General features: G+C 64.3%; 52 protein-coding genes, 1 tRNA gene and 2 pseudogenes. 32 read left to right on the top strand and 23 right to left on the bottom strand.

The annotated features are described in order from the left end of the window. Positions 1-45: 45 nt before the first annotated feature. The 5 genes and pseudogenes from ACODS9_RS19130 to ACODS9_RS19110 form a co-directional block, all read right to left on the bottom strand. A complete protein-coding gene (locus ACODS9_RS19130; RefSeq protein WP_489094515.1) occupies positions 46-1,599 on the bottom strand; it encodes an amino acid permease in 1,554 nt (517 codons plus the stop codon). Positions 1,600-1,606: 7 nt separating this feature from the next. Then, complete coding sequence (locus ACODS9_RS19125) at positions 1,607-1,837, bottom strand: hypothetical protein (protein WP_489094514.1); 231 nt, start codon at positions 1,835-1,837, stop codon at positions 1,607-1,609. A gap of 316 nt (positions 1,838-2,153) precedes the next feature. After that, positions 2,154-2,663: pseudogene (locus ACODS9_RS19120) on the bottom strand (methyl-accepting chemotaxis protein); the annotation flags it as partial. Positions 2,664-3,011: 348 nt separating this feature from the next. Beyond that, a pseudogene (locus ACODS9_RS19115) lies at positions 3,012-4,061 on the bottom strand (methyl-accepting chemotaxis protein); the annotation flags it as partial. 275 nt (positions 4,062-4,336) lie between these two features. Continuing rightward, positions 4,337-5,671, bottom strand: a complete 1,335-nt coding sequence (locus ACODS9_RS19110) for an APC family permease (protein ID WP_489094513.1) — start codon at positions 5,669-5,671, stop codon at positions 4,337-4,339. Between the two features lie 609 nt (positions 5,672-6,280). On the opposite strand from ACODS9_RS19110, the gene ACODS9_RS19105 reads away from it, so the two are divergent. From ACODS9_RS19105 to nadA, 8 genes are all read left to right on the top strand, one after another. Further along, on the top strand, positions 6,281-7,450 hold the full coding sequence (locus tag ACODS9_RS19105; RefSeq protein WP_489094512.1) for a sterol desaturase family protein: 1,170 nt from the start codon (positions 6,281-6,283) through the stop codon (positions 7,448-7,450). 3 nt (positions 7,451-7,453) lie between these two features. Next, the gene (locus tag ACODS9_RS19100; RefSeq protein ID WP_489094511.1) at positions 7,454-8,761 is read left to right on the top strand and encodes an aminotransferase class I/II-fold pyridoxal phosphate-dependent enzyme; all 1,308 of its coding nucleotides are present in this window, start codon (positions 7,454-7,456) and stop codon (positions 8,759-8,761) included. Next, positions 8,745-9,932: a GNAT family N-acetyltransferase gene (locus ACODS9_RS19095; protein WP_489094510.1), complete on the top strand. Its 1,188-nt coding sequence runs from the start codon at positions 8,745-8,747 to the stop codon at positions 9,930-9,932. Before ACODS9_RS19100 ends, ACODS9_RS19095 begins: the two co-directional genes overlap by 17 nt. Next, positions 9,922-11,115, top strand: coding sequence for a GNAT family N-acetyltransferase (locus tag ACODS9_RS19090; protein ID WP_489094509.1), 1,194 nt, complete (start codon positions 9,922-9,924; stop codon positions 11,113-11,115). Before ACODS9_RS19095 ends, ACODS9_RS19090 begins: the two co-directional genes overlap by 11 nt. Then, a complete protein-coding gene (locus tag ACODS9_RS19085) occupies positions 11,021-12,907 on the top strand; it encodes a MutS-related protein (protein ID WP_489094508.1) in 1,887 nt (628 codons plus the stop codon). Before ACODS9_RS19090 ends, ACODS9_RS19085 begins: the two co-directional genes overlap by 95 nt. Further along, entirely contained in the window at positions 12,900-13,532 is a 633-nt protein-coding gene (locus ACODS9_RS19080) for a GNAT family N-acetyltransferase (protein ID WP_489094507.1), read from the top strand. The genes ACODS9_RS19085 and ACODS9_RS19080 overlap by 8 nt, the downstream gene beginning before the upstream one ends. Positions 13,533-13,637: 105 nt before the next feature. Further along, complete coding sequence (locus ACODS9_RS19075) at positions 13,638-15,149, top strand: YdgA family protein (RefSeq protein ID WP_489094506.1); 1,512 nt, start codon at positions 13,638-13,640, stop codon at positions 15,147-15,149. A gap of 244 nt (positions 15,150-15,393) precedes the next feature. After that, positions 15,394-16,452 (top strand): quinolinate synthase NadA, encoded by a 1,059-nt coding sequence (gene nadA / locus ACODS9_RS19070; protein WP_046856750.1) that lies wholly within the window; start codon positions 15,394-15,396, stop codon positions 16,450-16,452. Between the two features lie 97 nt (positions 16,453-16,549). Here the strand turns inward: nadA and ACODS9_RS19065 are convergent, their stop codons facing one another. Further along, on the bottom strand, positions 16,550-17,986 hold the full coding sequence (locus tag ACODS9_RS19065; RefSeq protein ID WP_046856749.1) for a M48 family metalloprotease: 1,437 nt from the start codon (positions 17,984-17,986) through the stop codon (positions 16,550-16,552). Between the two features lie 107 nt (positions 17,987-18,093). Here ACODS9_RS19065 and ACODS9_RS19060 point away from each other — a divergent pair, with 107 nt between their 5' ends. Both ACODS9_RS19060 and ACODS9_RS19055 read left to right on the top strand, forming a co-directional pair. Next, positions 18,094-18,333, top strand: coding sequence for a sulfurtransferase TusA family protein (locus ACODS9_RS19060; protein WP_028692991.1), 240 nt, complete (start codon positions 18,094-18,096; stop codon positions 18,331-18,333). A gap of 20 nt (positions 18,334-18,353) precedes the next feature. Next, positions 18,354-19,424 (top strand): AI-2E family transporter, encoded by a 1,071-nt coding sequence (locus ACODS9_RS19055; protein ID WP_023630921.1) that lies wholly within the window; start codon positions 18,354-18,356, stop codon positions 19,422-19,424. A gap of 32 nt (positions 19,425-19,456) precedes the next feature. Here ACODS9_RS19055 and ACODS9_RS19050 read toward each other — a convergent pair whose 3' ends face one another. Then, the gene (locus tag ACODS9_RS19050) at positions 19,457-19,930 is read right to left on the bottom strand and encodes a peroxiredoxin (RefSeq protein ID WP_489094505.1); all 474 of its coding nucleotides are present in this window, start codon (positions 19,928-19,930) and stop codon (positions 19,457-19,459) included. Between the two features lie 10 nt (positions 19,931-19,940). Further along, positions 19,941-20,501, bottom strand: coding sequence for a glycine cleavage system transcriptional repressor (locus tag ACODS9_RS19045; RefSeq protein WP_038705592.1), 561 nt, complete (start codon positions 20,499-20,501; stop codon positions 19,941-19,943). A gap of 260 nt (positions 20,502-20,761) precedes the next feature. Here ACODS9_RS19045 and dapA point away from each other — a divergent pair, with 260 nt between their 5' ends. The 7 genes from dapA (at position 20,762) to ACODS9_RS19010 (ending at position 25,424) form a co-directional block, all read left to right on the top strand. Beyond that, positions 20,762-21,649 carry a 4-hydroxy-tetrahydrodipicolinate synthase gene (dapA, locus tag ACODS9_RS19040; protein WP_046856747.1) on the top strand — a complete coding sequence of 296 codons (888 nt, stop codon included), beginning with the start codon at positions 20,762-20,764 and terminating at the stop codon, positions 21,647-21,649. A 17-nt stretch (positions 21,650-21,666) separates the two neighbouring features. Then, positions 21,667-22,782 (top strand): NlpB/DapX family lipoprotein, encoded by a 1,116-nt coding sequence (gene bamC, locus ACODS9_RS19035; RefSeq protein WP_046856746.1) that lies wholly within the window; start codon positions 21,667-21,669, stop codon positions 22,780-22,782. Then, complete coding sequence (locus ACODS9_RS19030; RefSeq protein ID WP_046856745.1) at positions 22,783-23,541, top strand: MBL fold metallo-hydrolase; 759 nt, start codon at positions 22,783-22,785, stop codon at positions 23,539-23,541. It abuts the gene before it with no gap. A 29-nt stretch (positions 23,542-23,570) separates the two neighbouring features. Then, positions 23,571-24,281 carry a phosphoribosylaminoimidazolesuccinocarboxamide synthase gene (gene purC / locus ACODS9_RS19025; RefSeq protein ID WP_011535129.1) on the top strand — a complete coding sequence of 237 codons (711 nt, stop codon included), beginning with the start codon at positions 23,571-23,573 and terminating at the stop codon, positions 24,279-24,281. A 91-nt stretch (positions 24,282-24,372) separates the two neighbouring features. Beyond that, positions 24,373-24,462, top strand: a tRNA-Ser gene (locus tag ACODS9_RS19020). A gap of 228 nt (positions 24,463-24,690) precedes the next feature. Continuing rightward, a complete protein-coding gene (locus tag ACODS9_RS19015; protein ID WP_028692998.1) occupies positions 24,691-25,170 on the top strand; it encodes a hypothetical protein in 480 nt (159 codons plus the stop codon). Positions 25,171-25,181: 11 nt separating this feature from the next. After that, entirely contained in the window at positions 25,182-25,424 is a 243-nt protein-coding gene (locus ACODS9_RS19010) for a hypothetical protein (RefSeq protein WP_489094504.1), read from the top strand. A gap of 66 nt (positions 25,425-25,490) precedes the next feature. On the opposite strand, the gene ACODS9_RS19005 is transcribed toward ACODS9_RS19010, so the two are convergent. Continuing rightward, on the bottom strand, positions 25,491-25,781 hold the full coding sequence (locus ACODS9_RS19005) for a DUF3077 domain-containing protein (protein ID WP_110697898.1): 291 nt from the start codon (positions 25,779-25,781) through the stop codon (positions 25,491-25,493). A 28-nt stretch (positions 25,782-25,809) separates the two neighbouring features. Continuing rightward, positions 25,810-26,046 (bottom strand): hypothetical protein, encoded by a 237-nt coding sequence (locus ACODS9_RS19000; protein ID WP_489094503.1) that lies wholly within the window; start codon positions 26,044-26,046, stop codon positions 25,810-25,812. A 495-nt stretch (positions 26,047-26,541) separates the two neighbouring features. Between ACODS9_RS19000 and ACODS9_RS18995 the strand changes: the two genes are divergently transcribed. Then, positions 26,542-26,733 (top strand): DUF4223 family protein, encoded by a 192-nt coding sequence (locus ACODS9_RS18995; RefSeq protein ID WP_023630554.1) that lies wholly within the window; start codon positions 26,542-26,544, stop codon positions 26,731-26,733. 327 nt (positions 26,734-27,060) lie between these two features. Further along, entirely contained in the window at positions 27,061-28,698 is a 1,638-nt protein-coding gene (gene mqo / locus ACODS9_RS18990) for a malate dehydrogenase (quinone) (protein WP_046856710.1), read from the top strand. 121 nt (positions 28,699-28,819) lie between these two features. On the opposite strand, the gene ACODS9_RS18985 is transcribed toward mqo, so the two are convergent. Beyond that, positions 28,820-29,155: an ArsR/SmtB family transcription factor gene (locus ACODS9_RS18985; protein WP_046856709.1), complete on the bottom strand. Its 336-nt coding sequence runs from the start codon at positions 29,153-29,155 to the stop codon at positions 28,820-28,822. A gap of 51 nt (positions 29,156-29,206) precedes the next feature. On the opposite strand from ACODS9_RS18985, the gene ACODS9_RS18980 reads away from it, so the two are divergent. Continuing rightward, entirely contained in the window at positions 29,207-30,298 is a 1,092-nt protein-coding gene (locus ACODS9_RS18980) for an NADH:flavin oxidoreductase/NADH oxidase (protein ID WP_489094502.1), read from the top strand. 31 nt (positions 30,299-30,329) lie between these two features. Here ACODS9_RS18980 and ACODS9_RS18975 read toward each other — a convergent pair whose 3' ends face one another. The 5 genes from ACODS9_RS18975 to ACODS9_RS18955 form a co-directional block, all read right to left on the bottom strand. Next, positions 30,330-31,574, bottom strand: a complete 1,245-nt coding sequence (locus ACODS9_RS18975) for an NAD(P)/FAD-dependent oxidoreductase (RefSeq protein ID WP_489094501.1) — start codon at positions 31,572-31,574, stop codon at positions 30,330-30,332. 3 nt (positions 31,575-31,577) lie between these two features. Then, positions 31,578-33,155: an aldehyde dehydrogenase (NADP(+)) gene (locus tag ACODS9_RS18970; protein ID WP_489094500.1), complete on the bottom strand. Its 1,578-nt coding sequence runs from the start codon at positions 33,153-33,155 to the stop codon at positions 31,578-31,580. Between the two features lie 144 nt (positions 33,156-33,299). After that, complete coding sequence (locus tag ACODS9_RS18965) at positions 33,300-34,247, bottom strand: dihydrodipicolinate synthase family protein (RefSeq protein WP_367856848.1); 948 nt, start codon at positions 34,245-34,247, stop codon at positions 33,300-33,302. Positions 34,248-34,288: 41 nt separating this feature from the next. Then, a complete protein-coding gene (locus ACODS9_RS18960) occupies positions 34,289-35,215 on the bottom strand; it encodes a 4-hydroxyproline epimerase (RefSeq protein ID WP_401104214.1) in 927 nt (308 codons plus the stop codon). 23 nt (positions 35,216-35,238) lie between these two features. Continuing rightward, positions 35,239-36,855 carry an APC family permease gene (locus tag ACODS9_RS18955; protein WP_489094499.1) on the bottom strand — a complete coding sequence of 539 codons (1,617 nt, stop codon included), beginning with the start codon at positions 36,853-36,855 and terminating at the stop codon, positions 35,239-35,241. Between the two features lie 244 nt (positions 36,856-37,099). Between ACODS9_RS18955 and ACODS9_RS18950 the strand changes: the two genes are divergently transcribed. Together ACODS9_RS18950 and ACODS9_RS18945 are read left to right on the top strand one after the other, a co-directional pair. Continuing rightward, positions 37,100-37,870 carry an AraC family transcriptional regulator gene (locus ACODS9_RS18950; RefSeq protein ID WP_401104208.1) on the top strand — a complete coding sequence of 257 codons (771 nt, stop codon included), beginning with the start codon at positions 37,100-37,102 and terminating at the stop codon, positions 37,868-37,870. Positions 37,871-37,975: 105 nt separating this feature from the next. Beyond that, positions 37,976-38,824, top strand: coding sequence for a tail fiber protein (locus ACODS9_RS18945; protein ID WP_401104205.1), 849 nt, complete (start codon positions 37,976-37,978; stop codon positions 38,822-38,824). On the opposite strand, the gene ACODS9_RS18940 is transcribed toward ACODS9_RS18945, so the two are convergent. Beyond that, the gene (locus ACODS9_RS18940) at positions 38,825-39,712 is read right to left on the bottom strand and encodes a LysR family transcriptional regulator (RefSeq protein ID WP_110697921.1); all 888 of its coding nucleotides are present in this window, start codon (positions 39,710-39,712) and stop codon (positions 38,825-38,827) included. A gap of 192 nt (positions 39,713-39,904) precedes the next feature. Between ACODS9_RS18940 and moaB the strand changes: the two genes are divergently transcribed. Further along, positions 39,905-40,444: a molybdenum cofactor biosynthesis protein B gene (moaB, locus tag ACODS9_RS18935; protein WP_139673042.1), complete on the top strand. Its 540-nt coding sequence runs from the start codon at positions 39,905-39,907 to the stop codon at positions 40,442-40,444. A gap of 159 nt (positions 40,445-40,603) precedes the next feature. Here the strand turns inward: moaB and ACODS9_RS18930 are convergent, their stop codons facing one another. Together ACODS9_RS18930 and moaA are read right to left on the bottom strand one after the other, a co-directional pair. Beyond that, positions 40,604-41,503, bottom strand: a complete 900-nt coding sequence (locus ACODS9_RS18930) for a bestrophin family protein (protein WP_489094498.1) — start codon at positions 41,501-41,503, stop codon at positions 40,604-40,606. Between the two features lie 21 nt (positions 41,504-41,524). Next, complete coding sequence (moaA, locus tag ACODS9_RS18925; RefSeq protein WP_401104199.1) at positions 41,525-42,529, bottom strand: GTP 3',8-cyclase MoaA; 1,005 nt, start codon at positions 42,527-42,529, stop codon at positions 41,525-41,527. Between the two features lie 254 nt (positions 42,530-42,783). On the opposite strand from moaA, the gene ACODS9_RS18920 reads away from it, so the two are divergent. Beyond that, positions 42,784-45,111, top strand: a complete 2,328-nt coding sequence (locus ACODS9_RS18920; protein WP_489094497.1) for an FdhF/YdeP family oxidoreductase — start codon at positions 42,784-42,786, stop codon at positions 45,109-45,111. Positions 45,112-45,227: 116 nt separating this feature from the next. Here ACODS9_RS18920 and ACODS9_RS18915 read toward each other — a convergent pair whose 3' ends face one another. Further along, on the bottom strand, positions 45,228-45,686 hold the full coding sequence (locus tag ACODS9_RS18915) for an Lrp/AsnC family transcriptional regulator (protein ID WP_046856697.1): 459 nt from the start codon (positions 45,684-45,686) through the stop codon (positions 45,228-45,230). Positions 45,687-45,838: 152 nt separating this feature from the next. Here ACODS9_RS18915 and ACODS9_RS18910 point away from each other — a divergent pair, with 152 nt between their 5' ends. After that, positions 45,839-47,014, top strand: coding sequence for a trans-sulfuration enzyme family protein (locus ACODS9_RS18910; RefSeq protein ID WP_046856696.1), 1,176 nt, complete (start codon positions 45,839-45,841; stop codon positions 47,012-47,014). Positions 47,015-47,040: 26 nt separating this feature from the next. Here ACODS9_RS18910 and ACODS9_RS18905 read toward each other — a convergent pair whose 3' ends face one another. After that, on the bottom strand, positions 47,041-47,277 hold the full coding sequence (locus ACODS9_RS18905) for an HP1242/YdcH family protein (protein WP_046856695.1): 237 nt from the start codon (positions 47,275-47,277) through the stop codon (positions 47,041-47,043). Positions 47,278-47,393: 116 nt separating this feature from the next. Here ACODS9_RS18905 and ACODS9_RS18900 point away from each other — a divergent pair, with 116 nt between their 5' ends. The 5 genes from ACODS9_RS18900 (at position 47,394) to ACODS9_RS18880 (ending at position 52,090) form a co-directional block, all read left to right on the top strand. Continuing rightward, complete coding sequence (locus tag ACODS9_RS18900; RefSeq protein ID WP_046856694.1) at positions 47,394-47,759, top strand: 5-carboxymethyl-2-hydroxymuconate Delta-isomerase; 366 nt, start codon at positions 47,394-47,396, stop codon at positions 47,757-47,759. Between the two features lie 164 nt (positions 47,760-47,923). After that, the gene (locus ACODS9_RS18895) at positions 47,924-49,558 is read left to right on the top strand and encodes a phosphoethanolamine transferase (protein WP_489094496.1); all 1,635 of its coding nucleotides are present in this window, start codon (positions 47,924-47,926) and stop codon (positions 49,556-49,558) included. Between the two features lie 100 nt (positions 49,559-49,658). Beyond that, a complete protein-coding gene (rnd, locus tag ACODS9_RS18890; RefSeq protein ID WP_110697933.1) occupies positions 49,659-50,792 on the top strand; it encodes a ribonuclease D in 1,134 nt (377 codons plus the stop codon). After that, positions 50,789-51,082, top strand: coding sequence for a YcgL domain-containing protein (locus ACODS9_RS18885; RefSeq protein ID WP_023630461.1), 294 nt, complete (start codon positions 50,789-50,791; stop codon positions 51,080-51,082). The genes rnd and ACODS9_RS18885 overlap by 4 nt, the downstream gene beginning before the upstream one ends. Positions 51,083-51,157: 75 nt before the next feature. Continuing rightward, positions 51,158-52,090, top strand: coding sequence for a D-2-hydroxyacid dehydrogenase (locus ACODS9_RS18880; RefSeq protein WP_367856840.1), 933 nt, complete (start codon positions 51,158-51,160; stop codon positions 52,088-52,090). Positions 52,091-52,175: 85 nt separating this feature from the next. On the opposite strand, the gene ACODS9_RS18875 is transcribed toward ACODS9_RS18880, so the two are convergent. Continuing rightward, a complete protein-coding gene (locus tag ACODS9_RS18875) occupies positions 52,176-52,769 on the bottom strand; it encodes a nitroreductase family protein (RefSeq protein ID WP_401104183.1) in 594 nt (197 codons plus the stop codon). A 146-nt stretch (positions 52,770-52,915) separates the two neighbouring features. Between ACODS9_RS18875 and ACODS9_RS18870 the strand changes: the two genes are divergently transcribed. Continuing rightward, complete coding sequence (locus ACODS9_RS18870) at positions 52,916-53,365, top strand: YcgN family cysteine cluster protein (RefSeq protein WP_102681719.1); 450 nt, start codon at positions 52,916-52,918, stop codon at positions 53,363-53,365. A 26-nt stretch (positions 53,366-53,391) separates the two neighbouring features. Then, positions 53,392-54,600 carry a hypothetical protein gene (locus tag ACODS9_RS18865; RefSeq protein WP_489094495.1) on the top strand — a complete coding sequence of 403 codons (1,209 nt, stop codon included), beginning with the start codon at positions 53,392-53,394 and terminating at the stop codon, positions 54,598-54,600. A 93-nt stretch (positions 54,601-54,693) separates the two neighbouring features. Here ACODS9_RS18865 and ACODS9_RS18860 read toward each other — a convergent pair whose 3' ends face one another. Beyond that, on the bottom strand, positions 54,694-55,017 hold the full coding sequence (locus ACODS9_RS18860; RefSeq protein ID WP_489094494.1) for a DUF2892 domain-containing protein: 324 nt from the start codon (positions 55,015-55,017) through the stop codon (positions 54,694-54,696). Positions 55,018-55,369 lie beyond the last annotated feature (352 nt).

Raw genomic sequence — 55,369 nt, 5'->3', positions numbered from 1 at the left:
CGGAGCAGTGGTGGGCGGACCGTGGCGGGTCCGCCAAAGGAGTGTTCAGGCGGGTTGCTGGCTGGCCGCGAGCGCATCGCCTGTGGGCTCTGCCTTGCTGCGTTCGGCTTTGCGAATCTCGATACTGGAGAAGTCCATTTCCCTGTAGCGCACCACCTTGGAGCCTGTGACCAGCTTGTGGCCGAACCAGACCACCACGAACAGCACCAGGCCGACGTAGGTGGCGAAGGCACCGATCCAGTCGATCTGCCCGCCGATGAACGCCTGGTAGTTCTGCCCGAGCATCACCACCATGCACAGGCCGAAGGCGAACAGCGGGCCGAACGGGAAGTATTTCGACACATACGGCAGTTTCGCCAGGTCATTTCCATTGAGCAGGTAGCCGCGGCGGAAGCGGTAATGGCTGATGGCGATGCCCAGCCAGGCGATGAAACCGAGCATGCCGGAGGTGTTCAGCAGCCACAGGTAGAGCTTGCCGGGGCTGAACAGGAAGCTCAGCAGGCACAGGCCCGCGACCGCGGCGGTGGCCAGCAGCGCCCAGGCCGGAGTGCCACTGCGGGTCACCCGGGCGAAGATGGCCGGCGCCTTGCGCTCCAGCGCCAGGCTGTAGAGCATGCGCGACGAGGCATACATGCCCGAGTTGCCGGCGGACAGCACCGAGGTCAGGATCACCGCGTTCATCACGGCAGCGGCGGCGAGCATGTCAGCCTTGGTGAAGATCAGGGTGAACGGGCTGATGGTGACGTCCGACAGGCCGTCCTTGAGCAGGCGCGGGTCGGTGTAGGGGATCAGCAGGCCGATCACGACAATGGTGAGTACGTAGAACAGCAGGATGCGCCAGAAGATCTGGCGCACGGCCTTGGGAATGTTGCGTCCCGGGTTTGCCGTTTCGCCAGCGGCGATGCCCACGAACTCGGTGCCCTGGAACGAGAAACCGACGATCATCGCCACGCCGATCAGCGCCGGCAGGCCGCCGGCAATGGGCGCGTCGCCGATCTGCCAGAGGTGGGCGCCACCGTCCTGGCCGCCTTCGAGGATGCCCAGCAGCATCAGCACGCCCACGGCGATGAAGATGATGATGGTGATGACCTTGATCAGGGCGAACCAGAACTCCGCCTCGCCGAAGAAGCGCACCGAGGCGACATTGAGGGCGAACAGCAGCACCAGGAAGGCCGCGCTCCAGATCACCCCGGGGGTGTCCGGGAACCAATAGAGCATGATGATCTGCACGGCCACCAGGTCCACGGCGATGGTCACGGCCCAGGAGTACCAGTAGTTCCAGCCCAGGGCGAAGCCGAAGCTTTCTTCGACGTAGCGCGAGGCATAGGTGGAGAACGAGCCGCTGACCGGCATGCATGCAGCCATTTCGCCGAGGCTGGTCATCAGGAAGTAGACCATCAGGCCGATCACCGCGAAGGCCAGCAATGCGCCGCCGGGGCCGGACTGGGCAATGGTGGCGCCGGAGGAGACGAACAGGCCGGTGCCGATTGAGCCGCCGATGGCGATCATGTTCAGGTGGCGGCTGGTGAGGGTGCGTTTGAGGTGTCCGGAAGGCGGGGCTGCGGCAGTCAAACTTCCGTTGTTGTTCGAATGGGTCATGGGCAACCTATTTGATCTGCATTCGGGTGAGTTGTTGTTCTTGTTGTGATCTGACCACTTCCTGTTGCAGGTGACGGGCGCGGATGGGCGCCGGTCGGCCAGCAGCTTCTCCAGTGCTGCGGCGGTCGCGATTGCATTGATTGAAATCAGTATTGGCGTTGAAAGGTGTTTGCAACAAACGACAATTAGTTGTTACTTCATTCCGTTTTGGAATGCATGATTTCGTCGTTTTGATCATGTGACAACGTTGATATTTGCATGCATTCATCTGGATTGCCCATATTTACTGATATGCATCGACGTCATTGTGAAGTGGGAAATGGTCGTTTTGTATTTTCCTTAAAATGTACGAAACAATATGGCGGAAATTTATTCATCATTGATGCAACAAAAAACCGATACCTGGGGTGGCCAGATATCGGTTTGAGAGTGTCGTATCCCTTCAGGCGGAAGGGTTGCTGGAGGGGGCAGCCTTGTCGAGAGCTGTCAGCCTTTGTCGCGGCGGACCGTGCTGCTGTTGGCAGTCCGCTGTTGCTGTTTCATCCGGGGTGGACTCAAACCCGGAACTGCGCCATCAGTGCCTGCTGCTGGTTGGCCAGCCGGTTCAGTGCCTGGCTGATGTGCGCCGACTCGTCGGCCTGGCCCGACAGCGATTCGGTAACGTCGCGGATGCCCGCCACGTTGCGGTTCACCTCTTCGGCCACTGCACTCTGTTCCTCGGCGGCCGAGGCGATCTGCAGATTCATGTCGGTGATCACCGTCACCGCCTCGCCGATACGCTGCAGCGCCGGCAAGGTCTGTTCCATCTGCGCGGCACTGTCCTGGGCCTGGCGCTGACCGGCCTGCATTGCCTCGACCACGTCCTGGGTGCCTTGCTGCAACCCTTCGATGACCTGGCGGATCTCCTCGACCGACACCTGGGTGCGCTGCGCCAGGTTGCGTACTTCGTCGGCGACCACCGCAAAGCCCCGCCCGGCTTCGCCGGCGCGGGCCGCTTCGATGGCGGCGTTGAGGGCCAGCAGGTTGGTCTGCTCGGCGATGGCGCGGATCACTTCAAGTACCGAGCCGATCTGTTCGCCACGGCTTTCCAGGGCGCGGGCTTCATCCATGGCCGCATCCATGCCGCCGGCAAGCTGGGCGATCGCTTCCCGGGTGGCACCCACCCGCGCCAGGCCATCGCGGGTTGCCTGGTCGGCACCGCGTGCGGCCTGGGCGGCCTGTGCGGCGTTGTGGGCAACGTCATGGGCCGTGGCGCTCATTTCGTTTGCCGCCGTGGCAACCTGTTCAATCTCGCGGTGCTGTTGCTGCATGCCGTCGCTGGTCTGGCGGGCGATCAGCGCCGACTGGTCGGCAGTGCCGCGGGCTTCCTGCAGTGAACCCTTGAGCTGGGCGATCACTGGTTGCAGCTTGTCGAGGAAGCGGTTGAACCAACCGGTGAGCTGGCCCAGTTCGTCGTCGCGGGCGTAGTCCAGGCGCCGGGTCAGGTCGCCTTCGCCGCTGGCGATGTCCTTCAGACGGGCGGCCACGGCCAGGATCGGCCGGGTCACGCCGCGGGCGGTCAGCCACACCAGCAGCAGCCCCAGCACGGCGGCGCCCAGGCCGATCAGCAGGCTGACGAGGTTGGCCTGCTGGTTCTGGCTGTCCAGGCGTTGGTTGAGGGTGACGGCGGGCGCTTGCAATACCTGCTCGGGCAGTTCGAGCAGCACCTGCCACGGTGCCGCGCCGGGAATTGGCGCAAAGGGTCGGGAAATACGCATGGTGCCTTCGTCCAGGCGCTCGACGGCCTGGCCGGCCCGCAGTGGTGCGGCCAGGGCTGCCGCGCTGGCGCCGAAGGCCTGTTGCACGGTCTTGCTCAACTGGCCGGCATCCTGGCTGTGGCCGGCGAGCAGGCCTGCAGGGCTGACGATGCTGACCTGGCCCTGGCCGTCGAACAGTTCCTGGCGGCCGGCCAGGCTCAGTTGCTGCAGGTTGTCCAGGCCGATGTCCAGGCCAACCACGCCCACCACCTTGCCGTTTTCCAGCAGCGGCAGGGCGATGCTGGTCATCAGTACCTGGTGGCCGTTGACTTCGTCGAAGTACGGGTCGAGCACGCAGGCCTTGGCGGTTTCCAGCGGGCAAGTCAGCCAGCGGTTGTAGGGCGAACCGTTGGCGCCGATGCTGGTGTCGGCAAGCATCGACTCGGGCATGGCCTCCACTTCGAGGCTGCCAGTGCCGGGCTGCGACCAGTACAGCGAGAAACGCCCGCTGTCGTTGCTGCCATTGTCGGCCTGGCCGACGAAGCGCGCGTCCTGCTGGTCCAGGGCGTTGGGTTGGAACACCAGGTACAGGCCGATCAGGTCGGCATTGCCGGCCAGTGCGGCGCGGGCTTCGCGGCTGAGTTCACCGCGCAGGTCGGCGCCGCCGCGGGCCTTGAGCGCCTGCACCAGGCGGGCGAAACCGTTGCCGTACTGGTAGGCGTCCATGAAGTAGCGCTGGATGCGCAAGGCCTGGGTTTCGCCGTGGGCCTGCAGGCGCAGGCGGGCACTGTGGTCGAGCAGTTCGGTGTTGGCCTGGAACACCTGCTCGGCGCTGCGCCGGGCCTGGGTGAGCGAGGTGGCCACCAGCAGGGCGACGATGGCCAGCAGGCACAGGCCGGCGAGCAGGGTGATCTTCCACTGGATGGAGAGACGGCGCTGCGACATGGGCTTTTCCTTCTCGGGCAAACACAACGCCCGCGGTCAGGCGGGCGTCGATGGGGTCATTCGGCGATGCAGTTCGGTGGCGCAACCCTGAAGGCCTTGGTCAGCCAGGCCAGGTAGAGCACGCCAAGCAGGGCCCAGACACCGCCGAACAGCAAGGAGTGTTCGTTCAGGTCCAGCCACAGCGAGACGATGATGCAGAAGCCTATCGTCGGCGCCACCAGATACTTGAGGTTGTTCGTCAGGCCCTTGTTCTGTTTCTCACGGATATAGCAGTGGTTGATCACCGAGAGGTTGACGAAGCTGAACGCCACCAGCGCGCCGAAGTTGATCACCGAGGTGGCGGTGACCAGGTCGAAGAAGATCGCCGACAGTGAAATCAGGCCGACCACGGCGATGTTCAGCACCGGAGTCTTGTAGCGCGGGTGCAGGCGGGCGAACACCCCGGCCGGGATCACGTTGTCGCGGCCCATCACGTATAGCAGGCGCGAGACACTGGTCTGCGAGGCCAGGCCTGAGGCGATGGTGTTGATCACGGTGCAGGCGATGAACACCGACTGGAACAGCTTGCCGCCGACGTACAGGGCGATTTCCGGTAGGGCCGCTTCCTGATCGTGGAAGCGCTGCATGGTCGGGAAGTAGGCCTGGATGAAGTAGGACACGCCGATGAACACTACGCCGCCGATCAGCGCCGTGAGGAAGATCGCCCGCGGGATGGTCTTGCCTGGGTCGCGGGTTTCTTCCGACAGGCAGGTCACCGCATCGAAGCCCAGGAACGAGAAGCACAGGATGGTCGCGCCGGCGGCCAGGGCGGCGAACTGGGTCTGGTCGTCGGCGAACGGTACCAGGCTCCAGGCGGTGCCCAACCCCTCGCCGTGGTCCAGGCCACGCCAGCACAGGTAGATGAACACCCCGATAATAGCCACCTGCACGGCGACGAACAGCAGGTTGAAGTGCGCCACCAGGTTGATGCTGCGCATGTTGATCAGGCTGATCAGGGTGACGAAGCCGACCACCCACACCCAGGCCGGCACTTCGGGGAACATTGCCGACAGGTAGAGCTTGGCCAGCAGCGCGTTGACCATGGGCAGCAGCAGGTAGTCCAGCAGCGACGACCAGCCCACCAGGAAGCCCACGTGCGGGTTGATGGCGTGCTGGGTGTAGGTATAGGCCGAGCCCGATTGCGGGAAGCGTCGCACCAGGGTGCCGTAGCTCACGGCGGTGAACAGGATGCCGGCCAGGGCCAGGAGGTAGGCGCTGGGCACATGCCCGGCGGTGATGCCGGAGACGATGCCGAAGGTGTCGAACACGGTCATCGGGGTGAGGTAGGCCAGGCCGATGATCACCACATGCCAGAGACGCAGGGACTTGCGGAACTGGGCGTCAGGCTGCATGGGGTGCCTCCTCTGGCGGGCGGACGGAGGTGTGCGGCAAGGACGTGCGGATGGGCTCCATGTTATTCACCATTTGTAGTTGGAGCGGCAGGTAACGCCCGAGGGCGTGGCAGAAGGTACGCGGATCAGCCGATCGAGGGGCCGGGGCGTGGATGGCGGACGTGCACGAGGGGGTGGCGAAGATGATTCGAGGACGGGATCGGCATGATCGGGGCGCTTGCCTGTAGTTGTGGTTTATCGGGCGCGACGCAAAGCGGGAAAAATAAACGACGAAGGGGGTTGGGGTGTCAAGTGAAACACGACAGCATGTCGGGTTTGTGTGAATTTTTATTGAACGACTAGTCGCTATTTTGGTTTTTTCGTCGTTTTTTGAGTGTTTTCCTCGTTATGTGTGTTGATAAAAATTAACGCTTGCCTGAAATGTGTTGTGACGAAATACGTCGCGCTTGCGACGGCTGTCATGGATTTTTCCTTTATCCCTTCTAGGGTGATTCGTTCTAGTAAAAGTACTCGCCTGGCGGCCCTGCAACGGGTTGGCCGGGCCGGGCTCCACGGATCAGGAGTCTGCTGGCGCGCCAATCCTGGCACGCCCTGGGCAAGGGAGCTGGCATGGAGAGCGCGGCGTTTCTGGATTACCTGCTGGTGCTGGTACTCGGCTCGATCGTGGTCGAGGGGGCATGGCTGGCTTGGCGCCGGACAGCGGACTGGCACCCGGCCGAGGGACTGGTCAATTTCGTCCTCGGCATCGGCAACCTTGCGGTCGGCGTGCTGTTCGCCGCGACCAGCCTCGGGCTTTATGCTTACCTGCACAGCCATTGGTCGCTGGGGCTGGACCTGGGCAGCCCCTGGGCGAACATCGCCTTTGCCTTCCTCGTCTATGACTTCCTGTACTGGGTCAATCACTGGGCCCATCACAAATGCGCGCTGCTCTGGTGCAATCACCTGATCCACCACTGCGGTACGGCCTTCAATCTCACGACCGCAGTGCGCATAGGCTGGCTGGGCAATTTCACCGTCTGGCTGTTCTTTCTGCCCATGGCGGTGCTGGGCATCCCCCTGCAACACTACCTGCTGGTGGTGGCCGCGCAGCTGATCTACCAGTTCTTCATCCATTCGCCACTGATCCCTGAGCTGGGCGTGCTGGAGCGAATCCTGGTCACGCCGTCCCAGCATCGGGTCCATCACGCCAGCAACGATCGCTACCTGGACAAGAACTTCGGCTGTTTCCTGGTGATCTGGGACCGCCTGTTCGGTACCTACCAGCGTGAACTGCCGCAGGAGCCGGTGCGTTACGGGGTGACCACGCCGATCAGCCAGCCGGGCTCGCCTGGCCACCTGAACTTCTTCCTCTATCGGCATTGCCTGCGTTCGGCGCGGGAGGCCAGCGGGTTGTGTGGCAAGTTGCGGGTGCTGTTCGGCAGTCCGGCGCATACCCGGGTCGTCGAGCAACACGCCAGCCTGGGGCAGGGCGCGTTCGCCTGGCCGGACTACCTGCCGGCCTTGTTCCTCGGTTTTTTCCTGGTGACCCAGTACGCCGTCCTGCAGCCGGGGCAGGCGGCCCTGGCGGCGCTCGCATTCCTGTTGGCGGCCAATAGCGCCGGCCACCGCGAGTCCGGCCTGGCGCACCTGCGCTGGCCGTTGTATTTGGGGCTGGCGCTGGCCAGCCTGTTCCTGTGGTGGCAGGCGACCGGCGGAGCCTGGTTGCTGCTGTTGGCAATCCTGAGCTGCTGCCTGCCTCTGCTGGCCGTGCGGCGCAATCCATTGTTGATCAAGGAGTGATTGATGAACCCGACAAGCGCCTTGCGGGGCTCGGCCGACGACGGGGCGCAGCCCCAGCGGCTGGCCCGCGACAACCAGGCCCTGGAGAGCCTGCTCGAACGCCTCGAAAGTCTGGTGGGGCAGGGCTACATGGACGTCATCGGGCGGGTGTTCCATTCGATGCCGACCAAGCATGCCTCGGTCAGCTTCAGCGAGCATGCCAGGGTCCCCGAGCGCCGTGACGTGTTGCACCTGGGGTCGTACAACTACTCCGGGCTCAATGGCCATCCCCGTATCAACGAGGCGGCCATCGACGCCATACGCCATTACGGCACCACCTCCAGCGGCGTGCGCCTGCTCAACGGTACCAGCGAGCTGCACCTGGAGATGGAGCGGCGCCTGGCGCAGTTCCTCGGGGTCGAGGCGGTGATCACCTTCTCGTCGGGGTTCGCCGCCAACCTGGCAGCCCTGGGCACCCTGTGCCGCGAGGGCGACGTGGTGCTCAGCGACATGCTCAATCACCAGTCGATCGTCGATGGCCTGCGTCTGAGCGCGGCGCGGGTAGTGCCTTACCGCCATGCCTCGCTACGCAGCCTGGAGAACCACCTGCAGCGCCTTCCCGCGCAACAGCGCAAGTTCATCGTCACCGATGGCGTGTTCAGCATGGACGGCGACCTTGCTCCGCTGGACCGGATCGCCGAACTCGCCAGGCGCTACAACGCCTTCCTGGTCGTCGACGATGCCCATGGCACGGGGCACCTGGGACCCCATGGGCGGGGCACGCCGGCGTTGTTCGGGGTAGCGGGGCAGGTCGATGTGCTGACCGGCAGCCTGAGCAAGGGGTTGCCGGGTGTCGGCGGCTTCATCGCCACTCGCCATGAAACCGCCAGCCTCTTGCGTGCAGGCGCCAACCCTTACATTTTCTCGGCGTCGCTGCCGCCCCCTGTGCTGGCCTCGATCATCGCCGCGCTGGATGTGCTGGAGGCTTCGCCACAGATCATCGAGCAATTGCGCGACAAGACCGAGTACTTTGTCGCGACCCTGCGCGCCCGTGGCTTCGACCTGCTCGACACACGCAGCAGCATCATCCCACTGATGACCTACGAAGAGCACAAGGCCTACGAGCTGGCCAAGGCCTTGCACCTGCGCGGCGTCTACGTCAATCCGGTGGCTCACCCGGCGGTGAGCCGTTCGCGTGCCCGGGTGCGCATCAACCTCAGTGCCAATCTCACCCGAGAAAAACTCGACTACAGCATCGAGGCCATCACCGACGTTGGCCGGACACTGCGGCTGATCGATGCGCACGGAGCCCGGGATGGCCGTCGTGTTTGAGTGGACCCGGCAACTGAGTGATATCGGACGGAGCGAATGGCAGGCCTGCTTCGGCGCCGGCAGGGTGACCGCCTCGTACGAACTGCAGCAGGCACTGGAGCGAGCAGGCATCGTCGACAGCTTTCATTACCTCAGGGTGCTACGTGACGGGCGGTTGGTCGGCATCGTGCCGTGTTTCGTGATGGACTATTCGCTGTCCGACCTCGCGCCGGTGGAGGTTCAGGCCGTGGTACGGCAGGCGCGCAGGGTGTACGGGCGCTTGCTCAAGGCACGCCTGTTCGTCATCGGCAGCCCGTTGGCGATCTGTTCCGACCTGTTGGGCCTGCCCGGGGTACGGGATGGGGCCTGGGATCCGGTGCTTACGATGCTGCATCAGGAACTGCAGGCCAAGGCCGACGCGTTGGGTATCGGGTTCGTCTGCCTCAAGGAGTTCGACCAGGCCCTGCAGCGGCGGCTTTCAGCGGCGTTCGGCGAGCACTACCTGCTGTGCCGCAGCCCCGACACCACCTTTGTGAGCACTGCGGCGGTGAATGGCATGGGTTATGTCGACAACATGCTCAGCAAGTACCGCAACGTGTTGAAGAAGCGCCGCAGGACGTTCGACGAAGCGGGCTTGCGCTGGGTGGTCGAAGTGAACTTCGCCGATCATGCAACACAAATGCATCGGCTCTATCTGAACGTGCTCGAACGCTCCAGCACCCGATTCGAGCGTCTCTCCGAAGCGTTCTTCCGTGAGGTTTGCCACTGCCTTGGTACCCAGGCCTACGCCTTGCTCTGCTTCGATGAGCAGCGTCTGGTGGCGTTCGAGTTGTTCCTCGCGGGCGATGCGTTGCATCCGCTGTACCTGGGCATCGATTACGCCTATCGCGATGCCGGCAGCCTGTATTTCAACTGCCTGTACCGCATCGTCGAGGAGGCCGAGCGTCGTGGCGTGCCGTACATCGAGCTGGGCCAGACCAGCTACGAGGCCAAGTTCAGCATCGGGGCCGTTTCCTCACCACTGTATTTCTACATCCGCCATCGTCGAGGCTGGGTCAACCGACTGTTGTACCTGCTGCGCGACGGACTGTTCCCGGCGCCGCAGATTCCGGCGCTGCGCAATGTGTTCAAGCACCACGATGCCTACCTGGACAGTCTCAAGGCCCAAGGATTGCTCGACCATGCTGATTGAAACCTACGACCTGGATACCTGGCAGGTGCAGGTTTTCGACAGCATCGACGACCTCGACCAGAGCCTGTGGGACAGCACCCTGGCCTTCCATCATCCGTTTCGCAGCCACGCGTTCATGCAGGTGGTCGAGGCTTGTTTCCACGATCGTGACTACCGCTACCTGGTGGCGCGCCGGCCTGGATCGGCGCAAGTCGCCGGGATGCTGTTTGTCACCCAGCAGGACCTGGACCTGATGGCCGAAGCGCCAGCCTGGTTGCGCCGTGGCGTTGGCCCGCTGCGGCGGCTGGTGCCGCGAATCGGCATGCTGCGGGTGGCCATGCTGGGCTGTTTCGAAACAGCAGGGCAGCACTGGTGGGTAGCGCCGGAGCATGACCAGGACGAACTGTTCGCGCTGCTGGTGACCAGTGCCGAACGGGCGCTGCCGCGGGCCCGGGTGCACGTGGTGCGTGACCTGGACCGCGAGAACGCCAGTCATGCCGCATTCGACGACCTGCTGCACAGGCGCGGCTTTCGTCATTGCCACAACTATCCCCTGGCACTCATCCACCTGCACGGCCTGGACTGGGCAGGGCATTACGCCCGGCTCAAGGCAAACAGCCGCAAGATCCTCAAGAAGGCACTGAGCAGTTTCGAAGCCTCCGGTTACCGGGTACTTCATCATGAGGGCGAGGTACCCGGCCTGGAGCGGCTGTACGAGCTGTATGTGTGTACACACCGGCATGCGACCGAGTACCAGCGCGAGCAATTGCCACTGGCTTTCCTTCAGCGCCTGCAAGGCAGTGACCAAGCCGTGTTCTCGGTGTTACTTGATCCGAATGACCGGGCCGTGGCGTTCGTGCTCAGCGGTGTGGGCGAGCGGGTCATCAACCCGTTCCTGTTTGGCCGTGACTATGCCGTGGACCTGCCGGTTAATGCCTACTATGTGCTGCACATCGACCTGTTGCGCCGGTTTGCCTCGCCGGCCACGGAGCGGGTCGACCTCGGTATCACCAACTATTTCGTCAAGCAGAACCTCGGCTCGCAGCTCAGCGGCAGCGGCCTGTACCTGAAGCTGAAGAACCCCGTCCTGAACAGGATCCTAGGACCTCATGTCGCAGAAATGTTCGATATCAAGCAGCCCAGCCAGCGCCGCGTCTTCCGCGCCGCCGCCCAGTCAGAAGCGGAACCGGCAGGCCCTGCGTGACGACTTCACGGCCAGGTCGAGCCGTCATCGGCAACAGGTCGTCCGGCTGTCGGCACGCCTGCGCAAGACCGAGTGGGCGCGCCTGCTGGTGTTCCTGGCCATGCCCACCCTGGCCTGGCATGGCTATGAGAACGGCTTCGCGCCGTGGCTGTGGTTGGCCTTTGGCGGTTGCCTGGCGCTGTTCGTGGCGCTGGTCCGGCGTCATGCCGGCCTGCGCGAGCGTATCGCCCACCAACAGCACCGGGATACGCTCAATCAGTGGGCCCTGGCACGGCTGGACCGGCGTTTCGACGACCTGCCCGCGTGTCCAACCAGCCTGCATCCACTGTTCGACAAGCAGGACCTGGACATCAACCTGTTTGGCCCGGCATCGCTGGGCCAGCTGTTGTTCAGCCAGTCCACCAGCCTGGGTGACGAACGCATCGCCGCCTGGCTGACCCTGCCGGCCACCACGGCTCAGCAGGCCGAGCGCCAGGAGGCCATTGCCGAGTTGGTCGAGCGCCGGAGCCTGCGTCAGGCCCTGGCGGCTCACGCGCTGCAGATCAATGCGCGTGGCTACGGGCTGGGGCGGCTGGCCGCATGGGTGGTTCGGGTGGATGCCGGGGTGTTCCCGCCGGCGCAGGTCGTACTGGGGTTGCTTGCCACGCTCGCCAGCCTCGGTGGCGTCGTGGCGGTGCTGGCCGGCGTGGTACCGCCGTTGGCGTTGCTGGCCTGCATCGTGGTCAATCTGATGTTCTACGGCTGGCGGGCCAAGGCCTGGCACAAGGTGTTCGACGGTGCGGACGATACCGCCGATGCGCTTGGTGGCTTGTCGGACTGGTTGGCCCTGGCCGTTGCGCAGCGGTTCGACAGCCCGGGCCTGAGCCGCCAGGTGGCGCGCCTGCAGGGCGATGGCCGGGCACCGGCAGCGGCGATTCGCCAGCTTGACGGCATCCTCGGCTACGCCCGGTTGCGGCACAACCCGACCGTCAGCGTGTTCGCCCAGGCCCTGCTGCTCTGGGACTTCCATTGCGCCCGTGCCCTGGCCCGCTGGAAGCGCGAGCAATGTCGTCGCTTGCCCGAGTGGCTGGAGGTGGTCGCCGAGCTGGAGGCCCTGGCAGCCTTTGCCGGATTGGCGGACGAGAACCCGGGCTGGTGTCGGGCCGAAGCCATCGGCGAGGCCGAGATTCATGCCGAGGCGGCCAGTCATCCGCTGATTCACCCGGAGCGGGCGGTCGCCAACCCGATCGATCTGGTACCGGGGCGGGTCACGGTGATAACGGGCTCCAACATGTCGGGCAAGACCACCTACATGCGTACCGTGGCCCTCAATCTGCGCCTGGCACAGGCCGGCTCGGTGGTGGCGGCGCGGCATTTCGCTTTCGGGCGGATGCGCATGGTCTCGTCGATCTCGGTCAGCGACTCGCTGGAACAGGGGTTGTCGTACTTCATGAGCGAGGTCATGCAGGTCAAGGCGGTGATCGACACTGTGCGCCAGGCAGCGGAGCCGTTGCTGTACCTGCTCGACGAGCTGCTCAAGGGCACCAACGAGAAGGAGCGCAACCTGGCGATCATCGAGATCCTGCGCACCCTCTGCGCCCATCAGGCACTGGGCATGCTCACCACCCACAACGTGGCGCTGGCCACCGCGCCTGAACTCCAGGGGCTGGGCAGCAACATCTACTTCGAAGAAGGTTTCGAAGAGGGCAAGGCACAGGTGCTGCGCTTCAACTATCAGCTGCGCCACGGCATTTCGCGCAACACCAACGCCATCCGCCTGCTGCGCAGCATGGGAGTGCTCAAGGGTGACTGACACACTGGACATGGGCGGGCAGCTTGCCGATGCCGGGCATGTCGGCCAGGTCGTGCCGCTGGTCGCCAGCATCGCGCCGCAACCCCTGGCGTTCATCTACGGGACACGCCATCTGGAGCCTTACCTGGCGCACGCCTTTGCCCGTAACCTGGGTTGGTTTGGCCACGCCCGGCATCGGGTGCTGGTGCAGGCAGGGGAATGCCATGGGGTTGTGGCTACGCTTGGTGCCCGCGAAAAGACCCGTTTCGACCTGGCCCTGCTCTCCTCGATACTGCGTTTCTATCCGGGGCTGTCCGGGTTGCGGGTGATCCGCCGCCTGCAGCGGTCGGTGGCGCGCCATCCGCGGCCTGGTCACGATGCGTTGTGGCTGTACAACCTGGCCGTGGCGCCCCAGGCGCGCGGGCGGGGGCTTGGCACGCGGCTGCTGCGAGGCGCCATCGCCCGGGCACGGGCGGCGGGGCATGGGCGCCTGCAACTGGATGTGGACGCCGACAACCAGCTGGCGCAGCGCTTGTACCGGGCCCATGGTTTCCAGGTTGACAGCGAGATACCGGGGGTGTGTTGCGACGGTTTTCTGTTCGCCGACCAGTTGCGCATGAGCCTGGATCTGGGCAACCGCGGATAACGATGCGAAAACTTGCGTCTCTCGCCGGGCCGGTCAGTGCTAATCTTGCATACCCCCATTCGAGGGGGCCTATCAGCCCTATATGGACAGCAATCGGTTCTATTCATGAAGAAATCAGTAGGCATCCTTTCCGGCCTGGCGGTCGCCATCGCCGTCGCAACCACCGCTGGCGCCTGGTACACCGGCAAGCAACTGCCCGCGGAGCTGGAACGCTCCGTTGCCCGCGGCAACGAAGAGCTGAAGAAAGCCCTGGTCGGTAACGGCGGCAGCATGACCATCGAGCTGGTCTCGCTGGACCAGCACTTCTTCACCAGCACCGCGCACTACCGCCTGAAGGCCGAGAACGTGCAGCTCGGCGAGGCCGAGGCGCTGAACTTCCAGGTTGGCGTGACCGACCAGATCGAGCACGGCCCGTTTCCCTGGTCGCGGGTCAAGGCGTTCAAGCTGATGCCGGTCATGGCCACCAGCAACAGCGCTTTGGACAAGGATGACTTCACCGCGGGCTGGTTCACCGCCGCCGGCGACAAGGCACCGGTCACCGCGCAGGTCAGCCTCGGCTACAACGGCAGTGTCGACAGCGATATCCGCCTGGCGCCGGTGACACTCAAGGAAGACGGCGGCAACGTCCTGGACTTCTCCGGCCTGCAGCTGCAACTGCGCGGTGACCGCGACGGCAAGGCAGTGGAGATCCACGGCAATGCCGAGCACCTGGAGTTGAATTTCGTCGATGAGCAGCAGGCGCCGGTGAAGATCCTGCTCAACGGCTTCAAGGCCGGTGGCAAGCTCCACGAAACCGCTCACGACATGGTCTATGTCGGCAACTTCGACCTGGCCCTGGCCGACACCCAGGTGACCTTCGGGCCGAAGCAGGAAGTGCTGGTGCTCAAGGGCCTGCAGCAGAACAACCTGTACAACGCCGAAGGCGAGGCCAAGGACAAGCTGGCCGGACGCCTGGAATACAAGGTTGCCGATATCAGCTATGCCGGACGCAAGGTTGGCAGCGCGGAAATGGTCCTGACCATGAAGTCCATCGACATCGCGGCCATGCAGGCGCTGATGGAGTGGTACCAGACCCAGCTGCCGCAGATGCAGCAGGCGGCGGCCGAGGGCGAGGCCCCGTCGCTGGAAATGACCCCTGAGGAACAGGCCAAGGTCCAGGGCGACCTGCAGAAGCTGCTGGTGGCCAAGCCGCAGGTGGCGGTAGAGAAGCTGGCGTTCAAGACCGCCAATGGCGAGAGCCACTTCAACCTGGCGATGGACTTCGCCAGCCCGAGCTCGTTCGACCTGCCGCCTGACCAGCTGGGCAAGCAGCTGCTGACCCAGCTGAAGGCCAAGCTCAGTGTCTCCAAGCCGATGGTCGGTGACCTGGCCACGTTGCAGGCGCTGCTCGACGGCGAGACCGACGCCCAGGCCATTGCCCAGCAGTCCAGCCAGGCTGGCGAGATGCTCGGCATGATGGCGCTGCAGAGCGGCATGGCCACGGTAGAGGGCACCGATGTGGTATCGAGCCTGCAGTATGCCGATGGCATGGTCGACTTCAACGGCAAGAAGATGACCGTCGAAGAGTTCGCCATGCTGATCAGCGGCCACTTGGCGGCGCTGCAGCCGCAGGGCTGACCCCTCGGGCAGAGCCGCTCCCATCATCGAGGGAGCGGCGATGCGGCGCCCCGACTTGCCCCGCGACGGAGGGCTGCAAAAACCCCTTTTGCATCCTTCCGATTGCCTGTAGCCTTCGCGTCCGATAATAATCCGCGCCCGCAGAGGGGCCGAGACGCTGGCCGTCCGGCACCGCTAGCCGATCTGCCAGGGCCGGGTGATACACTCGACTGACGCGCTCAAGCGCCCTGCAGGTCCAGCGATCATGACCCAGATTTCCGAACGCCTGTTGGTCCAGGCGCACCTCGATGCCAAGCAGCCCAACCCGCTGACGCCCGCGCAGGAGGCCGATTACCGTGCGGCCATCGCTGCCGAGCTGAAGAAGCAGAACGCCGTGCTGGTGGCCCACTACTATTGCGATCCGGTGATCCAGGCCCTGGCCGAGGAAACCGGCGGCTGCGTGTCCGACTCGCTGGAAATGGCGCGCTTCGGCAAGAATCATCCCGCCGAGACCGTGGTGGTGGCGGGGGTGCGCTTCATGGGCGAGACGGCGAAGATTCTCACCCCGGAAAAGCGCGTGCTGATGCCGACCCTGGAAGCGACCTGCTCCCTCGACCTGGGTTGCCCGGTCAAGGAGTTCTCGGACTTCTGCGACCAGCATCCCGAGCGCACCGTGGTGGTCTACGCCAACACCTCCGCGGCAGTTAAAGCCCGGGCCGACTGGGTGGTGACCTCCAGCTGCGCGCTGGAAATCGTCGAAAGCCTGATGGACAACGGCGAGACCATCATCTGGGGGCCGGACCAACACCTGGGCCGCTACATCCAGAAGCAGACCGGTGCCGACATGCTGCTGTGGGATGGCGCCTGCATCGTTCATGAAGAGTTCAAGTCGCGCCAGCTGGCCGACATGAAGGCGCTGTACCCGGACGCCGCGATCCTGGTGCACCCGGAGTCGCCGGAAGCGGTGATCGAACTGGCCGACGCGGTAGGTTCCACCAGCCAGCTGATCAAGGCGGCGCAGACCCTGCCGAACAAGACCTTCATCGTCGCCACCGACCGCGGCATCTTCTACAAGATGCAGCAGCTGTGCCCGGACAAGGAATTCGTCGAGGCGCCGACCGCTGGCAACGGCGCGGCCTGCCGCAGCTGCGCGCACTGCCCGTGGATGGCCATGAACACCCTGGAGCGGGTGCTGGACTGCCTGCGCAATGGCAGCAACGAGATCTTCGTCGAGCCGGCGCTGATTCCCAAGGCGATCAAACCGTTGAACCGCATGCTCGACTTTACCCAGGCGGCGCGGTTGAAGTTGTCCGGTAACGCCTGACCGGTTGCACAAACCATCGCGGGACAAGTCCGCTCCCACGCCATGTATCACCGTGGCGTGGGAGCGGGCTTGCCCCGCGATGGTTTCTGGCTGTGTATCAGCGCCCCATCATCTCCTTGACCATGCGCTGCTGCTCCATGATCTCGCGCTGGCGCTGGTCGATCTGCGAAGCCAGCGGGAAGTTGCTGCCCGAGCGGCGCTTGGCGTAGTCGAGCTGCTGGATCGCCTGGTCGAAGTCGCCGACCAGGGTGAAGTATTCGGCGCGCGCGCGGTGCAGGCCGATGGTGTTGCCCGACAGCCCGCGCACTTCGGCCACGTCGTACCACACGTCCGGATCGTCCGGGCGGTTCTTGACCAGGTCATCCAGCACCTTTTCCGCTTCGGCTGGCTTGTTCTGCTTGACCAGCAGGTCGGCGCGCACCTGTTTCAACGGGTAGTTGCCCGGGTACAGCGCCTGCATGCGCTGGGCGCGCTGCTGGGCGTCGGCCAGGCGGTTGTTGGTGATGTCCAGGTCGATCTGCGCCAGGTTGTAGGTGATGTCGTTGGGCGCCTTGGCCAGCAGTGGCTTGAGGTTCTCCCGCGCCTCGTTGAGCTGGCCGCCCTTGATCTGCGCCAGGGCCAGGCCGTAGCGGGCGGCATCCATGTTCGGGGTTTCGTCGAGCTGGGCGCGGAAACGCTTGGCGGCCATGCCCGGCGTGCCTTCGTAGGTTAGCTGCACGCGGGCGCGGATCAACTGGTAGCGCAGGCTGTCCTCCACGCCGCCCTTGGGCGCCTGTTCGGCGCGGTTGCGGGTGTCGGCGATACGCGATTCGGTGACCGGGTGGGTCAGCAGGAATTCCGGCGGCTTGGCATCGTAGCGGTACTGGCGGGCCAGGCGCTCGAACATGCTGGGCATGTTGCGCGGATCGTAGCCGGCCTTTTCCAGGTTGAGGATGCCGAAACGGTCGGCTTCCTGTTCGTTCTGCCGGGAAAAACGCCGCTGTTCCTGGATTGCCGCAGCCTGGGTGCCGGCGATCACGCCAATGCCGGCATCGCCGCCGCCGCCCGCCGCCAGCACGATACCGGCCAGCAAGGCCGCCATCATCGGCAGCTGCATGCGTTGCTGGGCTTCGACGCCGCGGGCGAAGTGGCGTTGCGACAAGTGCGCCAGTTCGTGGGCCAGTACCGAGGCGTACTCGCCTTCGGTCTGGGCATTGAGGAACAGGCCGCCGTTGACCCCGACGATGCCACCGGGTGCGGCAAAGGCGTTGAGTTCCTTGCTGTCGATAAGGATGAACTCCAGGCGCCGGTCCTGCAGTTGGCTGGTCTCGGCCAGCTTGTACACGCTGGTCTCGACGAAGTCCTTGAGCTGCGGGTCGTTGAGCTGGTTCACCTGGCCGCGCAACAGGCTCAGCCAGGCGCGGCCGAGCTGGTGTTCCTGTTGTGGCGAGACGATCGCGGAGCTGGCGTCGCCCAGTGACGGCAGGTCGTCGGCGTGGCCGGGCAGGGCCAGCAGGCAGGCCAGCGTCAACAGGGTGGGGCGCAGTAGATTCATGCAGAAGCTCGCGTCGGTCAAAAGCCTTACTGTAGCCGGGTCGCGCGATGCCGACCAGTGGCGGTATCCTACCAGACCTTTCTGTCCATACCCCGGAGACGCGCCCGATGAGTGACACCCCGACCAGCGACGCCGAGCTCGACGCCAGCGGGCTGAACTGCCCGCTGCCGCTGCTCAAGGCCAAGATGGAACTCAATCGCCTGGCCAGTGGCGCGGTGCTCAAGGTGATCGCCACCGACGGCGGCTCCCAGCGCGACTTCCGCACTTTTGCCCAGTTGGCCGGTCATACGCTGCTGCACGAAACGGCCGAGGCCGGCGTGTACACCTACTGGCTGCGCAAGGCCTGAGTCTTTCCCAAGGATCGTCAATGTTCAAAGTGCTTCGCGACTGGATGCAGCGCTACTTCTCCGACGAGGAGGCAGTGGTGCTGGCGGTCCTGCTGTTCCTGGCCTTCACCGTGGTGCTGACCCTGGGCGGCATGCTCGCGCCGGTGCTGGCGGGCATGGTCCTGGCGTTTCTCATGCAGGGGCTGGTCAATGCCCTGGAGCGCTTGAAGGTGCCGACGCGGCTGGCCGTCTGGCTGGTGTTCGCGCTTTTCATGGGCGCGCTGGCGGTGTTCATGCTGGTGCTGGTGCCGCTGCTCTGGCATCAGCTGATCACCTTGTTCAACGAGCTGCCCGGCATGCTCGGCAAGTGGCAGTCACTGTTGCTGCTGTTGCCCGAACGCTATCCGCACCTGGTGTCGGATGAGCAGGTGCTGCGCGCCATCGAATCGGTGCGCGGTGAAATCGGCAAGTTCGGCCAGTGGGCGTTGACCTTCTCGTTGTCGAGCCTGCCGTTGCTGGTCAATGCGATGATCTACCTGGTACTGGTGCCGATCCTGGTGTTCTTCTTCCTCAAGGATCGCGAGCTGATCGGGCGCTGGGTCAGTGGCTACCTGCCGCGTGAGCGCACGTTGCTCAACCGGGTGGGCGACGAGATGAACCGGCAGATCGCCAACTATATCCGCGGCAAGGGCATCGAGATCCTGATCTGCGGGATTGCCACTTATATCGCCTTCATCAGCCTGGGCCTCAACTATGCCGCCTTGCTGGCGCTGCTGGTGGGGTTGTCGGTGGTGGTGCCGTATGTCGGCGCGGTGGTGGTGACGGTGCCGGTGACCCTGATCGCGCTGTTTCAGTGGGGCTGGGGCGACCAGTTCATCTACCTGATGGCGGTGTACGCGATCATCCAGGCGCTCGATGGCAACGTGCTGGTGCCGCTACTGTTTTCCGAGGCGGTGAGCCTGCATCCGGTGGCGATCATCTGCGCGGTGCTGCTGTTCGGCGGGCTGTGGGGGTTCTGGGGGATCTTCTTCGCGATCCCGCTGGCGACGCTGTTCAAGGCGGTGCTGGATGCCTGGCCGCGGCAGGAAACGTCTGTGGCGCCGATGCTGTAATTGCTGGGGCTGCGCAGCAGCCCCATGCGTCCTTAAGCCTTGTTCAGGGCCTCGGCCGCAGCCAGTACCGCATCCACATGCCCGGGCACCTTCACCCCACGCCATTCCTGGCGCAGCACACCGTCCTTGTCGATCAGGAAGGTGCTGCGGTCCACGCCCAGGTACTCCTTGCCATACAGCTTCTTCAGCTTGATCACGTCGAACAGCTGGCACAGCGCCTCGTCCTTGTCGCTGATCAGCTCGAAGGGAAAGGCCTGCTTGGCCTTGAAGTTCTCATGCGACTTGATGCCATCGCGGGAAACGCCGAACACCACGGTGTTGGCGGCCTGGAATGCCGCGTGCTGGTCGCGGAAACCCTGGCCTTCGGTGGTGCAGCCCGGAGTGCTGTCCTTGGGGTAGAAGTACAGCACCACTTGCTGGCCTTTCAGCTCAGCCAGGCTGACGGTCTGGCCGCTGGTGGCCTGGACCTGGAAATCGGCGACGGGTTGGTCGATTGCTATGGCCATGGGAGCTTCCTTAGACAGGGTTCTGTGGGCGCCACGGTTCGATCAGCGCGTCCAGATTCAGGGCGTCGGCGAAGTCGAGGAACTGGTCGCGCAGCCAGCTGATCTGGGTGCCGGCCGGCAGGATCACGGTGAACTGGGCGTTGAGCATGCTGCTGCCGGTCTGCGGGGCGAGGTAGGTGTCGCAGGTCATGGCTTCCAGTTCGACGCGGTGGTCGAGGAAGAACTGGCACAGCTCGTTGATGATGTCCGGGCGATAGGCGGCGCTGACGTAGGCCACGTAAGGCAGGGCCTGCGGGCGCACCTCCTGGTCGGCGCTGCGGACCACGTCCAGCGTCAGGCCGTGCTTCTTGCCCAGGCCCGGCAGGGTGGCCTCGAGGCGGGCCAGGGCATCCCAGCTGCCGCCGACCTGCAGCACCAGGGCGCTGGTTTCGCCGTGGCGCGACAGGCGCGAGGTGACCACCGCGCAGCGATTGTCGAAGGCCGCGCGGCTGAGGACGTTGGCCAGCTCCATGGGGTTGGGGCCCAGGGCGCTGATGACGAGGAATTGTTCGCGAACGGTGGGGGTGGACATGCAGCATTCCTAAAGCGATGAGCGGTCGGTACAGGACGGGGGCAAGCCTCCTTTTCCAGCAGGGCCCCGGCCGGTTTGGGCGGCTGTGGACGCAGGCGAGGAGCACTGTCGACGGCCCGGCGGGCCGCGCTGTATCGATCAAAGGATCAAGGGTAGCGAAAAGCGGCGCGAAGGGGAATGCTCCGCCCGCCTGCTTCGCTTGTGCAAGGCCGATGGCGCCAGTACCATTACCGCTCTCTTTTTCCGGCAGGAGCAATTACATGATTGCGGGCAGTATGGTGGCGTTGGTCACACCCATGGATGCACAAGGGCGTCTGGACTGGGACAGCCTCGACAAACTTGTAGACTTCCACCTGGAAAACGGCACCCACGCGATCGTAGCTGTCGGCACCACCGGCGAGTCCGCCACCCTGGACGTCGAAGAGCACATCCTGGTCATCAAGCACGTGGTCGAGCGCGTCAAGCACAGCAAGAAGCGGATCCCGGTAATTGCCGGTACCGGTGCCAACTCCACTGCCGAAGCCGTGCACCTGACCCAGAACGCCAAGAATGCCGGCGCCGACGCCTGCCTGCTCGTCGTGCCTTACTACAACAAGCCGACCCAGGAAGGCCTGTACCAGCACTTCAAGCACATCGCCGAAGCCGTCGACATCCCGCAGATCCTGTACAACGTGCCCGGCCGCACCTCCTGTGACATGCAGGCCGACACCGTGATCCGCCTGTCGAAGGTCAAGAACATCATCGGTATCAAGGAAGCCACCGGCGACCTGGTCCGTGCCAAGGCCATCCTGGAAGGCGTCGACAAGGACTTCATCGTCCTGTCCGGCGACGATCCGACCGCCGTCGAGCTGATCCTGATGGGCGGCAAGGGCAACATCTCCGTCACCGCCAACGTCGCCCCGCGCGAAATGGCTGACCTGTGCGAGGCCGCCCTTGAGGGCAATGCCGAGAAGGCCCGCGCAATCAACGAAAAACTCATGCCGCTGCACAAGGACCTGTTCTGCGAAGCCAACCCGATCCCGGTGAAATGGGCGCTGGTTGAAATGGGCCTGATGCAACAAGGTATCCGCCTGCCGCTGACCTGGCTGAGCGAAGGTTGTCACGAAAAAGTCCGTACTGCCTTGCGCCAGTCCGGCGTACTGGTTTAATCGAGGAAGTACACCGCATGAAGCGACTGGCTGGTCTTTCCGCTCTCGCCCTGATCATTTCCAGCACCAGTGGGTGCGGTTGGCTGTGGGGCGAGGATGGCTATTTCCGCGACCGTGGCAGCGACTACCTGCAGGCGCAGCCTACCGCGCCGATGCAGCTGCCGCCGGACGCCAGCAACGTCAAGCGCCTGGATCCGCTGCTGCCGATCCCGCGCAACGTGGCCGACGATCGCGCCACTGGCGAGTTCGAGGTACCCCGTCCACAGCCGCTGTCGGCCACCGCCGACATCAGCGATTTCAGCCTGCAGCGCAGCGGCAACAGCCGTTGGGTGCTGGCCCAGCGCTCGCCCGCCGAAGTCTGGCCGGTGACCCGCCAGTTCTTCGAGGACAACGGTTTCCGCATCGCTGAAGAGCGCCCGCAGACCGGCGAATTCAACACCACCTGGCAGCGCTTCGACGAACTGTCGGCTTCCCTCGGCCAGCGCCTGGCCAGCACCTCCAGCAGCCCGGACAGCGAAGTCCGTGTGCGGGTGCGCATGGAGCCCGGCGTGCAGCGCAACACCTCCGAGGTGTATGTGGTCAGCGTCGAGCGTCCAGCCGGCAGCACTGCCGAGCCTGACTTCCCGTCCGCCTCCAGCAACACCGGCACCGACGCCCTGTTGGTCGACGAAATGCTCGCCAGCATGAACCGCAGCGCCGAGAAGGGCGGGTCGGTCTCGCTGCTGGCCGCGCGTGACTTCGATGCCCCGAGCCAGGTCAGCCTGAGCGAGGACGGCAGCGGCAACCCGGTACTGTTCCTGGGTTCCGACCTGGACCGCGCCTGGTCTGGCGTCGGCCGCGCCCTGGAGCAGGGCGAGTGGCGTGTCGAGGACATCAACCGCAGCCTGGGCCTGTACTACATCAACCTGTCCGAGAAGCCCGACGACAAGCAGAAGGAGCCCGGCTTCTTCAGCCGCCTGTTCGGCAGCGAGCCGAGCAAGGAAGAGCGTGAAGCCCGCGCCGAGCGCTATCAGGTACGCCTGAGCAAGGTGGGTGATAACGTCCAGGTGACCGTCGAGAAGAACATCAACACCGTGGCCCCGGCCGATGTCGCCCGCCGCGTGCTGAGCGCGATCCAGGACCACCTGGGCTAAGTGCGCTTCGCGGTTCTGGGAAGCGGTAGCCAGGGAAACGGCACGCTCATCGCCAGTGGTGACACGGTCATCCTGGTCGACTGCGGCTTTTCCCTGCGCGAGACCGAGCGGCGCCTGGCGCTGCTCGGGGTTTCGGCCACGCAGTTGAGCGCAGTGCTGGTGACCCATGAACATGCCGACCACGTGCATGGCGTGGGGTTGCTGTCACGGCGCTACAATGTACCGGTCTACCTCAGCCAAGGCACCTTGCGCGGCATGCGCAAGCCGGTGGAGGTGGCCGGTTTTCTCGGTTGCGGCGATGTCGTGCAGATCGGCGATCTGCAGGTCAGCGCGGCACGGGTCGAGCATGATGCCTACGAGCCGTTGCAGTACGTGATCAGCGACGGTCGCCGCCGCTTCGGCATGCTCACCGACCTGGGCAGCTACGACGCGCAGTTGTTGGAACGCTATCAGGGGCTCGATGCCCTGCTGATCGAAGCCAACCATTGCCGCGACCTGCTGGCTCGTGGGCATTACCCGCGCTTTCTCAAGCTGCGGGTCGGCGGCAGCCAGGGACATTTGAACAACCACCAGGCCGCGAGCCTGGTGGCCGAGTTGGGCTGGCAAAACCTGCAGCACCTGGTGCTGGCCCACCTCAGCAGCAAGAACAACCTGCCACATCTGGCCCGCCAGTGTTTCGTCGACGCCCTCGGGTGCGACCCGGACTGGCTCCAGGTGGCGAATCAGGATCAAGGGCTCGACTGGCGCCAAATCGCCTAGCCCACCTACTCAAGCAAGCGGAGCCCATCATGGAAAAACGCGACGAACTCTACCGCGGCAAGGCCAAATCGGTTTACAAGACCGACGACGCCGACCGCTTGATCCTGCTGTTCCGTAACGACACCTCGGCGTTCGACGGCAAGCGCATCGAACAACTCGACCGCAAGGGCATGGTGAACAACAAGTTCAACGCCTTCATCATGCAGAAGCTCGAAGAAGCTGGCGTGCCGACCCAGTTCGACAAGCTGCTGGGCGACAACGAGTGCCTGGTGAAGAAGCTCGACATGATTCCGGTCGAGTGCGTGGTGCGCAACTACGCCGCCGGTAGCCTGGTCAAGCGCCTGGGCGTGGAGGAGGGCATCAAGCTGGAGCCGTCCACCTTCGAGCTGTTCCTGAAGAACGACGAGAAGGGCGACCCCTTCATCAACGAATCCCACGTCGTCGCCTTCGGCTGGGGCACCGCCGAGCAACTGGTGGAGATGAAGAAGCTGTCGTTGAAGGTCAACGAAGTGCTGAGCAAGCTGTTCGACGACGCAGGCCTGCTGCTGGTCGACTTCAAGCTGGAGTTCGGCGTGTTCCACGGCCAGATCGTCCTGGGCGACGAATTCAGCCCGGACGGCTGCCGCCTGTGGGACAAAGAGACCCGCAAGAAGATGGACAAGGACCGCTTCCGCCAGGGTCTGGGCGACGTGATCGAAGCCTACGAAGAAGTTGCCAAGCGCCTGGGCGTGCCGCTGTAAGCGGCGCGTTCACGCAAGCGCCTGATACCACGCGAATTTTTTTCAAAAAAGGTTTGCCAGAAACGAAATCGCTGGTATGATGCGCGCCATTGGAGAGATGCCGGAGTGGTCGAACGGGACGGATTCGAAATCCGTTGTACTGGCAACAGTACCTAGGGTTCAAATCCCTATCTCTCCGCCATACATGAGAAAGCCCCGAGATTAACGTCTCGGGGCTTTTTTCATTGCCTGTATTTTTTGTAGCGACTCGCTGATAGCGTGCGTCAGCATCGGGTCCGCGTTCCTGGAAAAGGAATACAGACAGCAGGGCAATCGCTAGCCTGCGGCGCTTGCTGGCAACCTGCCACGATTTGCAGCGGCACTGCTCTCGTAGAGAATCGCGCCCTTTGTTTTCGTAAGGATGCGTGCAATGAAGTTCGAAGGGACTTTTCAATACATGGGCAATCACGGGATCGTCTTCAACGTCTCGCAGATCACCCTGACCGACAGCGAGCGCGGGCGTTTGCGCGAGCTGCATTTCGGCGAAGCTAAAAGCGCCCACTACGAGGTCAACAGCAAGGTCGTCGAGACGTATGACAGGATGCTGGCCAAAGGGCTGCCGTGTGTGATGAAGATCGGCATCTCCAAGCCGCTGACCCGACAGCAGGGCGATACCCTCAATGCCCAGCGCACCAAGGTCGCCAACCTTGCCGCCTCGGCGTTTGCCGCGGCCGCCAGTTCTGTAGCATCGCCGTATGTTGGCGTGCCGGTGGGCGCTGGGGTGCGTGCCTATGCCAATGACGTCCTGCCTACTTACCATGCTGGCGATGTGCTCGTCAGCATCGAGGCGCAGGTCAATGGTGGCATCGGTCCGCAGCACTCCACTTCGACCCTGATCATCAAGACCTGAGGGAGGCGCCTGTGTCCGAAATTACCTATGCGGTCATCGCCCTGGTGCTTTATGGCCTGCTGGATCGGTTCCTTAAACCCTACCCGCTGCGCAAGTGGCTGGGGGTGGCGCTGGTGGTGGTTGGTTTCGCCGGTTGCGTTGTTGTCAGCCAGGCCCGTTTGTACGGGTTGGACCTGGGATTGCTGTCGGTCCTTGCCACGGGGTTGGGCGTAGGCCTGTTCGTGAGGCGACGGCGATTCGAGCAGGTTGGTTGATGCGATAAAGTCTTTATCGATTTCTTTGCTGAAAGCCCCGTAGTTCGCGCTACGGGGCTTTTTGCATCAAACAGCGGGGCTGTTTGTTACTGCGTGGGAGACATCTTGCGACAGTGCTTTGGCCATGCCGGTGAGATAGTGGGCGGCGGCTAACAAAGTAGGTGCGTTCTTCAGATCCTGAGTCAGCGCGATATCACTCAGGGTGTAGGCGCAGGTTATCAAGTGCGTGGATTGTTCCAGGGCATAGTCCATGGGGTGGCCCGCAACGACCTGAAACAGTGGAGTTTCGTTATCGATTTCACCGCTTTCGCCAAAGCTGCCGATGCCGGTGGTGGTGATGCGTTTGTCTTGAGTCATGCCGGTTCTCCTTGTTCTCAGGTGGCGATCAATGCCTTGCCTGTACACGGCTCAGGGCCATTTCTACCAAGCTGCGTGCGCTGTTGATTTCGTGCACGGCGGTCAGGGCCATGACCTGGCCCGGCGGCTTGATGTGGATCATGGCGGCGTGCTGGGCGGCGGTGAGGGCGCAGACGAGATACTCGGCAATTTGAACGAGTAAATCTTCAATCTGATGTGGTGCGTCGCCAAAGCTGTTTGGCGGATCTGGAACCATCTTGTGCATATGCATCTCCGGAGTCGGTGGTGCTGCAACAAGCTTGCTGTCAAACAAGGGGGTGGCAGCGGTACGTGGGTTGACAGACCGAGGACTCCGGGACCCGGCGCACACAAGGTGCCCCACGTACTGCCGCCATAAGGGGCGCACGTGCTCGGAGTAAGATTCGGCCTGTCAAAGCCGGCCATTGAGTTGGCAACGACGGGTCGAGACTAGGCCTCGCATCGAGCAGCTGCAATGGCCTGAATGGGGAAAAAGTGTGCTTGGGAAATGGACTACAGGGAATCAGGAAAGTCTGATGAAAACCTGTAGGAAGCTGAAAGGAATTACCCGCCTGTAACGTTTTAGCAAGTAGATCAACACGCTTAGTTACCGTGCCATCAACTTGTTAGTTGACCCCCGTCAACTAGTGCACCTGTACTAATGCCTTTCATTCTCACCGCCATTTCCCGTATGATCCGCGCGCCATCCGTTTGATGGTGGATCATGGACTAAAGGATTTTTATGAAAAAGCTGATCAAAGCTACTGTCGCTGTTGCTGTCGTTTCGGGCGTTGCCCTGCTGTCCGGCTGCACCGGCCAGGTCTACAACCAGCCTAAGAACTGCTCGTACGACTACCTGTTCCACCCATCGGTTTCCATCTCCAAGATCATCGGCGGCTGCGGCCCGATCGATAAACTGCCTCAGCAGCAGTAATCTTGGGATTACCCTGATCCGGCCGTTCACGGCCTGATCCAAGACCCCCGACCATGGATGTGGCCGGGGGTTTTTGTTTTCCGGGGCGTGGTGGCTTGTCGCGTGGCAACCTGTCGTCTTGACGCCCCGGCCCGCGTTTGTTTGTGCTGGCAATTCGGTTACAATCCGTAAATCGTTTCAGCCTTGTCGGTCAATCCGACCAAAGGCTGGCGCGTCCAATGTCTCTCTGGCTGCTGAACAATGATCACAACAAGCCTGCGCTGAAGAACATGGAATACCTGGGCCAGCCACAGGCCCACCCTCCGTTCTACTGACTGGAATCGATCAATGTTCAAGAAAGCTGGCAAGACCTTGCTGGGTCTGGCTGTCGCGGCGAGCTTCATGCAAGCGCACGCTGCCGACACCAAGAAAGTCGACGTGCTGCTGGTTGGCGGCGGCATCATGAGCTCCACCCTGGCTGTCTGGCTCAACGAGCTGGAGCCAAGCTGGTCGATGGAGATGGTCGAACGCCTGGACGGCGTCGCCGAAGAAAGCTCCAATGGCTGGAACAACGCCGGTACCGGCCACTCCGCGCTGGCCGAGCTGAACTACACCCCGGAAGACAAAGACGGCAACGTCAACATCACCAAGGCCATCGAGATCAACGAGTCGTTCCAGATCTCCCGCCAGTTCTGGGCCTGGCAAGTACGCCAGGGCGTGCTGAAGAACCCGCACTCGTTCATTAACACCACCCCGCACATGAGCTTCGTCTGGGGCGATGACAACATCAAGTTCCTGAAGAAGCGCTACGACGCCCTGCAGGCCAGCCCGCTGTTCCGCCCGATGCAGTATTCCGAGGACCACGCGCAGATCGCCAAGTGGGTCCCGCTGATGATGGAAGGTCGTGACCCGAACCAGAAACTGGCGGTCACCTGGACGCCGATCGGCACCGACGTCAACTTCGGCGAGATCACCCGCCAGTTCGTTGGCAGCCTGCAGACCAAAGAGAACTTCGACCTGAAGCTCTCCACCGAAGTGCAGGACATCACCCGCAACGAAGACGGCTCCTGGCACGTCGAGTACAAGAACCTGAAGGACGGTACCGAATCGGCCACCGACGCCAAGTTCCTGTTCATCGGTGCCGGCGGCGGCGCGCTGAAGCTGCTGCAGAAGTCGGGCATCCCCGAGGCCAAGGAATACGCAGGCTTCCCGGTTGGTGGCTCGTTCCTGGTGACCGAGAACCCGACCGTTGCCATGCAGCACATGGCCAAGGCCTACGGCATCGCCTCGACCGGCGCGCCACCCATGTCGGTACCGCACCTGGACACCCGCGTGCTGGACGGCAAGCGCGTGATCCTGTTCGGGCCATTCGCCACCTTCTCGACCAAGTTCCTGAAGAACGGCTCGTACCTGGACCTGCTGAGCAGCGCCACCACCCACAACGTCTGGCCGATGGCCCGCGTCGGCATCGACCAGTACCCGTTGGTCGAGTACCTCGCCGGCCAGCTGATGCAGTCCGACGACGACCGTTTCGCCGCCCTGCAGACCTACTTCCCGAACGCCAAGAAGGAAGACTGGAAGCTGTGGCAGGCCGGTCAGCGCGTGCAGATCATCAAGCGTGACGAAGAGAAGGGCGGCGTGCTGAAGCTGGGCACCGAGGTCGTGGCTTCCCAGGACCGCACCATCGCCGGCCTGCTGGGCGCCTCGCCAGGTGCCTCGACCGCCGCGCCGATCATGCTCAACGTGCTCGAAACCGTGTTCAAGGAGAAGGTCGCCACCCCTGAGTGGCAGGCCAAGATCAAGGAAATCGTGCCGAGCTACGGTACCAAGCTGAACGCATCGGCTGCCGCCACTCAGAAAGAGTGGGACTACACCGCCGAAGTGCTGCAGCTGGAGAAGCCGCCGGTGCTCGATCAGAGCGTCAAGACCACCGCCGCCCCAGGCGCACCGGTCGAGAGCAAGCCTGCGAACGACATGGCGCTGTAAGGCCCATGCTTGCCGGGCTTGCCCGGCAACACCAACCACGAGGATCGCCCCTGGCGGCCTCGTGGTTTTTTTGTGCCTGGACTATCGATGGAAACGGCTCCCGCCGCTAGCAGGCCGCGGTTCAACGCTGCTCGAGAATGCTGCCCAGCAACCCTGGAAAACGGCTTTCGAGCTCATCGCTGCGCAACGAGTTCATGTGCGTGGTACCGACATTACGGGTGTACACCAGCCCCGAGTCACGCAGTACACGGAAGTGATGGGACATGCTCGACTTGGGCCGGCCGCCGTCCAGCTCGCCGCAGCTGGCTTCGGCAACACCCGCCAGGCGGCGCACGATATCCATGCGCACAGGGTCGCTCAGCGCGTAGAGCAGGCGCTCCAGCGTCAGGTCTTCGGGATTGGGGTGGGTATAGGCTCGCATGGTCGACATGATAACGGGGGTTTCACAAATTGCCATAGTTCGAATATGATCGAACAATCGTATCCACCCTGTCCCTGGAGTTACCTCATGGCCGCCTTGTTCGAACCCTACACCCTCAAAGACGTCACCCTGCGCAACCGCATCGCCATTCCGCCGATGTGCCAGTACATGGCCGAAGATGGCCTGATCAATGACTGGCACCAGGTGCATTACGCAGGCCTGGCCCGTGGTGGCGCCGGCCTGGTGGTGGTCGAGGCCACCGCGGTGTCCCCGGAAGGGCGCATCACCCCCGGCTGCGCCGGGATCTGGAATGACACCCAGGCCCAGGCGTTCGTGCCGGTGGTCAAGGCGATCAAGGCCGCCGGTTCCGTGCCGGGCATCCAGATCGCCCACGCCGGGCGCAAGGCCAGCGCCAACCGCCCCTGGGAAGGTGACGACCACATCGCCGCCGACGATGCCCGTGGCTGGGACACCATCGCCCCGTCCGCCATCGCCTTCGGCGCCCACCTGCCGAAAGTGCCGAAGGCCATGACCCAGGACGATATCGCCCGGGTCAAGCAGGACTTCGTCGATGCCGCGCGCCGTGCCCGCGATGCCGGTTTCGAATGGATCGAGCTGCATTTTGCCCATGGTTACCTGGGCCAGAGCTTCTTCTCCGAGCATTCCAACCAGCGCACCGATGCCTACGGCGGCAGCTTCGACAACCGCACGCGCTTCCTTTTGGAAACCCTGGCCGCCGTGCGTGAGGTGTGGCCGGAGAACCTGCCGCTGACCGCTCGCTTTGGCGTGCTGGAGTATGACGGCCGTGACGAGCAGACCCTGCAGGAATCCATCGAACTGGCGCGCCGGTTCAAGGCCGGTGGCCTGGACCTGCTGAGCGTCAGCGTTGGTTTCACCATTCCTGAGACCAACATCCCGTGGGGGCCGGCGTTCATGGGCCCGATCGCCGAACGTGTGCGTCGCGAGGCCAAGCTGCAGGTGACCTCGGCCTGGGGCTTCGGTACCCCGGAGCTGGCCGAAGGCGCGTTGCAGGCCAACCAGCTGGACCTGGTGTCGGTGGGGCGTGCGCACCTGGCTGACCCGCACTGGCCGTATGCCGCTGCCAAGGCCCTGGGCGTGGACAAGGCTTCGTGGACCTTGCCAGCGCCTTATGCGCACTGGCTCGAGCGTTATCGCTGAGTGAGGCAGGGGCCGCCACGCGGCCCCCGTTTCAAAACCGGCTCAAACGATAGGCCCCGATTTGCGGGCAGTCTTCGCCAGTTACCAACTGCCCCATCCATTCCGCCGTCACCGCCGCCTGGGTCAACCCCAAATGCTGGTGCCCGAACGCCAGCAACACCTTGCCATCGGCCACCCGGTCGATCACCGGCAGCGAATCCGGCAACGAAGGCCGGAACCCCATCCACGGCGTCGCCCCCTCGGCATCCAGCTCGCGCCGAAACAAACCCTTGCTCAACCTGTGCAGTTGCCACGCCCGCTGCATGCTCGGCGGCGCCTCAAGCCCGGCGAACTCCACCGTGCCGGCCAGGCGCAGGCCGTCGGCCATGGGCGTCATGATGAACTTGCGCTCCAGCGAGGTGACGGCAAACGGCAGGCGCTGCAGCTCCGCCGGTAGCATCAGGTGGTAGCCGCGCTCGGTATCCAGGGGCACTCGCCGGCCGGTCAGGGTAGCGGTGAGCTTGGCCGAGTGGGCGCCGGCGCTGATCAACACCTGGCTGGCCTCGACGGGGCCCTGGTCGCTGGCAAGGCTGACGCCCTGGCCATGCACCCGGCCGCCACTGACCTCGGCGCGCAGAAAGCGTACGCCGCTGGCCCTTGCGGCGCTGAACAGTTCGCAGACCACTTGATAGGGGTCGAGGAAGTGACCGGTGCGCGGGAAGAACAGGCCACCCAGGATCGACGGGCTCAACTGCGGCGCCGCTTCGCTCACCGCCTCTGCCGACCACAGGTCCACGGGTACGCCCTGTGCCTGCATGCGGCTGCGCAACGCCGCGAGCACCTGGCGCGATTCATGGCGTTCGAACACCAGCAGCGACCCGTCTTCCTTGAGCAAGGGGCTGCGGTCGATGGATGCGAGCAGCCGTTGCCAGGCGCCAAGGCTGTTTTCATTCAACGCCCGAATGCCCGCCACGCTGCGCTGGAACGGCGCCGGGCGCAGGTTCAGCAGCAGCCGGGTGAACCAGGGCAGGGCGCGGGGCAGGTACTTCCAGTCCAGGCGCAGCGGGCCCATCGGGTCCAGCAACATCGCCGGCAGGCGCTTGAGGATCGACAGGTCGGCGATGGGAAACACCTGCTCGGTGGCCAGGTGCCCGGCGTTGCCATACGAAGCGCCATGGCCCGGAGCCTGGCGATCGATCAGCAGCACCCGGCGGCCCTGGCGTGCCAGCTGCAGGGCACAGGCGACGCCGACGATGCCGGCGCCGACCACGGCGATGTCCGTGTCAGTGGCGGTCATGGTTCAGGCTTCCCGCTGGCCATCGAGCAGCCGCCGCAGGTGCAGCGGATTGGCCTGCTGCAATGCATCGGGCAGCAGGGCGTCGGGGAAGTCCTGGTAGCACACCGGGCGCAGGAAGCGCAGGATCGCCGCAGTGCCCACCGAGGTACTGCGGGCGTCCGAGGTGGCCGGGAACGGGCCGCCATGGACCATGGCGTCGCTGACCTCGACCCCGGTCGGCCAGCCATTGACCAGGATCCGCCCGGCCTTGCGTTCGAGGGTCGGCAGCAGGCGGCGGGCGCTGTGCAGATCGGCCTCGTCCAGGTGCAGGGTGGCGGTCAGTTGGCCTTCCAGATGCTCGGCCACTTGGCGGATTTGCTCATCGTTGTCGCATGCCACCACCAGTGAAGTAGCGCCGAACACTTCGGCTTGCAGCGTAGGGTCGGCAAGAAACGCCTGGGCGGTGGTGACGAACAACTGAGCCTGGCACTGGTTCGGCCCCTGCGCCGGCAGGCCGGTCGCCGCGCACCGGGCGTTTTGGTTTTCGCTCAGCGCTGCCACGCCGACCGCATAGGCATTGGCGATACCCGGAGTAAGCATGGTCTGCGCTGCGGCTTGGCGAATATGGGCGCTGGCGGCAACCAGGAAGTGCTCGAGGGCCTGGCCCTGTCGGGCGACCACCAGCCCGGGATTGGTGCAGAACTGGCCGGCACCTTGGGTCAGCGAAGTGACAAAGCCTTGCGCCAGGGCTTCACTGCGCGAGCGCAAGGCGCCATCGAACAGGAACACCGGGTTGATAGCGCTCATTTCGGCATAGACGGGGATCGGCTCCGGGCGCGCCTGGGCCGCCTGGCAAAGGGCGAGGCCACCGCTGCGTGAACCAGTGAAACCGACCGCCTTGATACGTGGATCAGTGACCAGGCCGATGCCTAGTTCACGGCCAGCGCCGTACAACAGGGAAAACACGCCTTCGGGCAGTTCGCACTGCGCGACCGCCCGGGCCACGGCCTGGCCAACCAGCTCGCTGGTGCCGGGGTGGGCGCCGTGGGCCTTGACCACCACCGGGCAGCCCGCGGCCAGTGCCGAGGCGGTGTCGCCGCCGGCCACCGAGAAGGCCAGCGGGAAGTTGCTGGCGCCAAACACCGCCACCGGGCCCAGGGCCACCTGGCGTTGGCGCAGGTCCGGGCGGGGCAGGGGCTGGCGCTCGGGCAGGGCATTGTCCACGCGCACATCAAGCCACTCACCGGCGCGTACCACCCGGGCGAAGGTGCGCAGCTGGGCGCAGGTGCGGCCACGCTCACCCAGCAGGCGGGCCTTGGGCAGGCCGGTCTCGGCGTGGGCGCGGTCGATCAGCGCATCGCCAAGTGCTTCGATCTGTTCGGCGATGGTTTCGAGAAAACCGGCGCGCTGTTCGAGGGGCGTTTCGCGGTAGGCATCGAATGCCGCCCAGGCCAGGGCGCAGGCCTGAGCCACCTGTTCGCCGCTGGCGCCGGCATAGGCGGGTTCCAGGGCCTGGTTGCTGCTCGGGTCGATGGCGCGGATCGCTTCGCGGTTGCCGGGCACGGCACGCTGGCCGATCAGCAGGTTGCCTGTCAGGGTCATGGGGCGTCCTTTGGGATTGAGTTCGAGAGAAAGCGGGCCGCTGTGCGGCCCATCGCCGGCAAGCCGGCTCCCACAGGTACTGCGCAAGGCTTGAAGCTTGTGGGCGCTGGCTTGCTGACGATGGGGGCGAAGCAGCTCCTGGAGTCAGGCCTGGTTCTGCTCGGCCGACCAGCTGGCGTACCAGCTGCGGAACAGCGCGTACTGCTGCTCGGCATAGTTGCGCTGGGCGTCGCTGAGGGCATCGGTTTCGTTGAAGTGCAGGCGGTACTCGGTGTCGCCGTTGAGCACCATCAGGTGCTTGTAGTACAGCACCAGGTCGCAGCCTTCATCGAACGACGACAGTACCGCCAGCGCTGCTTCCAGCTCACGTGCCTGACGCCGGGCCTTGGCATCGCCCTTGGCGGCGCGCTTGCTCAGGCTGACCAGTTGCAGCACTTCGCGGGGCAGCGCGTTGCCGATGCCGGTGATGGCGCCGGTGGCGTTGCAGTTGACGAAGCCATGCACCACTTGCGTGTCGACGCCCACCATCAGGGTCACAGCGTCGTCCTGGGAGGTGATGTGCTCGGCGGCGTAGCGCAGGTCGGCGCCTCCGCCGAACTCCTTGAAGCCGATCAGGTTCGGGTACTCGCGGCGCAGTTCGAAGAACAGGTCGGCGCGGGTGGCGAAGCCGTAGTAGGGGCTGTTGTAGATCACCGCCGGCAGCTTCGGCGCGGCGGCGAGGATCGCCGAGAAATGGTGCTTCTGGGCGATCAGCGAGGCACCGCGGGACAGCACGCGGGGGATGACCATCAGGCCGGCGGCACCGACCTTGGCGGCGTGGGCGGCATGGGATACGGCTTCGCGGGTGTTCACCGCGCCGGTGCCGACGATGGTCGGGATGCCGGCGGCCACCAGGCGCGCCACGCCTTCCTGGCGCTCGGCCTCGGTCAGCAGCGGCCAGTCGCCCATCGAGCCGCAGTACACCACCGCGCTCATGCCGGCGTCGATCAGTTCGCGGCCCTTGCGGACCAGTGCGTCGAAGTCCGGCTTGCGCTCGGCGGTGCAGGGAGTCATCAGGGCGGGCATGGTGCCGGTGAAGATGTTGTCGGTCATTGTTGTCACTCCTGGCGGTATTCAGTGGGAAATGAACGGGGTCAGATGCCCCAGGCGAACGGATCCTGTTCGTCGATCAGCAGGGTGCTGTCGGCGGTCATGTGGGCGCGGCCGGTGATGAACGGGCGAATGCGTTCGCCGTCGCGTTCGTAGCGGCCCTGGAAGCGGCTGCCGGTGATGCTGGCCTGGACCCAGGTCTGGCCTTCGGCGAGCTTGCCGTCGGCGGCCAGGCACGCCAGCTTGGCGCTGGTGCCGGTGCCACAGGGCGAGCGGTCGTAGGCCTTGCCAGGGCACATGACGAAGTTGCGGCTGTCGGCGTTGGCGTCGTCGGCGAACAGCTCGACATGGTCGATCGGGGCGCCGTCCTCGCCGCTGATGCCTTGTGCTTCGAGGGCCTTGAGCAGGGCCCAGGTGTAGTCGGTAAGGACTTCGCGGTTGTCCAGCTCGATACGCTGGCCGTGGTCGGAGACCAGGAAGAACCAGTTGCCGCCCCAGGCGATGTCGCCACACACCTGGCCATGCCCAGGCACTTGCACCGCTACCTGCCGGCGGTAGCGGTAGGACGGCACGTTGCCGACAGTGACTGAGCCATCGTCGTGCAGGGTGGCGCTGACCTGGCCGACCGGTGTATCGATCTTGTGCACGCCAGGCTCGATCAGGCCGAGGTGGCGCAGCGAAGCAACCAGGCCGATGGTGCCGTGACCGCACATGTTCAGGTAGCCGGCGTTGTTGAAGAAGATCACCCCGCAGGTCGCATCCGCGGACACCGGGGGGCAGTACAGCGCGCCCACCAAGACATCGTTGCCGCGCGGCTCCAGCAGGCAGGCGCGGCGCCAGTGGTCGTGCAGCTCGCGCAGTTCGTCGCGCTGCTCGGCCATGCTGTGGCCGTGCAGTGGCGGGAAGCCCTTCATCACCAGGCGGGTCGGTTCGCCGCCGGTGTGGGAGTCGATGACATGAACCAGTTTCATCAGCGTGTCCATTGTGTAGTGGGTCAGGAGGCGACAGCGGCGGGTTGCCCGCCGGCATGGGATTCGCTGCTGGCTTCGCTTTCGTCGTCGCCATCGAGGCGCACCAGCCGCGCCGGTACTCCGGTGGCGGCGCCCCAGTAGTAGATGCCCAGGGCACTGGCAGCCACGAGCACGGTATCCAGCGGGTGGCCGATCACGCCCAGGCCACCGAAGCTGCCCAGCCAGGAGAGGAAAATGGTCACGGCGTAGAAGCCGATCAGCCAGGCCGACGAGCGCACCTGCTGGCCCAGCGACAGGTGTTCGGTAGGCACGAAACGGCGGCACAGCAGGTACAGCACGAACATCACGATCTGCAGCGCCAGCAGCCAGGACACGGTGTTCCAGCCCGACCAGTAGACGATCAGCGCGGCGATGATGAACGACAGCGGGCCGAGCACGCCCATGCCCTTGACCCGGAACGGCCGGGCCATGTCCGGGGCGCTGCGGCGCAGGGCGGCCACGGACACCGGGGCTACGGCGTAGCTCAGCACCAGCGCGGCGGAGACCACGTTGATCAGCGCCTCCCACGACGGGAACGGCAGGGTCCAGAACACCGCCAGGGCGAAGGTCAGCCACAGCGCCGGGCGCGGGATGCCGGATTGCTCGTCGATGCGGGTGAAGTACTTGAAGAAGGTGCCGGTCTGCGCCCAGCCGTAGATCACTCGCGGGGTGGCGTTCATGTAGATGTTGCCGCAGCCGCTGGGCGAGATCACCGCGTCGGCCACCACCAGGTAGGCCAGCCAGCCGACGCCCAGGGCCAGGGCGATGTCACGGTAGGGCAGGGCCAGTTCCTTGGTCACCCCGGCCCAGCCGTTGGCAATCATCTCGGTCGGCACGCTGCCGAGGAACGCCAGTTGCAGCAGGGCATAGATAGCGGTGGACAGCAGCACCGAGAGAATCAGCGCGATGGGGATGGTGCGCTGCGGGTTCTTCACCTCGCTGGCCACCGAGATGATCGGGGTCAGGCCCAGGTAGGCGAAGATGATGCCGCCGGCCGACACCGCCATTTCCACGCCGGACAGGCCGAACGGGGCAAAGCCCTGGACCTCGAAGTTCTCCGGTTTGAAGAAGGTGAACAGCACGCCGATCACCAGCAGCGGCACGATGAACTTGAACACGCTGACCAGGTTGTTGGCCTTGGCGAAGGTCTTCACGCTGCGGTAGTTGAGCACGAAGAACAGCCCCAGCAGGGCGAACTGCACCAGCCAGCCGAGCACCGTCGGGTCGCTGGAGCCGCTCTTGGTCAGCGCCGGAAACCAGGCCGCGGCGTACTGGCGCGAGGCGACCACCTCGATGGCGATCAGGCTGGAGAAGGCGATCAGCGTGATGAAACCCATCAGGTAGCCCAGCAGCGGGCCGTGGGAGTACACTGGGTAGCGCACCACGCCGCCGGCCCGTGGCAGGGCGGCGCCGAGCTCGCAGTAGACGATGCCCAGCAACAGCACGGCGAAACCGCCGAGGAACCAGGAGAGGATGCCGGCCGGCCCGGCGATGGCCGAGACGTGGCTGGCGGCGAACAGCCAGCCCGAGCCGAAGATGGCACCGAGGCCGATGAAGGTGAGGTCCAGCAATGACAGCTGTTTCTTGAATTTGCCTGACATGGGTGCGCCTTCTTGTAGGTTTTGGATAGGCAGGTCTGATGTCACGATGCGGCGGCATGCGCCGCGTTCTTGTAGGTCATGGGGCGGCTTGCGTGGGGCATAGAGTGGACCGATCGCGGGCTCGGTTCTTGATGGTTTTCTGCAAGGTGGGTGACGAAATCGGCATAGTCGGGAGCAAGTGCTGGCGCTCGGAGGGGGCTGCTGACTAGGCTTGCAGGGCGCCAGAACCACTAGAGATAACCGCATGTCCGAGCAACCGTTGACTGCGCTGTACCAGCACCTCGACCAGCACCGCCCCGAATCCCTCGAAGCCCTGCTCACCGGCGTGGTCTGGCTGCTGCCGATGCTGGACGTCATCGCCAATGCGGCGATCTTCATCAAGGACGACCAGGCTCGCTATGTGCTGGCCAACCGCACGCTGGTCCAGCGATGCGGTTTGAAACATCTGCAACCGCTGCTGGGCAAGACCAGCGCCGAGGTGTTCCCGGCGCGCCTGGGCCCCGGCTACACCGAGCAGGATCGCCGGGTGCTGGAGCAGGGCCAGGTGCTGGAGGACCAGCTCGAGCTGCACCTGTACGGCAGCCGCGAGCCGGGCTGGTGCCTGACCCACAAGCGCCCGCTGTACGACGCGGCGGGGGCGATCATCGGCCTGGTGGGCATTTCGGTCGACCTGCAGTCAGCCGCCGATACCCACCCCGCCTACCAGCGGTTGGCGGCGGTGGACGCGCATATCCGCGCGCATTTCCACCAGCCGATCAGCATGGGCGAGCTGACGCGCATCGCCGGCATCTCGGTGGCGCAACTGGAGCGCTACTGCAAGCGGGTGTTCCACCTCACACCCCGGCAGATGATCCACAAGGCCCGTCTGGAACATGCGCACCACCTGCTGCACAGCGACCTGCCGATCATCGAGGTGGCGCTGCGCTGTGGCTACACCGACCACAGCGCGTTCAGCCGGCAGTTCAGGCAACTGACCGGTTTCACGCCGCGGCAGTACCGGATGGCAACGAATTGAAGGCTCGATGCATAAATGCATTGAATGAATATGCTGAAATGCATAAAATGGATTTCTGCGCTACTCAGTAGCGTGTGTAAATTCAATCGATACAGGATGTTCACGATGACAACCGCTTATACCGCCAAGAATTCCCTGCCTTTTGCGGCGCTACCCACTACCGATGGTGTCGTGCAGTATTTTCGTGCGACCAGCACCAACGTAGCGGATGCGTCCTATGCTCCCGATGGTCTGGCAGCTGCGCCGATCTACGGCCTTGGTGGCCAACTGTTGCAAGGCAACGAGATTGTCGCTGGCGGCAACGTGACGCTGGTTTCCTACCTCGGTCCACTGCTCAACCAGGGAGGTCTGTGCTGGATCCTGCTGAACTGCGAGGGTGGTGCCCAGCAGGTGGCCAATGCCACGCATAGCCAGCAGGCCGTGACGCTTGGCCAGATCATCGGTTTCTCTGGAGCCGCGCCTGGTGACATCAAGTTCTCCGCAGCCAATGAGGCGCCGGTGGGCTGGCTGAAGGCCAATGGAGCATTGGTGTCTCGCGCCGAGCATGGTGCATTGTTCGCAGCCATCGGCACCACTTATGGCGCTGGCGATGGTGTCACGACCTTCGGCCTGCCTGACCTGCGCGGTGAGTTCATCCGTGGCTTCGATGACGGCCGTGGGGTAGACCAAGGCCGGGCATTCGGCTCCTGGCAGAAGGGCAGCCTCTACCCCTACGACACTACCCAGAGCAGTGCCAACGGTGTCTGGAGTGCATCTACCACACAGAACGACGGTCCGGCTTCGCAAGTCGCGATGGGCGTGGATGCCTACTCCACCGCCGAGTATTCGACCATTTCGCTGGGTGGGGTCGATGCGAAGGTCAACTATGCATTGCCAGGTCTGTTCGGTGACCGTGGTTACTCCGGGATCACCCGTCCACGCAACATGGCCATGCTCGCATTGATCAAGTGCTGATCACTCGCTGCTGAACAGGGCGCGGGCCTCGTCGAAGCACTGCTCGGCGATGGCCGAGCGTGGCTCGCTGCGGCGCAGTAGCAGGCCGACCGGGCTGTGGATGCTGGCCTCCTGCACGGGGATGATGCGCATGTGCTGGCTGAGGTCTTCCAGGCCGCAATCCAGCGGCATGATCGCGCAGCACACGCCGGTGTTGATCGCCTGGATCAGCTGGAAGGTCGAGTCACTCTCGAGCACGGCGTTGGGCGTAAGGCCCCGGCTGCGGAAGCTCAGGTCGAGGGACTGGCGGTAGTGCATGCCTTTGCTCAGCAGGCCCAACGGCAGGTCGCCCAGGTCTTCCCAGTGCAGGCTGTCGGCCTCGAACTGGAAGTGCCGGGTGTCGTGCAGCAGGCCCATGGTGGTGATGCTCAGTTCGATCACTTCGAAGAAGCTGGTGTTGACCTGGTCGAGGTAGCAGATGCCGAGGTCGAGCTGGTTGCGGCTCAGGCCGTCGATCACCTGCTCGGAGCTCAGCGACGACAGCTGGAAGTGCAGCTCGGGGTACTTCGCGCGCAACGGCATCAGCAGTTGCATGGGGTTGAAGCTGGCCAGCGGCACGGTACCCAGGCGCAGGCTGCCGACCACCTGGCCCCGGCAGCTGGCGGCCTCGGCCTGCAGGCCGTCGTGGGCGGCGAGCAGGGTGCGGGCCCAAGCCAGGATGCGTTCGCCGGCTTCGGTGAAGCCTTCGAAGCGCTGGCCGCGCTTGACCAGCACCAGGTCGAGTTCGTCTTCGAGGTTGCGCAGGCGCATGGACAGGGTCGGCTGGGTGATGTGGCACAGCGCCGCGGCCTGGCCGAAGTGGCGGGTCTGGTCGAGGGCGATGAGGAACTTGAGCTGTTTGATGTCCATGGTGCGGCCTGGGTTGCGGGGTGGGTAGACCTTAACCAAGAGTGAAGCACCTGGCTAATCATTGCTGACAAATTCGCTGGCCTGTCGCGGGCAGGCGATAGAAACCGTCGATCACCCGGTACGCGCTATCGATTGGACGCTACCGGGGCTTCTCTCTAACGTGGCCGCCAAGCCAATCCTGGAGCAAAGGCCATGAGCGTGAAACCGGACGCGGTGTTCGTACCGCTGAACATCGCGGTGCTGACCGTCAGCGACACCCGCACCTTTGAGACCGACACTTCCGGCGAGCTGCTGGCTAGCCGCGCCGTCGGCGTGGGCCACCGCCTGGTGGCGCGCGAGCTGCTCAAGGACGACCTGTACAAGATCCGCGCCCAGGTCGCCACCTGGATCGCCGACGAACAGGTGCAGGTGGTGCTGATCACTGGTGGCACCGGTTTCACTGGCCGCGACAGCACGCCGGAAGCGGTGGACTGCCTGCTGGACAAGCGCATCGACGGGTTCGGCGAGTTGTTCCGCGCCTTGTCGATTCTCGATATCGGCACCTCGACCGTGCAGAGCCGGGCCCTGGCCGGCATGGCCAACGGCACCCTGGTGTGCTGCCTGCCGGGCTCGACCGGCGCCTGCCGCACGGCATGGGAGGGGATCCTGGCCGAGCAGCTGGATGCGCGGCACCGGCCGTGCAACTTCGTCCCGCACCTCAAACCAATCGGGGCCTGCGAAAGCCGCGGTTGATCCGACTCTATCGCGGAGCAAGTTCTTTCCCACGCATTCCCTGAACACAGTTGTTGCCGGTACGGCCCTATCGCCGGCAAGCCGGCTCCCACAGGGGGCACCCTGCCTTGTGGGAGCCGGCTTGCCGGCGATAGGACTGCGCAGCAGCCCCCGGCAATGTCAGCTCAACACATGATCCACCGGCACCAACGCCGGTGGCAGTGGCTCATGCCCCAGCGCCGACAGCACATCGCGCTCTATGGTACGCACCAGTGCATCGGTCGGCAGGTCGTTCTCATCCCGCCCGAATGGGTCTTCCAGCTCGTTGCCGATCGCATCCAGGCCGAAGAAGGTGTAGCTGACGATGGTGGTGAACAGCGGTGCCAGCCAGCCCAGCGGTTCGGCCAGGGCGAACGGCAGCAGCAGGCAGAAGATGTAGATGGTGCGGTGCAGCAGCAGGGTATAGGGGAACGGCAGTGGCGTGCCCTTGATCCGCTCGCAGGTGGCCTGTACGTCCGACAGGCCGGCCAGGCGCTGCTCCAGCAAGGTGTAGCGGAACTCGCTGATCGCTCCACGCTCCGCCAGCCGTGAACAATGTTCGCCCACCTCGCGCAGGATGCCGTCGCAGACATTGTGCGTCACTATCTGCGCCTTCTCGCCCAGCCAGGGGCGGGCGGCGCCGAGCTCGTCTTCGTTGCGCAGCCGGGCATTGAGGGCATGGGCGAAGGCACAGAGGCTGCGCAGCAGTTCCTTGCGCAGCGCCTCATCCTTGATCACCACGCTTTCGCGCACGAACGAGCGCACCTCGATGATCATCCGCCCCCAGGCCTTGCGGCCTTCCCACCAGCGATCGTAGCAGGCGTTGTTGCGAAAGCTCATGAAGATCGACAGCGACAGCCCCAACAGGGTGAAGGGCGTGGCGCTGACCGGGTAGAACAGCGCCGGGTAGTGCCGCTCGACCAGCACGATCAGCGCCGCGAGCAAGGTCACCGCCAGGCAGCGCAGGGCGATGCGCTGGACGATCGAGCCTTTGAGGGTGAACAGCACGCGCAGCATGTCGGGGCGTGAGTGGACGATCAAGGCGGTTCCAGAGGCGGCCGATCAGCCGCCGGTCATGTTCATGAAGCGCAGGATCTGCACCTCGCCGCCCACTTCGAAGTGGTGACGGTAGGGTTTGAGCTGCATGGCGTCGCGAATGGCTTTTTCCAGGCGGGCGCTGTCGCCGGGATGCTGGCGCATGACCTGCTTGAGGTCCACCGAGTGTTCGTTGCCCAGGCACAGCAACAGGCGGCCTTCGACGGTCAGGCGCACGCGGTTGCAGGTGGCGCAGAAGTTGTGGCTGTGGGGCGAGATGAAGCCGACCCGGGTGTTGGGCGCCTCGGCCAGGCGCCAGTAGCGCGCCGGGCCCTGGGACGACTCGGCCGACTCGACCAGGGTGAATTGCTCGGCCAGGCGCGCGCGTACGTCGTCGCTGGAGCAGAACGACTCGCCGCGCTCGTGCTCGCTGATCACGCCCAGGGGCATCTCTTCGATGAAGGAGATGTCTAGTTCGCGGTCGATGGCGAAACGCACCAGGTCGACGATCTCGTGGTCGTTGCGGCCCTTGAGCACCACCGCGTTTAGCTTGGTGCGGCGAAAGCCCGCGGCGCGGGCGGCGTCGATGCCGGCGATCACCTGCGCGAGGTCGCCGGTGCGGGTCAGGGCACGGAAGCGCTCGGGGTCGAGGCTGTCGAGGCTGATGTTCAGGCGCGACACGCCGGCATCGAACAGCGGCTGAGCCAGGCGGCCGAGCTGCGAGCCGTTGCTGGTCAGGCACAGTTCGCGCAGGCCGGGCAGGGCGGCGATGCGCCCGCAGAGCTCGACGATGCCTTGGCGTACCAGCGGCTCGCCGCCGGTCAGGCGGATCTTGCGCGTGCCCAGGGCGACGAAACGCTCGGCGACCTGGTACAGCTCTTCGAGGCTGAGAATCTGCTGGCGCGGCAGGAACTGCATGTCTTCGGCCATGCAATAGACGCAGCGAAAGTCGCAGCGGTCGGTAACCGACATCCGCAGGTAATCGACTTTGCGGTTGAAACCGTCGATCAGGGCCTGGGGGTTCTTTTCCACGTTCGCGCTCGACATTGAAGTGGTTGGGGGCGGCGAAAGGCCGCGGATAAGGTCCAAGCTATAACCTGCGCCCATTGGCGTCAAATTGCTTTGCCCGACCATTCGATCAGTCTCCTCTATCACGGCTGCAGGCCGCGCCGGCCAAGGGCTTGGCCCGGTGATCGAAACGGTTTATCACGCCGTCATTTATTTCGATTGGACGCAGCAAGGGGCGCTTCTTAGGCTGGAAAAAACACCGTGCGGAGAAGCGCAGCATGAGCCAGGACGAACACATCAGGGACTACAAGGGGCCGGCTGCCGGCTGGGGCGCGCTCAAGAGCGTGACCAAGAGCTGGCTGGGCAGCGAGAACGCCTTCAAGAACCTGCGGGCCATGCTCAAGACCAACCAGAACGGTGGTTTCGACTGCCCGGGTTGCGCCTGGGGCGAATCGCCGGAAAGCGACATGGTCAAGTTCTGCGAGAACGGCGCCAAGGCGGTCAACTGGGAAGCCACCGGGCGCTCGGTGGATCCGGCGTTCTTCGCCCGCTATAGCGTCAGCGCCTTGCTCGAGCAGACCGACTACTGGCTCGAGTACCAAGGCCGCATCACCCACCCGATGCGCTACGACGCGGCCACCGACCATTACGTCGAGATCAGCTGGGACGAGGCATTTGCCCTGGTCGCCCGGCACCTGAACGGCCTCGCTTCGCCCGACCAGGCCGAGTTCTATACCTCTGGCCGGGCCAGCAACGAGGCGGCGTTCCTCTACCAGTTGTTCGTGCGTGCCTACGGCACCAATAATTTCCCCGACTGCTCGAACATGTGCCACGAGGCCAGCGGCGTGGGCATGGCCGAAACCCTCGGCGTGGGCAAGGGCACCGTGGTGTTCCATGACCTGGAGCTGGCCGATGCGATCTTCGTGATTGGCCAGAACCCCGGCACCAACCACCCGCGCATGCTCGAACCGCTGCGCGAGGCGGTCAAGCGTGGTGCCCAGGTGGTCTGCTTCAACCCGCTCAAGGAGCGCGGGCTCGAGCGCTTCCAGCATCCGCAGCACCCGTTCGAGATGCTCAGCAACGGCTCCGAGCCGACCAACACCGCGTACTTCCGTCCGGCGCTGGGTGGCGACATGGCAGCCATGCGCGGCATCGCCAAGTTCCTCCTACAATGGGAGCGCGAGGCGCAGCTGAACGACGAGCCGCCGGTGTTCGACCACGCCTTCATCGCCGAGCATACCAGTGGCGTCGAGGCCTACCTGGCGGTGGTGGATGCCACGCCCTGGGACCATATTGTCGAGCAGTCGGGCCTGAACAAGGCTGAGATCGAGCTGGCCGCGCGCATGTACCGCAAGGCCGAGCGGGTGATCATGTGCTGGGCCATGGGCGTCACCCAGCACCGCCACTCGGTGCCCACCGTGCAGGAAATCGTCAACCTGCAGCTGCTGCGTGGCAACGTCGGCAAACCCGGCGCTGGCCTGTCGCCGGTACGCGGCCACAGCAACGTGCAGGGCGACCGCACCATGGGCATCGACGAGAAACCCAAGGCCGCGCTGCTCGACGCCATCGAGAAACGCTTCCAGTTCAAGGTGCCCCGCGAGCACGGCCATAACGCCGTGCTGGCGATCCAGGCAATGGAAGAAGGGCGGGCCAAGGTGTTCGTCGCCCTGGGCGGCAACTTCGCCCAGGCGACTCCGGACACCCCGCGTACCCATGCGGCGCTGCGCAACTGTGAACTGACCGTGCAGATCTCCACCAAGCTCAACCGCTCGCACCTGGTCACCGGGCGCGATGCGCTGATCCTGCCGTGCCTTGGCCGCACCGAGATCGATATCCAGACCGAAGGGCCGCAGGGTGTCACCGTGGAGGACACCTTCAGCATGGTGCATATCTCCCATGGCCAGCTGAAACCGCGTTCTGCAATGCTGCGTTCGGAGCCGGCCATCGTCGCCGGCATGGCCAAGGCCACCTTGGGCAATCGGCCCATCGACTGGGACTATGCGATTGCCGACTATGGCCGCATTCGCAGCATGATCGCCGACGTGATTCCCGGCTTCGCCGACTTCAACGCACGCCTGCAGCATCCGGGCGGCTTCCACCTGGGCAACCACGCGGCGGACCGCAACTTCCGCACGGCCACCGGCAAGGCGCGTTTCACCCCGAGCCAGTTGCCGGAGCAACTGGTCAACGCGGCTGTGCTGGCCCGCGGTGACAAGCCGGACCTGATCCTGCAGACCTTGCGCTCCCACGACCAGTACAACACCACGCTGTATGGGCTCGATGACCGTTACCGTGGCGTGTTCGGGCTGCGCGAGGTGGTGTTCGTCAACGAGGCCGATATCCGTCGCCTGGGCTTCGAGCCGGGCGAGCAGGTGGATATCGTGTCGTTGTGGGAGGACGGCCACGAGCGGCGAGTGTCGGGCTTCCGCCTGGTGTCCTATGACGTGCCTGAAGGGCAGGCGGCGGCCTATTACCCGGAAACTAATCCATTGGTGCCGCTGGAAAGCTACGGCGAGGGGACCTACACACCAACCTCGAAGTTCGTGGCGATCAGGCTGGAGAAGGCCAAGGCGGGAAACCGGATCGAGGCTACCCTGGCTGACTGACAGGGCGGCCCTCATCGCTGGCAAGCCAGCTCCCACAGGGATGGTGTTTGGCTTGAGGTCGACGCCGTCGGGGTGGGAGCCAGCTTGTCGGCGATCAGGCCCTGCCAGAGATCATTTCAGCGCCCCACCGGATACGCCGTGGTGTACTTCATCTGCTCCATGGCAAAACTCGAGGTGATGTTCGACAGCCCGTCGGTGCTGGTGATCAGCTTCTTGTAGAAGCGGTCGTAGGCGGCGATGTCGCCTACCACTACCCGCAGCATGTAGTCCCAGTCGCCGGACATGCGATACACCTCCATCACCTCCTCGAACGCCGTCACCGTGGCGGCGAACTGCGCCAGCCAGGCGCTGTCGTGGCGTTGGGTCTTGAGCTGGACGAACACCGTCAGGCCCAGGCCCAGGCGCTCGGGGTCGAGCAGGGCGACGCGGCCGCGAATGTAGCCTTCTTCCTCCAGGCGCTTGACCCGCTTCCAGCACGGCGTGGTGGACAGGTTGACCGCTTCGGCCAGGTCCTTGAGGGACAGCGAGGCGTCGCGCTGGAGCAGGGTGAGGATATGCTGGTCGAAACTGTCCATGACGTCGTATGGCCGATTGCGAGAAAAGTTTCCCGAGAGTAGCCGCTCGCTGGGAACGTTGGAACCGTTTCGGCCGCTGCGTCGATGGAAATGTTCCGCTGGCGCCTGGGGGTGGTGGATATGAGATAGTGGTGGTTTTCCACCCTCAGGCAATGGACCCGACCATGTCCGACAAACCGCGCAATTTCGCCACCCGCACCATCCACGCCGGCGAGCAGTCCAGCGTCGCCGACAACGCCATCTTCCCGGCCATCGTCACTTCCAGCTCGTTCATCAAGCGCGGCCTGGACGACAACCCCGAATACGCCTACAGCCGGGTCAGCAACCCGACCCGGCATGCCTACGAGACCTGCGTGGCCGCACTGGAGGAGGGCGTCGGCGCGGTCGCCTGCGCCTCGGGCGTCAGCGCCACCGCCACGGTGCTCGAGCTGCTGTCCAAGGATGCCCATGTGGTGGTGATGAACGGCGTCTACGGCGGCACCTTCCGCCTGCTGGAAGATTACCGTGGACGCACCTCGGGCCTGACCACCACCTATGTCGACCTCAACGATGTCGAGGCGGTGGCTGCGGCGATCCGCCCCGAGACCCAGCTGATCTGGATCGAGTCGCCGACCAACCCGCTGCTGCACCTGGTGGACATCAAGGCGGTCTGCGAACTGGCCCGTGAGCGGGGGGTGATGACCTGCATCGACAACACCTTCTGCTCGCCTTGGAACCAGCAGCCGATCACTTTGGGCGTGGACCTGGTGATGCATTCGGCGAGCAAGTACATCGGCGGCCATTCCGACCTGACCGGCGGCGTGGTGGTGGCGGCCAACCACGAGTTGCTGGGGCGCCTGCGCAAGATCAGCATGGCGGTCGGCGCGATCCAGGGGCCGTTCGACTGCTACCTGGCATTGCGCGGGCTGAAGACCCTCGATGTGCGCATGGAGCGCCAGAGCGCCAACGCCCTGCGTGTGGCGCAGTTCCTCGAACAGCATCCGCAGGTCGAGCAGGTCTACTACCCTGGCCTGGAAAGCCACCCGCAGCATGACCTGTGCAAGCGTCAGATGCGCACGGGCGGCGCGGTGGTGGCGCTGCGTATCAAGGGCGATCGGGCCGCGGTCAACCGCCTGGTCGAGGCGCTGTCGATCTTCGTCCTGGCCGACTCGCTGGGCGGTGTGGAGAGCATGATCAACCACTCCTGGAGCATGTCGCACAACTCCCTGAGCCCGGAGCAGAAGGGCGTGATGGGGATCAGTGAGAACCTGCTGCGGCTGTCGATCGGGATCGAGGATTACCGCGATCTGATCGAGGATCTGGAGGGGGCGCTGAAGGCGTCCGCGTAACGGACGCCGACGTTATCGCGGGGGAATCAGGATTTGGGTGGGTGGACGATGCGTTCGATCTTGTCCTTGATCAGCACCCGCTCCTTGCGCAGGCGGTTTACGGTGTCGTCGCCGGTGGCATTGCCTTCGGCGGCGAGCACTTCCTTGTCCTTGGCGTTGTATTCCTTGTGCAGCTTGTGCAGGTCGTGATCCTTGTCGATCAGGGCCTGGAACTGTTCGGCGGTCACGTGCAGGTCTGCGAGCAAATCATGCGGAACTGGCATTTCTTCACCTCTCTCAGGGTTGGTAAACGAGCCTGAACCAAGAGGATAGTCGCCTTTGCCGTATTGCGGGACTGGGTTAGGCTGTCGCATCCCCCTGCGTGAACGGAACCTGCGCCATGCCTCACCTGAACCTGGAATACAGCGACAACCTGCGCGATCTCAATGTCGATGTGCTGCTGCTGCGCCTGAACCACGCCCTGGTCGGCAGTGGCCAGTTTGCCGAGGAGCTGGACATCAAGAGCCGCGCCCAGGCCTTTGCCCAGTATCGGGTGGGCACCGCCCCGGGCGAACGGGCTTTCGCCCATGTGCGCCTGGCGATCCTCAGCGGGCGCACGCAGCAGGTGAAACAGCAGTTGTCGAACAGCCTGCTCGAGGTGTTGCGCGAGGCGATTGCGGCCCAGCCTGGGCTGGACATTCAGTTGTGCGTGGAAGTCCTGGATATCGACCGCGAGCCGTACGCCAAACTTCGCCTGCCTGGCTGAATGGCAGCTGAATGAAAGTTGTTTAATTCATGAAAGACGCCGGCCCACCAATTGTTGGCGTCTTTTTCACAAAAAATTGATGCTAGGCTTTCTAGAGTTCGGCCAACTTTCCAACCTGCCCGTCCGGGCGTGTTGGCCGCTGATGAACTCTTGTTGCGAACGCCATGCTCAAATTCAAATCCCTGCGCACCGAATGGGTCACGTTGCTGGCCAGCCTGTACCTGTTGATCGGCTTCAATACCTTGCTTTGGGAGCACCTGGAGTCCATCGTGCCGCCGGGCATGGTGGGGCTGTGGTTGAGCCTGGCATTCGCCGTGCTGATGCTGTTCGCCTTCAATATCATCCTCACCTTGTTGGCGTTTCGTTATGTATTGAAACCAGTATTGATTGTATTGTTCATCAGCGGTGCAAGTGTCGCTTACTTCATGAATCAATATGGCGTACTTATTGACACCGGCATGTTCCGTAATGTGGCCGAAACCAATGTTGCGGAAGTGCGCGACTTGCTTTCGCTAAAGTTCGCCGCTTATATCCTGCTGTTGGGTGTACTGCCGTCGCTGCTGGTGTGGAAGGCCAGGATCACCTATCGCCCCTGGCACCGTGAGCTGCTGGGCAAGCTGGTGGTCAGCGGGGCCTGCGTCGCCGCCCTGGGCTCGGTGGCGCTGGTCAACTACCAGGGCTTGGCGTCGTTGTTTCGCAACCACCATGAACTGCGCCTGATGCTTACGCCGAGCAATATCGTGGGGGCCTCCATCGGCTATGTCAGCGAGCAAGTGGGCACGGCCACCCGGCCCTTCCAGCGCTATGGCGAGGATGCCCGTCGCGATGCGGCCTGGCAGCACCAGCGCAAGTCGCTGACCGTGCTGGTGGTCGGCGAAAGTGCGCGGGCGGAAAACTTCGGCCTGCTTGGCTATGCCCGCGACACTACCCCGCAATTGAGCAAGGAGCGGGGCCTGCTGAGCTTTACCGACGTCCACTCCTGCGGCACCGAGACTGCCGTGTCGGTGCCCTGCATGTTTTCCGGCATGCCGCGCAAGGACTACGACGCCCGCGTGGCGAAGAACCGCGAAGGCCTGCTCGACATCCTCCAGCGCGCGGGGTTGGCGGTGCAGTGGCGCGACAACCAGTCCGGCTGCAAGGGCACCTGTGATCGGGTGCAATTTATCGACGTGAGCAACCTGCAGGACCCGAGCCTGTGCGCCAGCGGCGAATGCCATGACGAGATCCTCCTGCAGGGCCTGGCCGAGTTGCTCGACAACCTCGACCAGGACACCGTGCTGGTGTTGCACCAGATGGGCAGCCATGGCCCGGAATACTTCAAGCGCTACCCGGCCGGCAGCGAACCCTTCACCCCGGTGTGCCGCAGCAACGCCCTGAACCAGTGCAGCCAACAGGAGATCGTCAACGGCTACGACAACACCCTGGCCTACACCGACAAGGTACTGGCGACCTTGATCGATACCTTGCGCAGCAAGCAGGACAAGGTCGACACCGCGATGATCTATCTTTCAGATCATGGCGAGTCGCTGGGCGAGTACAACCTGTTCCTGCACGGCACGCCCTACATGATCGCGCCGGAGCAGCAGAAGCACGTGCCGCTGCTGGCCTGGTTCTCCGACAGCTACCGCGAGGACTTCGGCGTGGACACCGAATGCCTGGGCAAGCTGCGCGATGCGCCGTTGTCGCAGGACAACCTGTTCCACTCGATGCTCGGCCTGTTGCAGGTGCGCACCGAGGTCTACCAGCGCTCGCTGGACCTGTTTGCCGGCTGCCGACCCTGGCTGGCGGCCGATCGCTGAGCGTACCGACGATCAGCACCAACGATGGCGTGGCTTGCGAGGTTTCACCCATTGCGCCCGCGCCGTATATACTGCGCGCCAATGTTAGTGGGAGAGCCTCGTGGCCATCGAAATTCACTGGATCCGTGACGACCAGACCCTGGCCCAGCACTGCCGAAGCTGGCGTGAGCTGCCCTTTGTGGCCCTCGACACCGAATTCATGCGGGTCGACACCTTCTACCCGAAAGCCGGGTTGATCCAGATCGGTGACGGCAAACGTGCCTTCCTCATCGACCCTTTGCTGATTCGCGACTGGCAGCCGCTGGCCGAGCTGCTCGAAGACAATGGCGTGGTCAAGGTGCTGCACGCTTGCAGCGAAGACCTGGAGGTCCTGCTGCGCCTGACCGGCAAGTTGCCGCAGCCACTGTTCGACACCCAGCTCGCCGCCGGCTACCTGAACATCGGTTTCTCCATGGGCTATTCGCGTCTGGTGCAGGACGTGCTGGGGCTCGAACTGCCCAAGGGCGAGACCCGCTCCGACTGGCTGCAGCGCCCGCTCTCGGAGACCCAGGTCAGCTACGCCGCCGAAGACGCCGTGCACCTGGCCGAACTGTTCAGCGCCTTGCGCCCGCGGCTGTCGGACGACAAGTACGCCTGGGTGCTCGAGGACGGTGCGGAGCTGGTTGCCGCGCTGCGCCGTGAAGTCGAGCCCGAGACCCTCTACCGCGACGTCAAGCTGGCCTGGAAGCTCGGCCGCCAGCAGCTGGCCGTGCTGCGCGAGCTGTGCGCCTGGCGCGAGCGTGAGGCCCGCAGCCGCGATGTGCCGCGCAATCGCATCCTCAAGGAACATTCGTTGTGGCCCATGGCCAAGAGCCAGCCGGACAGCCCGTCGGCGCTGGCGAAAATCGACGAAATGCACCCGCGTACCATCCGCCAGGACGGCGAGGCGCTGATCCAGCTGATCAAGCGCGCCGCCAGCCTGCCGCAGGAGCAATGGCCCGCGCCGCTGCCCGAGCCGCTGCCGATCGAAGCCGCCGGCATTCTCAAGCGCCTGCGCGCCATCGGCCAGGCCGAGGGTGAGCGCCTGGGCATCGCCCCGGAGCTGATGCTGCGCAAGAAAGCCCTCGAAGCGCTGCTCAAGAGCGGCTACCCCGACGGTCCCTATCAACTGCCCGATGCACTGCGCGGCTGGCGTCGCGAGCGCATGGGCCAGGCCCTGCTGGACGATCTGGCCGGTGCCGGAGATTCACGATGAAACGTATCTGCTCGATCTACAAGAGCCCCCGCAAGAACGAAATGTACCTGTATGTGCTCAAGGCCGATGGCCTGGAGCGTGTGCCCGAGGGGCTGCTGCCTTTCTTCGGCACGCCCGTGCACGCCTTCGACCTGGTGCTTAGCCCCGAGCGCAAGCTGGCCCGCGAGGACATCGCCAAGGTGCTGGAGAATCTCGACAACCAGGGCTACCACCTGCAGATGCCGCCGCCGGACGACGACTACATCGAGCACCTGCCCGAAGAACTGCTGCGCCGCAACGACCCGGCCTGATCCGGGCGCGGTCTCCTCTCTGTCTGCGGCCCGCCTGGCGGGCCGCTTCCGTTGTTTGCCAAGGTTGTGTGTCACATGCGCGTTCTGATCGCTGAACAGGATCATGCCAACTATGCCCGCCTGCTGGGCGAGGCGGCGCCGGACCTGGAGGTCCTGACCAGTGGCGATTCCGCCGAACTGGCCCGCCTGGCCCCCGACTGCCCGGTATGGCTGGGGCAGCCCGACCTGCTGGCCAGCCTGTTGCGCCAGGGCCACAAACCCCAGTGGATGCAATCGACCTGGGCCGGCATCACGCCGTTGCTGGCTGACGGCCTGCCGCGCGACTACCGCCTGACCCGGGCGGTGGGGATCTTTGGCCAGGTGATGGCCGAGTACATGCTCACCTACATGCTTGGCCATGAGCGCGATGTGCTGTCGCGCCTGGTCAGCCAGGTCGAGCGGCGTTGGGACGATCGGCCAGGGCGGACCCTGGAAGGACGCCGAGTGCTGATCGTCGGTACCGGCGATATCGGCCAGCAAGTCGCCGAGTTCCTCGTGCCCTTTGGCGTCACCTTGTACGGGGTAGCCAGCAGTGCCCGTGAGCAGGCGCCGTTCGTCGAGGTTGCCGGGCTCGACCAGTTGCCTCGCCTGGTCGGCGAGGCGGACTACGTGCTCAACCTGTTGCCCGACACACCGGCCACCCATGACCTGTACGATGCGGCACTGTTCAAGTGTTTCCGCTCCAGTGCCTTGTTCATCAATGCCGGGCGCGGCGTAGCGGTAGTCGATGCCGACCTGGTCGAGGCACTCAAGCAAGGGCACCTGGCCGGCGCGGTGATCGATGTCTGCCGCCAGGAGCCGTTGCCCCAGCGCCACCCGTTCTGGACTGCCTGGGGGCTGCTGCTGACCGGGCACAGCTCGGCGCCGACCTCGCCGGCGGCGATGGTGCGGTTGTTCGTCGGGAATGCGCAGGCGTATGCGGCAGGGCAGGGGTTGCGGGGCGAGGTGGACTTCGCGCGGGGCTACTGACAGACGTTTGCTGTCTGGCCCGCTCTCACAGGTTGTACCATCACCTGTGGGAGCGGGCTTGTCTCGCGATGAATCTGACGCAACCTTACAAGCTGAAGTCGCCTTCGGCCGCCAGCTCGCTCAACGGCCGGCGCGGGCTTGGCACTTCACGGGCCTGCAGGCCTTCGGCCAGGGTCGCCTTGTCGCCCAGCTTGCCGATTGCCACCATTGCGTGCAGTGCGTAGCCCTCGGGGATCTTCAGCTCGCGCCGGGCCAGGTCCTGGTCGAAGCCGGCCATGCCATGGGTGTGCCAGCCGCTGATGCTGGCCTGCAACGCCAGATGGCCCCAGGCCGAGCCGGTGTCGAAGGTGTGCCACAGGGCCGGCTTCTCTTCATCGGAGCCGGGTGCGGCGAAGGTGGTCTTGGAGAGGATCAGCACCAGCGCCGAGGCATGCTGCGCCCAGCTGCGGTTGAACTCGTTGAGGATGTCCAGGTAGCGCGCCCAGCTCGGCGTGTCGCGGCGGGCATAGAGGAAACGCCACGGCTGCGAGTTGTAGGCCGACGGCGCCCAGCGCGCGGCCTCGAGGAAGCTCAGCAGGGTTTCCTGGCTGATCGGTTCGTTGGTGAAGGCGCGGGGCGACCAGCGATTGATGAACTGCTCGTTGATGGCGTAGTCGGCGATGCGTGGGGTGGCGCTCATGGGGTGCTCCTGCAAGGGCTGGGACAAAGACCGCACGCTACTGCGTCCGGTGAGCACTGACAAGCGGTCTGGCGTTGCCGTCGGACTGCCTCTAGACTGGCGCCGCCGCGCGCCGCGGATTGATGTTGACTGCAGGAACACGTGTGATGATCGCCGATACCGCGCCCTTCTGGCGGCGCAAGACCCTCGACCAGCTCGATGCGCAAGAGTGGGAGTCGCTGTGCGACGGCTGCGGCCTGTGCTGCCTGCAGAAACTCGAGGACGAAGAGGACAACAGCGTCTACTACACGAGCATCGCCTGCAAGTTGCTCGACCTGCAGACCTGCCAGTGCAGCGACTACCCCAATCGCTTCCGCTTCGTGCCCGATTGCATCCAGCTGACCCCGGGCAAGGCCGACCAGTTCAAGTGGCTGCCGCCCACCTGCGGTTATCGCCTGGTCAGCGAAGGCCAGGACTTGCCGTCGTGGCACCATCTGGTCTGCGGCGATCGCGGGCAAGTGCATGAGCAACGCATTTCCCGGTCCGGGCGGATGCTCAGCGAGAACGATGTGGATGAAGACGACTGGGAAGACCACCTGATTTTTCGCGCGGGTTGAGCCGCGCGGCTACAAGGAGTTTCGCTATGCGTCGCCCGTTGTTGATGGTGCTTGGCCTGCTGCTCAGCACTCAGGCGCTGGCCAGGAAAGTCGATCTGGACTATCAGGTTCGCCTGTTGCCGCAGAGCGGTCAGGCCGAGGTGCGCCTGACCCTGGCCGACGGCAGCGTGGTGCGCAGCCTGGACTTCGACCTGGGCAAAGCCGGCGTCTACAGCGACTTCCTTGCTGATGGCCAGTGGCAGGTGCAGAACGGGCGCGGTGTCTGGCACCCGGCGTCAGGCAAGACCAGCCTCAGCTACCGCGTGCTGCTCGACCAGCAACCGAAGGGCGGTGTCCATGAAACCCGCATGACCGCGCACTGGGCGCTGTTCCGTGGCGATCAGCTGGTGCCGCCGGCGCGCCTCGACCAGCAGGACGGCACCGAACTGGTGTCGCGCCTGGCTTTCGACCTGCCGGCCGGCTGGAAGAGTGTCGAAACCGCCTGGCCGCGCATCGGTCGGCAGAAATTCCGCATCGATGACGTATCGCGCCTGTTCGATCGCCCCACCGGCTGGATGCTCGCCGGCAACCTGGGCAGCCGCCGGGCGCGCCTGGGTGATACCGAGGTGACCGTCGCCGCGCCGCAAGGGCAGGGCATGCGCCGCATGGACACCTTGACCCTGTTGACCTTCGTCTGGCCGCAGTTGCAGTCGGTGTTTCCACGCAACCCGCCCAAGTTGCTGCTGGTCGGTGCCCGCGACGAGATGTGGCGTGGCGTGCTGCCAGGCAACAATTCCCTGTACTTGCACAGTGGCCGGCCGCTGATCAGCGAGAACGGCAATAGCCCGCTGTTGCGCGAACTGGTGCAATTGTTCGCCCAGATCAACGACCGCGATGGCAGCGACTGGCTTGGCGAGAGCCTGGCCGACTATTACGCCAGCGAGCTGCTGCGGCGTGCTGGTGGCATGAGCGACGACCGTTACGAGGCGTTGCAGGCGCGCTTGCACAAGCTTGGCGACAAAGTGAATCACCTCAAGGGTGCCAAGGCCAGCCCGGCCCAGGTGGCCCGCGGCGTGCTGCTGTTGCAGGCGCTGGACCGGGAGATCCGCCTGCACAACCACGACAAGCGCTCGCTGGACGATGTCGCCCGGGCGCTGATGCGCCTGTCGAGCGTCAGCACCGAGGAGTTCGTGCAGATCAGCGAGAACGTCCTGGGGCGGCAGTCTGAAGTATTGCAAAGCAAAGTAATGCGCTAGACGCAGGATTTATCGCGGGGCAAGCCCGTTCCCACGACCCCGAACATCATTTTGAACGTGGGCTCGTGGGAGCGGGCTTGCCCCGCGATGCTTTCAACCGCCGGTCACCGTCGCGGTACGGGTTGCCGCCTCGGCGCTGGCCTTCAGCGCCTTGAGCTCGGCAGCCCCTCGTTCTATGTCGCGATGCAGGCGCAGGTATTCGGCGCGATGCCGTAACCACCACGTCTTGGTCGAGCAATGCCCGCTCACGCCACGGGCCAGCGCCAGGCCGCCGACGGCAACCTGCAACATCCCCAGCAGGCCACCGTGGCGTAGCCCCTTACTGATCATCAACGCGCCCCCAGCCAGGGAGCTGACGCGCTCCAGGCCGTGGACATTGTGTTCCGGTGTGTCCGTTGTCCAATGGATATCGTGCATTGCCGGGTCTCCTCAGGTTGGTGATATCCAGCAGACTTTGACCAGCGTGCAAGCGTTCAGTGTAATTGCCGCGTGGCTGCCCCGGACAACTTCGAGACTGTTCTGAGCAGGGGTGGTTTATAGCGATTGGTTGCAGGTGTCGTTGGCGAGTGTGCTGGCTGTAATGAAACTTTTTCAGCGTATTTAAACAGTCGTGACATGAAGGGTCGCTGTGGCTGAACGCCTGTGGAGAATCTAAGTCTCGCTTTTGCCGTTGCCGTTGCCGTTGCCGTTGCCGTTGCCGTTGCCGTTGTTTCTTGCTTTTGCTTCTAAGTGCGCGATAGTTCAGGCGACACAAATTGCGACTTCAGGA

It is taken from the genome of Pseudomonas sp. FG36 (genome assembly GCF_057809275.1).
Note: the sequence above shows the minus strand (reverse complement) of the source record. Positions and strands in the feature narration are given on the sequence as shown.

What these genes read in the sequence shown, in the direction of transcription:
- ACODS9_RS19130 (WP_489094515.1), bottom strand. Translation starts at nt 1,599, where the DNA reads ATGACCCATTCGAACAACAACGGAAGTTTGACTGCCGCAGCCCCGCCT.
- ACODS9_RS19125 (WP_489094514.1), bottom strand. Translation starts at nt 1,837, where the DNA reads ATGATCAAAACGACGAAATCATGCATTCCAAAACGGAATGAAGTAACA.
- ACODS9_RS19110 (WP_489094513.1), bottom strand. Translation starts at nt 5,671, where the DNA reads ATGCAGCCTGACGCCCAGTTCCGCAAGTCCCTGCGTCTCTGGCATGTG.
- ACODS9_RS19105 (WP_489094512.1), top strand. Translation starts at nt 6,281, where the DNA reads ATGGAGAGCGCGGCGTTTCTGGATTACCTGCTGGTGCTGGTACTCGGC.
- ACODS9_RS19100 (WP_489094511.1), top strand. Translation starts at nt 7,454, where the DNA reads ATGAACCCGACAAGCGCCTTGCGGGGCTCGGCCGACGACGGGGCGCAG.
- ACODS9_RS19095 (WP_489094510.1), top strand. Translation starts at nt 8,745, where the DNA reads ATGGCCGTCGTGTTTGAGTGGACCCGGCAACTGAGTGATATCGGACGG.
- ACODS9_RS19090 (WP_489094509.1), top strand. Translation starts at nt 9,922, where the DNA reads ATGCTGATTGAAACCTACGACCTGGATACCTGGCAGGTGCAGGTTTTC.
- ACODS9_RS19085 (WP_489094508.1), top strand. Translation starts at nt 11,021, where the DNA reads ATGTCGCAGAAATGTTCGATATCAAGCAGCCCAGCCAGCGCCGCGTCT.
- ACODS9_RS19075 (WP_489094506.1), top strand. Translation starts at nt 13,638, where the DNA reads ATGAAGAAATCAGTAGGCATCCTTTCCGGCCTGGCGGTCGCCATCGCC.
- nadA (WP_046856750.1), top strand. Translation starts at nt 15,394, where the DNA reads ATGACCCAGATTTCCGAACGCCTGTTGGTCCAGGCGCACCTCGATGCC.
- ACODS9_RS19065 (WP_046856749.1), bottom strand. Translation starts at nt 17,986, where the DNA reads ATGAATCTACTGCGCCCCACCCTGTTGACGCTGGCCTGCCTGCTGGCC.
- ACODS9_RS19060 (WP_028692991.1), top strand. Translation starts at nt 18,094, where the DNA reads ATGAGTGACACCCCGACCAGCGACGCCGAGCTCGACGCCAGCGGGCTG.
- ACODS9_RS19055 (WP_023630921.1), top strand. Translation starts at nt 18,354, where the DNA reads ATGTTCAAAGTGCTTCGCGACTGGATGCAGCGCTACTTCTCCGACGAG.
- ACODS9_RS19050 (WP_489094505.1), bottom strand. Translation starts at nt 19,930, where the DNA reads ATGGCCATAGCAATCGACCAACCCGTCGCCGATTTCCAGGTCCAGGCC.
- ACODS9_RS19045 (WP_038705592.1), bottom strand. Translation starts at nt 20,501, where the DNA reads ATGTCCACCCCCACCGTTCGCGAACAATTCCTCGTCATCAGCGCCCTG.
- dapA (WP_046856747.1), top strand. Translation starts at nt 20,762, where the DNA reads ATGATTGCGGGCAGTATGGTGGCGTTGGTCACACCCATGGATGCACAA.
- bamC (WP_046856746.1), top strand. Translation starts at nt 21,667, where the DNA reads ATGAAGCGACTGGCTGGTCTTTCCGCTCTCGCCCTGATCATTTCCAGC.
- purC (WP_011535129.1), top strand. Translation starts at nt 23,571, where the DNA reads ATGGAAAAACGCGACGAACTCTACCGCGGCAAGGCCAAATCGGTTTAC.
- ACODS9_RS19015 (WP_028692998.1), top strand. Translation starts at nt 24,691, where the DNA reads ATGAAGTTCGAAGGGACTTTTCAATACATGGGCAATCACGGGATCGTC.
- ACODS9_RS19005 (WP_110697898.1), bottom strand. Translation starts at nt 25,781, where the DNA reads ATGACTCAAGACAAACGCATCACCACCACCGGCATCGGCAGCTTTGGC.
- ACODS9_RS19000 (WP_489094503.1), bottom strand. Translation starts at nt 26,046, where the DNA reads ATGCACAAGATGGTTCCAGATCCGCCAAACAGCTTTGGCGACGCACCA.
- ACODS9_RS18995 (WP_023630554.1), top strand. Translation starts at nt 26,542, where the DNA reads ATGAAAAAGCTGATCAAAGCTACTGTCGCTGTTGCTGTCGTTTCGGGC.
- mqo (WP_046856710.1), top strand. Translation starts at nt 27,061, where the DNA reads ATGTTCAAGAAAGCTGGCAAGACCTTGCTGGGTCTGGCTGTCGCGGCG.
- ACODS9_RS18985 (WP_046856709.1), bottom strand. Translation starts at nt 29,155, where the DNA reads ATGGCAATTTGTGAAACCCCCGTTATCATGTCGACCATGCGAGCCTAT.
- ACODS9_RS18980 (WP_489094502.1), top strand. Translation starts at nt 29,207, where the DNA reads ATGGCCGCCTTGTTCGAACCCTACACCCTCAAAGACGTCACCCTGCGC.
- ACODS9_RS18975 (WP_489094501.1), bottom strand. Translation starts at nt 31,574, where the DNA reads ATGACCGCCACTGACACGGACATCGCCGTGGTCGGCGCCGGCATCGTC.
- ACODS9_RS18970 (WP_489094500.1), bottom strand. Translation starts at nt 33,155, where the DNA reads ATGACCCTGACAGGCAACCTGCTGATCGGCCAGCGTGCCGTGCCCGGC.
- ACODS9_RS18965 (WP_367856848.1), bottom strand. Translation starts at nt 34,247, where the DNA reads ATGACCGACAACATCTTCACCGGCACCATGCCCGCCCTGATGACTCCC.
- ACODS9_RS18960 (WP_401104214.1), bottom strand. Translation starts at nt 35,215, where the DNA reads ATGAAACTGGTTCATGTCATCGACTCCCACACCGGCGGCGAACCGACC.
- ACODS9_RS18955 (WP_489094499.1), bottom strand. Translation starts at nt 36,855, where the DNA reads ATGTCAGGCAAATTCAAGAAACAGCTGTCATTGCTGGACCTCACCTTC.
- ACODS9_RS18950 (WP_401104208.1), top strand. Translation starts at nt 37,100, where the DNA reads ATGTCCGAGCAACCGTTGACTGCGCTGTACCAGCACCTCGACCAGCAC.
- ACODS9_RS18945 (WP_401104205.1), top strand. Translation starts at nt 37,976, where the DNA reads ATGACAACCGCTTATACCGCCAAGAATTCCCTGCCTTTTGCGGCGCTA.
- ACODS9_RS18940 (WP_110697921.1), bottom strand. Translation starts at nt 39,712, where the DNA reads ATGGACATCAAACAGCTCAAGTTCCTCATCGCCCTCGACCAGACCCGC.
- moaB (WP_139673042.1), top strand. Translation starts at nt 39,905, where the DNA reads ATGAGCGTGAAACCGGACGCGGTGTTCGTACCGCTGAACATCGCGGTG.
- ACODS9_RS18920 (WP_489094497.1), top strand. Translation starts at nt 42,784, where the DNA reads ATGAGCCAGGACGAACACATCAGGGACTACAAGGGGCCGGCTGCCGGC.
- ACODS9_RS18915 (WP_046856697.1), bottom strand. Translation starts at nt 45,686, where the DNA reads ATGGACAGTTTCGACCAGCATATCCTCACCCTGCTCCAGCGCGACGCC.
- ACODS9_RS18910 (WP_046856696.1), top strand. Translation starts at nt 45,839, where the DNA reads ATGGACCCGACCATGTCCGACAAACCGCGCAATTTCGCCACCCGCACC.
- ACODS9_RS18905 (WP_046856695.1), bottom strand. Translation starts at nt 47,277, where the DNA reads ATGCCAGTTCCGCATGATTTGCTCGCAGACCTGCACGTGACCGCCGAA.
- ACODS9_RS18900 (WP_046856694.1), top strand. Translation starts at nt 47,394, where the DNA reads ATGCCTCACCTGAACCTGGAATACAGCGACAACCTGCGCGATCTCAAT.
- ACODS9_RS18895 (WP_489094496.1), top strand. Translation starts at nt 47,924, where the DNA reads ATGCTCAAATTCAAATCCCTGCGCACCGAATGGGTCACGTTGCTGGCC.
- ACODS9_RS18885 (WP_023630461.1), top strand. Translation starts at nt 50,789, where the DNA reads ATGAAACGTATCTGCTCGATCTACAAGAGCCCCCGCAAGAACGAAATG.
- ACODS9_RS18880 (WP_367856840.1), top strand. Translation starts at nt 51,158, where the DNA reads ATGCGCGTTCTGATCGCTGAACAGGATCATGCCAACTATGCCCGCCTG.
- ACODS9_RS18875 (WP_401104183.1), bottom strand. Translation starts at nt 52,769, where the DNA reads ATGAGCGCCACCCCACGCATCGCCGACTACGCCATCAACGAGCAGTTC.
- ACODS9_RS18870 (WP_102681719.1), top strand. Translation starts at nt 52,916, where the DNA reads ATGATCGCCGATACCGCGCCCTTCTGGCGGCGCAAGACCCTCGACCAG.
- ACODS9_RS18865 (WP_489094495.1), top strand. Translation starts at nt 53,392, where the DNA reads ATGCGTCGCCCGTTGTTGATGGTGCTTGGCCTGCTGCTCAGCACTCAG.
- ACODS9_RS18860 (WP_489094494.1), bottom strand. Translation starts at nt 55,017, where the DNA reads ATGCACGATATCCATTGGACAACGGACACACCGGAACACAATGTCCAC.